At 39.4% G+C, this 57,671-nt stretch carries 55 protein-coding genes (1 of these 55 running past the window's edge); 24 read left to right on the forward strand and 31 right to left on the reverse strand.

What is annotated here, in order from left to right:
• Positions 1-310 precede the first annotated feature (310 nt).
• The 4 genes from VB733_RS00510 (at position 311) to VB733_RS00525 (ending at position 3,729) form a co-directional block, all read left to right on the forward strand.
• Complete coding sequence (locus tag VB733_RS00510) at positions 311-736, forward strand: hypothetical protein (RefSeq protein ID WP_323338163.1); 426 nt, start codon at positions 311-313, stop codon at positions 734-736.
• A gap of 59 nt (positions 737-795) precedes the next feature.
• Positions 796-1,260 (forward strand): NUDIX hydrolase, encoded by a 465-nt coding sequence (locus VB733_RS00515; RefSeq protein ID WP_323338164.1) that lies wholly within the window; start codon positions 796-798, stop codon positions 1,258-1,260.
• Positions 1,261-1,300: 40 nt separating this feature from the next.
• Positions 1,301-2,368, forward strand: a complete 1,068-nt coding sequence (locus VB733_RS00520; protein WP_323338165.1) for an AI-2E family transporter — start codon at positions 1,301-1,303, stop codon at positions 2,366-2,368.
• Between the two features lie 95 nt (positions 2,369-2,463).
• Positions 2,464-3,729: an AAA family ATPase gene (locus VB733_RS00525; protein WP_323338166.1), complete on the forward strand. Its 1,266-nt coding sequence runs from the start codon at positions 2,464-2,466 to the stop codon at positions 3,727-3,729.
• A gap of 77 nt (positions 3,730-3,806) precedes the next feature.
• On the opposite strand, the gene VB733_RS00530 is transcribed toward VB733_RS00525, so the two are convergent.
• The 4 genes from VB733_RS00530 to murG form a co-directional block, all read right to left on the reverse strand.
• Positions 3,807-4,049 carry a DUF6737 family protein gene (locus VB733_RS00530; RefSeq protein WP_323338439.1) on the reverse strand — a complete coding sequence of 81 codons (243 nt, stop codon included), beginning with the start codon at positions 4,047-4,049 and terminating at the stop codon, positions 3,807-3,809.
• A gap of 139 nt (positions 4,050-4,188) precedes the next feature.
• Positions 4,189-5,529 carry a GTPase gene (locus VB733_RS00535; RefSeq protein ID WP_323338167.1) on the reverse strand — a complete coding sequence of 447 codons (1,341 nt, stop codon included), beginning with the start codon at positions 5,527-5,529 and terminating at the stop codon, positions 4,189-4,191.
• Positions 5,530-5,744: 215 nt separating this feature from the next.
• Positions 5,745-6,806: a hypothetical protein gene (locus VB733_RS00540; protein WP_323338168.1), complete on the reverse strand. Its 1,062-nt coding sequence runs from the start codon at positions 6,804-6,806 to the stop codon at positions 5,745-5,747.
• A 477-nt stretch (positions 6,807-7,283) separates the two neighbouring features.
• Positions 7,284-8,357 (reverse strand): undecaprenyldiphospho-muramoylpentapeptide beta-N-acetylglucosaminyltransferase, encoded by a 1,074-nt coding sequence (gene murG / locus VB733_RS00545; protein ID WP_323338169.1) that lies wholly within the window; start codon positions 8,355-8,357, stop codon positions 7,284-7,286.
• Positions 8,358-8,440: 83 nt separating this feature from the next.
• On the opposite strand from murG, the gene VB733_RS00550 reads away from it, so the two are divergent.
• Entirely contained in the window at positions 8,441-9,250 is an 810-nt protein-coding gene (locus VB733_RS00550) for a nuclear transport factor 2 family protein (protein WP_323338170.1), read from the forward strand.
• Positions 9,251-9,281: 31 nt separating this feature from the next.
• Here the strand turns inward: VB733_RS00550 and VB733_RS00555 are convergent, their stop codons facing one another.
• Positions 9,282-9,857, reverse strand: coding sequence for a Uma2 family endonuclease (locus VB733_RS00555; RefSeq protein WP_323338171.1), 576 nt, complete (start codon positions 9,855-9,857; stop codon positions 9,282-9,284).
• A gap of 103 nt (positions 9,858-9,960) precedes the next feature.
• Between VB733_RS00555 and VB733_RS00560 the strand changes: the two genes are divergently transcribed.
• The 3 genes from VB733_RS00560 (at position 9,961) to VB733_RS00570 (ending at position 12,315) form a co-directional block, all read left to right on the forward strand.
• Positions 9,961-10,719: an SDR family oxidoreductase gene (locus tag VB733_RS00560; RefSeq protein WP_323338172.1), complete on the forward strand. Its 759-nt coding sequence runs from the start codon at positions 9,961-9,963 to the stop codon at positions 10,717-10,719.
• Between the two features lie 48 nt (positions 10,720-10,767).
• Positions 10,768-11,424, forward strand: coding sequence for a methyltransferase family protein (locus VB733_RS00565; protein ID WP_323338173.1), 657 nt, complete (start codon positions 10,768-10,770; stop codon positions 11,422-11,424).
• 117 nt (positions 11,425-11,541) lie between these two features.
• Complete coding sequence (locus VB733_RS00570) at positions 11,542-12,315, forward strand: ZIP family metal transporter (protein ID WP_323338174.1); 774 nt, start codon at positions 11,542-11,544, stop codon at positions 12,313-12,315.
• A 419-nt stretch (positions 12,316-12,734) separates the two neighbouring features.
• Here VB733_RS00570 and VB733_RS00575 read toward each other — a convergent pair whose 3' ends face one another.
• Positions 12,735-13,148, reverse strand: a complete 414-nt coding sequence (locus tag VB733_RS00575; protein ID WP_323338175.1) for a secondary thiamine-phosphate synthase enzyme YjbQ — start codon at positions 13,146-13,148, stop codon at positions 12,735-12,737.
• Positions 13,149-13,344: 196 nt separating this feature from the next.
• Here VB733_RS00575 and VB733_RS00580 point away from each other — a divergent pair, with 196 nt between their 5' ends.
• Positions 13,345-13,578: a TcpD family membrane protein gene (locus VB733_RS00580; RefSeq protein WP_323338176.1), complete on the forward strand. Its 234-nt coding sequence runs from the start codon at positions 13,345-13,347 to the stop codon at positions 13,576-13,578.
• Between the two features lie 427 nt (positions 13,579-14,005).
• Here VB733_RS00580 and VB733_RS00585 read toward each other — a convergent pair whose 3' ends face one another.
• From VB733_RS00585 to VB733_RS00595, 3 genes are all read right to left on the reverse strand, one after another.
• Positions 14,006-15,103, reverse strand: a complete 1,098-nt coding sequence (locus VB733_RS00585) for a glycosyl transferase (RefSeq protein WP_323338177.1) — start codon at positions 15,101-15,103, stop codon at positions 14,006-14,008.
• 96 nt (positions 15,104-15,199) lie between these two features.
• Positions 15,200-16,135: an alpha/beta hydrolase gene (locus VB733_RS00590; protein WP_323338178.1), complete on the reverse strand. Its 936-nt coding sequence runs from the start codon at positions 16,133-16,135 to the stop codon at positions 15,200-15,202.
• A 39-nt stretch (positions 16,136-16,174) separates the two neighbouring features.
• Entirely contained in the window at positions 16,175-16,681 is a 507-nt protein-coding gene (locus tag VB733_RS00595; RefSeq protein ID WP_323338179.1) for a DUF4112 domain-containing protein, read from the reverse strand.
• Positions 16,682-16,810: 129 nt separating this feature from the next.
• Here VB733_RS00595 and VB733_RS00600 point away from each other — a divergent pair, with 129 nt between their 5' ends.
• Positions 16,811-16,936 (forward strand): hypothetical protein, encoded by a 126-nt coding sequence (locus tag VB733_RS00600; RefSeq protein WP_323338180.1) that lies wholly within the window; start codon positions 16,811-16,813, stop codon positions 16,934-16,936.
• Between the two features lie 45 nt (positions 16,937-16,981).
• Here VB733_RS00600 and hpnH read toward each other — a convergent pair whose 3' ends face one another.
• Together hpnH and VB733_RS00610 are read right to left on the reverse strand one after the other, a co-directional pair.
• Complete coding sequence (gene hpnH, locus VB733_RS00605; protein WP_323338181.1) at positions 16,982-17,998, reverse strand: adenosyl-hopene transferase HpnH; 1,017 nt, start codon at positions 17,996-17,998, stop codon at positions 16,982-16,984.
• A 740-nt stretch (positions 17,999-18,738) separates the two neighbouring features.
• Positions 18,739-19,725 carry a GntR family transcriptional regulator gene (locus VB733_RS00610; protein ID WP_323338182.1) on the reverse strand — a complete coding sequence of 329 codons (987 nt, stop codon included), beginning with the start codon at positions 19,723-19,725 and terminating at the stop codon, positions 18,739-18,741.
• A 217-nt stretch (positions 19,726-19,942) separates the two neighbouring features.
• On the opposite strand from VB733_RS00610, the gene VB733_RS00615 reads away from it, so the two are divergent.
• Both VB733_RS00615 and VB733_RS00620 read left to right on the forward strand, forming a co-directional pair.
• Positions 19,943-20,704 carry a dienelactone hydrolase family protein gene (locus tag VB733_RS00615; RefSeq protein ID WP_323338183.1) on the forward strand — a complete coding sequence of 254 codons (762 nt, stop codon included), beginning with the start codon at positions 19,943-19,945 and terminating at the stop codon, positions 20,702-20,704.
• A gap of 265 nt (positions 20,705-20,969) precedes the next feature.
• Positions 20,970-21,884, forward strand: a complete 915-nt coding sequence (locus VB733_RS00620; RefSeq protein ID WP_323338184.1) for a S1 RNA-binding domain-containing protein — start codon at positions 20,970-20,972, stop codon at positions 21,882-21,884.
• Between the two features lie 177 nt (positions 21,885-22,061).
• Here the strand turns inward: VB733_RS00620 and VB733_RS00625 are convergent, their stop codons facing one another.
• Positions 22,062-22,958 carry a CPBP family intramembrane glutamic endopeptidase gene (locus VB733_RS00625; protein ID WP_323338185.1) on the reverse strand — a complete coding sequence of 299 codons (897 nt, stop codon included), beginning with the start codon at positions 22,956-22,958 and terminating at the stop codon, positions 22,062-22,064.
• Between the two features lie 39 nt (positions 22,959-22,997).
• Positions 22,998-23,780, reverse strand: a complete 783-nt coding sequence (locus tag VB733_RS00630; RefSeq protein WP_323338186.1) for an ABC transporter permease — start codon at positions 23,778-23,780, stop codon at positions 22,998-23,000.
• Between the two features lie 359 nt (positions 23,781-24,139).
• On the opposite strand from VB733_RS00630, the gene leuB reads away from it, so the two are divergent.
• From leuB to accD, 4 genes are all read left to right on the forward strand, one after another.
• Entirely contained in the window at positions 24,140-25,228 is a 1,089-nt protein-coding gene (leuB, locus tag VB733_RS00635; protein ID WP_323338187.1) for a 3-isopropylmalate dehydrogenase, read from the forward strand.
• A 137-nt stretch (positions 25,229-25,365) separates the two neighbouring features.
• Entirely contained in the window at positions 25,366-25,626 is a 261-nt protein-coding gene (locus tag VB733_RS00640; RefSeq protein ID WP_096610344.1) for a hypothetical protein, read from the forward strand.
• A gap of 228 nt (positions 25,627-25,854) precedes the next feature.
• Entirely contained in the window at positions 25,855-26,679 is an 825-nt protein-coding gene (locus tag VB733_RS00645) for an A24 family peptidase (RefSeq protein WP_323338188.1), read from the forward strand.
• A 780-nt stretch (positions 26,680-27,459) separates the two neighbouring features.
• Positions 27,460-28,440 carry an acetyl-CoA carboxylase, carboxyltransferase subunit beta gene (accD, locus tag VB733_RS00650; protein WP_323338189.1) on the forward strand — a complete coding sequence of 327 codons (981 nt, stop codon included), beginning with the start codon at positions 27,460-27,462 and terminating at the stop codon, positions 28,438-28,440.
• Between the two features lie 81 nt (positions 28,441-28,521).
• Here accD and VB733_RS00655 read toward each other — a convergent pair whose 3' ends face one another.
• The 4 genes from VB733_RS00655 to VB733_RS00670 all read right to left on the reverse strand — a co-directional run bounded on the left by VB733_RS00655 (position 28,522) and on the right by VB733_RS00670 (position 30,883).
• Positions 28,522-29,130 carry a DUF948 domain-containing protein gene (locus VB733_RS00655; RefSeq protein ID WP_323338190.1) on the reverse strand — a complete coding sequence of 203 codons (609 nt, stop codon included), beginning with the start codon at positions 29,128-29,130 and terminating at the stop codon, positions 28,522-28,524.
• Positions 29,131-29,192: 62 nt separating this feature from the next.
• Positions 29,193-29,546, reverse strand: coding sequence for a YtxH domain-containing protein (locus VB733_RS00660; RefSeq protein ID WP_323338191.1), 354 nt, complete (start codon positions 29,544-29,546; stop codon positions 29,193-29,195).
• A 133-nt stretch (positions 29,547-29,679) separates the two neighbouring features.
• Entirely contained in the window at positions 29,680-29,991 is a 312-nt protein-coding gene (locus VB733_RS00665; RefSeq protein ID WP_323338192.1) for a hypothetical protein, read from the reverse strand.
• A gap of 745 nt (positions 29,992-30,736) precedes the next feature.
• Entirely contained in the window at positions 30,737-30,883 is a 147-nt protein-coding gene (locus VB733_RS00670; RefSeq protein ID WP_323338193.1) for a hypothetical protein, read from the reverse strand.
• A gap of 153 nt (positions 30,884-31,036) precedes the next feature.
• Between VB733_RS00670 and rpsU the strand changes: the two genes are divergently transcribed.
• Positions 31,037-31,216 (forward strand): 30S ribosomal protein S21, encoded by a 180-nt coding sequence (gene rpsU, locus VB733_RS00675; protein WP_096610356.1) that lies wholly within the window; start codon positions 31,037-31,039, stop codon positions 31,214-31,216.
• Between the two features lie 183 nt (positions 31,217-31,399).
• Here rpsU and pth read toward each other — a convergent pair whose 3' ends face one another.
• The 3 genes from pth to psbH form a co-directional block, all read right to left on the reverse strand.
• On the reverse strand, positions 31,400-32,050 hold the full coding sequence (pth, locus tag VB733_RS00680) for an aminoacyl-tRNA hydrolase (RefSeq protein ID WP_323338194.1): 651 nt from the start codon (positions 32,048-32,050) through the stop codon (positions 31,400-31,402).
• A gap of 82 nt (positions 32,051-32,132) precedes the next feature.
• The gene (locus VB733_RS00685; RefSeq protein WP_323338195.1) at positions 32,133-32,381 is read right to left on the reverse strand and encodes a TatA/E family twin arginine-targeting protein translocase; all 249 of its coding nucleotides are present in this window, start codon (positions 32,379-32,381) and stop codon (positions 32,133-32,135) included.
• A gap of 237 nt (positions 32,382-32,618) precedes the next feature.
• Entirely contained in the window at positions 32,619-32,822 is a 204-nt protein-coding gene (gene psbH, locus VB733_RS00690) for a photosystem II reaction center phosphoprotein PsbH (RefSeq protein ID WP_096610362.1), read from the reverse strand.
• A 111-nt stretch (positions 32,823-32,933) separates the two neighbouring features.
• Here psbH and psbN point away from each other — a divergent pair, with 111 nt between their 5' ends.
• Complete coding sequence (psbN, locus tag VB733_RS00695) at positions 32,934-33,065, forward strand: photosystem II reaction center protein PsbN (protein ID WP_096613286.1); 132 nt, start codon at positions 32,934-32,936, stop codon at positions 33,063-33,065.
• Between the two features lie 35 nt (positions 33,066-33,100).
• On the opposite strand, the gene VB733_RS00700 is transcribed toward psbN, so the two are convergent.
• Positions 33,101-36,415, reverse strand: a complete 3,315-nt coding sequence (locus tag VB733_RS00700) for an alpha-mannosidase (protein ID WP_323338196.1) — start codon at positions 36,413-36,415, stop codon at positions 33,101-33,103.
• Positions 36,416-36,594: 179 nt separating this feature from the next.
• Here VB733_RS00700 and VB733_RS00705 point away from each other — a divergent pair, with 179 nt between their 5' ends.
• Positions 36,595-37,884 carry a hypothetical protein gene (locus VB733_RS00705; RefSeq protein WP_323338197.1) on the forward strand — a complete coding sequence of 430 codons (1,290 nt, stop codon included), beginning with the start codon at positions 36,595-36,597 and terminating at the stop codon, positions 37,882-37,884.
• A gap of 10 nt (positions 37,885-37,894) precedes the next feature.
• Here VB733_RS00705 and VB733_RS00710 read toward each other — a convergent pair whose 3' ends face one another.
• The 4 genes from VB733_RS00710 to VB733_RS00725 all read right to left on the reverse strand — a co-directional run bounded on the left by VB733_RS00710 (position 37,895) and on the right by VB733_RS00725 (position 44,017).
• A complete protein-coding gene (locus tag VB733_RS00710) occupies positions 37,895-40,666 on the reverse strand; it encodes a zinc-dependent metalloprotease (RefSeq protein ID WP_323338198.1) in 2,772 nt (923 codons plus the stop codon).
• Positions 40,617-40,766 (reverse strand): hypothetical protein, encoded by a 150-nt coding sequence (locus VB733_RS00715; protein WP_323338199.1) that lies wholly within the window; start codon positions 40,764-40,766, stop codon positions 40,617-40,619. The genes VB733_RS00710 and VB733_RS00715 overlap by 50 nt, the downstream gene beginning before the upstream one ends.
• Positions 40,767-40,884: 118 nt before the next feature.
• The gene (locus VB733_RS00720; protein WP_323338200.1) at positions 40,885-43,605 is read right to left on the reverse strand and encodes a DUF3769 domain-containing protein; all 2,721 of its coding nucleotides are present in this window, start codon (positions 43,603-43,605) and stop codon (positions 40,885-40,887) included.
• Between the two features lie 295 nt (positions 43,606-43,900).
• Entirely contained in the window at positions 43,901-44,017 is a 117-nt protein-coding gene (locus VB733_RS00725; RefSeq protein ID WP_096613290.1) for a photosystem II reaction center protein I, read from the reverse strand.
• 608 nt (positions 44,018-44,625) lie between these two features.
• Here VB733_RS00725 and VB733_RS00730 point away from each other — a divergent pair.
• A complete protein-coding gene (locus VB733_RS00730; RefSeq protein ID WP_323338201.1) occupies positions 44,626-45,921 on the forward strand; it encodes a glycosyltransferase family 4 protein in 1,296 nt (431 codons plus the stop codon).
• 153 nt (positions 45,922-46,074) lie between these two features.
• Here VB733_RS00730 and VB733_RS00735 read toward each other — a convergent pair whose 3' ends face one another.
• Entirely contained in the window at positions 46,075-46,236 is a 162-nt protein-coding gene (locus VB733_RS00735) for a YqaE/Pmp3 family membrane protein (protein WP_323338202.1), read from the reverse strand.
• 224 nt (positions 46,237-46,460) lie between these two features.
• Complete coding sequence (locus VB733_RS00740) at positions 46,461-46,805, reverse strand: translation initiation factor (protein ID WP_323338203.1); 345 nt, start codon at positions 46,803-46,805, stop codon at positions 46,461-46,463.
• Positions 46,806-46,868: 63 nt separating this feature from the next.
• Here VB733_RS00740 and VB733_RS00745 point away from each other — a divergent pair, with 63 nt between their 5' ends.
• The 3 genes from VB733_RS00745 (at position 46,869) to VB733_RS00755 (ending at position 49,302) form a co-directional block, all read left to right on the forward strand.
• Positions 46,869-47,027 carry a hypothetical protein gene (locus VB733_RS00745; RefSeq protein ID WP_323338204.1) on the forward strand — a complete coding sequence of 53 codons (159 nt, stop codon included), beginning with the start codon at positions 46,869-46,871 and terminating at the stop codon, positions 47,025-47,027.
• Between the two features lie 28 nt (positions 47,028-47,055).
• Positions 47,056-48,294, forward strand: coding sequence for a tryptophan synthase subunit beta (gene trpB / locus VB733_RS00750; protein ID WP_323338205.1), 1,239 nt, complete (start codon positions 47,056-47,058; stop codon positions 48,292-48,294).
• Between the two features lie 462 nt (positions 48,295-48,756).
• A complete protein-coding gene (locus VB733_RS00755) occupies positions 48,757-49,302 on the forward strand; it encodes a CAP domain-containing protein (RefSeq protein WP_323338206.1) in 546 nt (181 codons plus the stop codon).
• 270 nt (positions 49,303-49,572) lie between these two features.
• Here VB733_RS00755 and VB733_RS00760 read toward each other — a convergent pair whose 3' ends face one another.
• Both VB733_RS00760 and VB733_RS00765 read right to left on the reverse strand, forming a co-directional pair.
• Entirely contained in the window at positions 49,573-51,378 is a 1,806-nt protein-coding gene (locus VB733_RS00760) for an aspartate kinase (RefSeq protein ID WP_323338207.1), read from the reverse strand.
• A 197-nt stretch (positions 51,379-51,575) separates the two neighbouring features.
• Positions 51,576-52,763: a glycosyltransferase family 4 protein gene (locus VB733_RS00765; protein ID WP_323338208.1), complete on the reverse strand. Its 1,188-nt coding sequence runs from the start codon at positions 52,761-52,763 to the stop codon at positions 51,576-51,578.
• Between the two features lie 816 nt (positions 52,764-53,579).
• Between VB733_RS00765 and VB733_RS00770 the strand changes: the two genes are divergently transcribed.
• Positions 53,580-54,365, forward strand: coding sequence for a PIG-L family deacetylase (locus tag VB733_RS00770; protein WP_323338209.1), 786 nt, complete (start codon positions 53,580-53,582; stop codon positions 54,363-54,365).
• Between the two features lie 291 nt (positions 54,366-54,656).
• On the opposite strand, the gene VB733_RS00775 is transcribed toward VB733_RS00770, so the two are convergent.
• Together VB733_RS00775 and VB733_RS00780 are read right to left on the reverse strand one after the other, a co-directional pair.
• Entirely contained in the window at positions 54,657-56,300 is a 1,644-nt protein-coding gene (locus VB733_RS00775) for an acetolactate synthase large subunit (RefSeq protein ID WP_323338210.1), read from the reverse strand.
• A gap of 133 nt (positions 56,301-56,433) precedes the next feature.
• Positions 56,434-57,671, reverse strand: the 3' portion of a protein-coding gene (locus tag VB733_RS00780) for an NAD-dependent succinate-semialdehyde dehydrogenase (RefSeq protein ID WP_323338211.1). The gene runs 154 nt beyond the window's last position; the window shows 1,238 of its 1,392 coding nt (coding positions 155-1,392); its start codon lies off the right edge, out of view; the stop codon is at positions 56,434-56,436.

The following is a 57,671-nucleotide window of genomic DNA, read 5'->3' on the forward strand; positions in this document are numbered from 1 at the left end:
TGTATTTTCTCTCGTTGTCCCCGTGTCTCTTAATCCCCGTGTCTCTTAATCCCCGTGTCTCTTAATCTCCGTGTCTCTTAATCCCCATGTCTCTTTGTCCCCATGTCTCTTAATCCCCGTGTCTCTGAATCCCCGCGTCTCTTAATCCCCGCGTCTCTTAATCCCCATGTCTCTTAATCTCCGCGTCCCTGAAATATCTTCTCAGATTCTTTGTCTCAGTAGAGAGTGTATTTCCCAGATTCCAAGTCCAGTTGAAAAGCGTGGTATTTTTGGAAACTAGCTCGATTAAAATAGCGACAAATAGATACCGATGCCAAATTTAAATTTATTCCCTATCCAAATTTGGGGTGGTATGAAACAAGCACATTTTTGGAACCGTTTTTTTTCAGTATTTCACGTGGCTCTAATTCTATTTTTCTTGTCAGGATTAGTAGGTTGTGGAAATACCAAATTTTCTAGTATGAATGCGATTGGTACAAATATTACGCCGATTCGTCAACTCACACCGCAGCAAAAAGACTCCACTGTCTATATTCAAGGCAAAATCGAAAAGCAGATACCCCTATTGAACAAAAACGCTTATCTGTTGAATGATTCCACAGGTAAGATTTTGGTTTTAACCAACCAAAGTGATTTGCGTATCGGTTCGGAAGTTGTATTTAAAGGTCAACTTCGCTACAAAAGTATTCCCCTGGCTGGAGAAGAACAAGGAGAAATTTATCTTGAGGAGAAGTAATAATTAATACTTGTATAGCATAAATGAAATATGTATGAACTATTGATGAGGAGAAAAAAATGGCTGAAGTTGCCATACATGGAGAGAAAGTAGCTGTTGCGATCGCAATTTTATATCGAGATGGTAAGTTTCTCATGCAGCTGCGCGATAATATTCCTACTATTCTCTACCCTGGATATTGGGCTTTATTTGGAGGACATATAGAACCAGGAGAAACCCCAGAAATTGCCGTGCAAAGGGAAATACTTGAGGAAATTGGCTATAATTTACCTCCAACATTTGCTTTTTTTGGTTGTTATCCAGATGAAAAAGTAATGCGTTATGTTTTCCACGCCCCTCTCGAAGTAGAATTGAATCAATTAGTGCTTAACGAAGGTTGGGATATGGGTTTGTTAACACCTGAAGATATTAATCAAGGTATTTGTTATTCCCAAAATGCCCAAGAAAAACGACTTTTGGGACCAGTACATCAAAGAATTTTACAAGATTTTATCCTTAGAGAACGAGAAACTAAAACCACATAATTATTAATTCGCCACTCCTAACTAAATACTCAAATTCACGATGCAAGTTCCCAAATTACCTCAATGGTTAAGTATTGGAATCGCTTTTCCCCTTGCCATTCTTAATGGTTGGGTATTCCTACAAGTAGTTCAGTATTTTCAACCGTTAGTTAATATTTTTATTGCTGCAATATTACTTGCATTTATTCTTGACTATCCAATTGAGTTTTTCCAAAGTCAAGGAATAAAAAGAAAATTAGCGATCGCTGGAGCATTATTACTAACTATTGTTTTAGTTGTCGCTTTAGGTATAACGCTTGTGCCTCTGATTCTGGAACAAATTTATGAACTTGCCAATGTTTTACCGACTTGGATTAATTCGGGTTCACAACAACTCCAAGCTTTTCAATATTGGGCACTGAATCAGCAGGAGCTACCAATAAATATCGGTAGTTTAATTACTCAAGTAGTCGAGCGTTTATCTAGTCAATTACAAACATTTACAGGTCGCATTTTGAGCATTGCTGTTGATACAATTGGAACTTTAGTAAATGTACTACTAACAGTTGTATTAACAATTTATATGGTACTGAATGGCGACAAACTTTGGGATGGTATTTTTCAATGGGTTCCCTCCCATATCAGCACCCCAGTCAGACAATTACTCCGTGAAGATTTTCAGAATTATTTTATCGGTCAAGCATCATTAGGGGCAATTCTTGCAGTCATATTAATACTAATCTTTTTATTACTTAAAGTCCCTTTAGCTTTGTTATTTGGACTGACGATTGGTTTCTTTTCTCTCTTTCCTTTTGGTACTGCGATCGGTATTTTACTTGTCTCATTATTAATCGGTTTACAGAATTTTTGGTTAGGTGTAGAGGTATTAACTGTTGCGGTGGGAATCGACCAAATTAATTCTAACTTTGTGGCTCCCAGAATTCTCGGTAATTTAACTGGTTTAAATCCTGTATGGGTAGTTATTTCCTTATTAATTGGAGCAAAACTTGGCGGAATTATTGGATTGTTAGTGGCGATACCGTTAGCTAGTTTTATTAAAGACGTAGCTGATAGTTGGCGTGCAGGTAGTTTCCAACTAGAAACCTTAGAAAGCTTTGATAAAAATTGAGAAAATACAATCAAGCTTGAGGAAAACCCAGATGTTTTAATTCATAAATCAGAGGAGAATTACAATAAGGAAATAATATATATTTTGAAGTGGGTATGCTCAAGCGACTCTTTCTAAAGAACTGGAAAAGTTTTCGTTATGCGGAATTACCGCTTTACCCACTAACGGTTTTAATAGGTACAAATGCTAGTGGTAAATCGAATCTTGTCGAAGCATTTGAATTTTTGAAACGTATAGTTGACGGACATCCCATCGAAACGGCACTAGCAGGAGATAAAATACTTCCTCCCATTCGTGGTGGTATTAGCTGGGCTGCACTTAAACCCGAATCTGAATTTACAATCAAAGCAGCAGTTGAGGGTGAAGGGGAGCAAATAGATTATTTATATGCGGTAACGGTAGAAACAAAACCCGATGCTAGCATCCTGGAGGAAAAAATTACTTGTCGCGAGTATCAACGTGATCAAAAAACAGTAATCTTTGAACGGGATTTTGTGAATAGTTATATAGATTCTAAGGATGCACGGGAAAATATTCTCAAAATTTCTACGCATTATAAAAATGCCCGTTGGACTTTACCGAATAACGATAAATCAATTTTGACGTATTTTAAAAATACATATGTCCTCGATAATGTTTCGGAAGTCAATCATGTGATTGCTAATCTCGAAAAAATCTATGTATTAAATCCCATTCCCGCAAAAATGCGGGGTTTTTCACGACTTGCAAAAACTTTGGAAAGTGATGCTTCTAATTTAGCAGGTGTGATTGCTGGACTCTCATCACGCAAACAAGATGAAGTAGAAAATACACTTTCAGAATATGCACGTGGTTTGCCTGCGGGAAATATTTTAAAAGTTTGGGCAGAACGTGTTGGTAGATATGCTAGTGATGCAATGTTATATTGCGAGGAAGAGTGGGTAAATGGGCAAATTCAAGAAATTGATGCCCGCAGTATGTCTGATGGTACACTGAGATTTATTGCGATCGTTACCGCATTATTAACTATACCAGAACGTAGTCAATTAGTCCTTGAAGATGTTGATAACGGTTTACATCCTTCCCGTACGGAATTGTTAGCGAGAATGCTGCATGAAATTGGCAGAAAACGCGAAATTGATATTTTAGTCACTACCCATAATCCAGCTTTACTGGATGCATTTGGATCTGATATTGTACCCTCAGTTGTTGTTGTCCATCGCGATATTTCTACAGGAGAAAGTCGATTGACACGATTAAAAGATATCGAAAGCTTGCCAAAATTAATGGTTACTGGTGCGTTAGGACAATTAGCTACAGAAGGTGCAATTGAAAGAAGTTTAGCTGATGGGAAAATCGATCACCAGAGAGAATCAAGGTAAGTTTGTTAAATACAAAATTCTCAGTCTCTCCAAGAAGTTGGAAATATCAAACCCACACAAAAACTATTAATTAAATATTAGTTTTTAATTTCTGATTCATCAGTGTTTAAAATACCACTACTAGCGATTAATTTTGGATAAATGAATATAAAAAATATCATCCAAGTTAATACAGGAATCGCGACAATGATGGTTAACCAGATAATTTTAAATATTAACCAGCTAGTGCTAATGATAGCCACAGTAGTAAGTAAGATAGACCAAGGTTGACACCACCAAGGCTTATAATTCCATACATTAAGAGATATTTCTTCGGCCATCGTTGATTCCAAATGATGTAACTGAACAATGATTGTTTTAAGGTAGAGTTAAGGATTGACAAGCAAATTTGCCTGAAAATAAAACCATAGTTTGTATCGCCAGATATTTTATCTCCCATATCAATCTCTATCTACTGAGCTATTCTATATCTCCCTCTAAAATATCAAGAATCTTTTCAGAATATTCTATGATGTCTACTTTATTCGCATTTAATAAATTAATTCGATTGTGTGATAAATTTTGTATGCGACAGATAATATCTTTACTTTCACTTATTGAAAGGTCTCGATCTCGTCCATAACCATTGTTAGATAATCCCCAAATAATAGCTATACCTGTAAAAATTAAAGTTTCTATTTCTTTTTCACTTATTCTAAGGGTGATCATATCATTGTCATCCGAGAAAATAGCTAAACTGCCTATAGCTGCTCCGAGAGTAGCTCCAATTTGCATTTCTGCTGTCACAGCATTTACTAGACTTCCTGGAATCATTACTCCTACTACAGCCCCAACAATACCTCCAACAAAACCAGCGACAGCACCAAAAATTCCTGCTGCTCCTGAAGTAATACTAATATTCTCTTTGTAATTACGAATCCGTTTTACTTCAACTAATAATTCATCAACAGGAATTGTTGGATATTCAGCATTAATTTCGTAAATGCTACAAATTTCAAACACTAATTCCGTGAGCCAATCATCTATTTTTTTTGCTATTTTTTTAATTTCTTCTTCCTTATTAAAATTACTTTTTGGTACAGTAATATCTGCTTGTTCTTTAAAATTAATAATAAAAGATGCGAGGATTTTACATACTTCTCTTCTTATTTCTAGTTGTCGTTTTTTAAATCGCTCTAGTCCTTCAGAAAAAATATTTTTATGTTCATTATCAAGAATTAATAAAATACTTTCATAGAGTTGATTGACTTTTGATGGATTATCCCAATGAGCATCAAATACAATAGTCTGTTCAATAGATTGTTCTTTAAATATATTTATCCACTGACAAATACGATTTTCTAGGTCTTGTTTATTACTTGCTTTTGACTGCCTGTTGTATTGATTTAAAACTCCTACGACCTTTGGACATATTCTTTTTACTATAGATATTTCTTCTTTGTGGCTACCATCAGGAACATTACTGAGACTAGCAACATAAATAACAACATCACTTTTATTTAATGCTTCTACAGCACTCAAATCATAGCTGAGTTTTGATTTCAAATCATTTGGCATCTTTAGCTCAGGGTTTGTACGTGAAAGCTCGAAAAACATATTAATAGTTCCAGCTTGTTGAAAACCTGGAGTGTCTATAAATGTCGCTTGTAAACCGTCAAAATAATAAAGCTCTCCTATTTGTGTAACATTTGCATAATCTCCTATTTTACCTACAGTTTGTTTCATTAAAGTTCTAATTAGAGTGGTTTTACCTGTATTCGTATGACCTGCAACAGCAATATTAATGGTCTTTAAATTCATTTTTTATGCTCCAAGTTTATGTTTTTGCAATTACGAAGATGATTATTTTCATTTAGGAAGTAGATTAAATTAAAATACAAAAGTAGGGTGTGTAAGCGGAGCGTAACGCACCATTTCATATTCGAGCAAAATTACATGTTAGTTAAATTCTCGTTCCTTAGCAATTTATGTTTTAATTTTGGTTTGATAAATAGAGTGTAATTAAAACTATATTATTAATTTGTGTTTTGTCTAAAAATTCTTCTAACTACAAATCGATTTATTCTATTAGGTAGATTAGTCCGCATTATGATAATTGCTGCAAATATGAGTAAGAATAAGATTACTATTAATATAGTTACCAATATATATGGATGTATACTATTATATTCATAATCTATCAATTTTTGTTTTTCAATATCTTTTAACGGGGATTGTCGTAATATTTTGTCAGTAGCATTTTTTAAATATTTATAATAGTCTTTACTCTCACCTACTTTCGATATAGCGATAATATACTCCTGTTCTCGAGTACCTGGTAAATTTTTATTATTTTCTGGATATATTACAAAAGATATATTTTTATAATCGTTTGATTTTTGGAGTTCTTTTTGAAGTGAACGCAAGATGATCCCATCACTACCAAATGCTTGAATTTTATCACCTATCTTTAGGTCACGTATCATGTTTTCACTTTTTTCATATTCATTAATATTGTATTCTGCATTTTTTAATTCTGCTGCCGTTGTTGTTTGTTTCATAACTCCTATTGCGATCTTACTTTTGATTGCTTCTAATAATTTTTCTTCACCTTTATTTTGTTGCTTTATTTCATCTAATTTCTCTTTTCTTAGAAGGATTTTTATACGTGTCGTATGAAATACATCTGAGATAGCAATCCCATTCTTATATTTATGGTCAAGTATATCAAAAATATGTTTAGAGTTGGAGCCACACTGTATATCGTATTTATTATTCTGATTTTCAGTTATCAGACCATCAAACCTATTAATAGAGTCATTGTTTCCAAAAAGAATATAGTCATTTTGAACTTTATTTTTGTTTACTTTTATTTTTAATTCCGCTTCTAACTCATCACTAAAAACACTACAGAACCCGCCCCAAGGTATCATTCCAGACTGATAATCGCCGATTGGAGGAACATTAGTTCTGATTCTTAATTGGATTTGTTTTGGTAAATGAGTATTTAATAAAGTTTGTGCAGCTACGAAATTTTCACAAGCAATTAGAACTAGAAATAATAATATAAAGAGTAAACAAAGGTTATTTAGTTTCATGAAAATTCAGGTTTTATCGTAAAAATAAAAATGTTTAACATATTTACACGCGCAAATAAAAAAATATCACATCATGAATAATTGATAATTAGACAGACTCAATACAGCTTACGAGGAAAGGCTAGACAATCAGATTATCTATTAAGTAATAGTAAATAAATTAATTTATTTATTATTACTTTGTGACCAAAAACTAAAAAAGTCAGTATGACTTTATAATAATTTTATGATTCATACAAATAAAAACAAATAAAAATTTAAATCTTCCAATATCATCAAGCCAAAAGACGTTATGTATGTGGAAAATAGTTCCATACCATATCAGGAGATATTATAATACAAAGTATAATACGTACATTGTACTTATACTTAATTATTCCATGTTTTAAAATCTACGCACAAAGAAAAATAATCATTATGAAATCGGCTTACGGGGTGCAGATATCCAAAAAACTTACACCCCGACTTTGTACCTCTCTAGCTTTCCAACACTTCCCGCAATAACTTAGCTAATCTTTCCGCACTATCAGTTAAAGCTACCGTTTTCGCATTTTCACCCATTTTTGGTAACTCATTGGGTGACTTTAATAAACGCAAAACTTCACTTCCTAAAATCTCCTCTGTCAATTCCGCTTGTTTAAACAACAAAGCAGCCTTCACAGCAGTAAATACATTAGCATTATAGGTTTGATGGTCTTCCGCCGCAAAGGGGTAAGGTATCAAAATTGCTGGAGTCCCACATACAGCTAATTCCGTCAAGCTCCCTGCGCCAGAACGACTTATGGCTAAATTTGCTCTACGTAATAACGCCGCCATATTCTCATAGAAAGGTAAACTGATATACTGCTGATGTGTTAAACTCTCCGCTTCCGGGTCTTTATCCCCAGTAATATGCACCACATATGCACCCGCTTCAAACCAGGTAGGGGCACAGTTCCGCACCAGTTTATTAATTGCCACAGCCCCTTGGCTACCACCAAAGACGACAATTAGCGGCGCTTCTGGGGGAATCGATAAATCTAAAGTCTCCCCAATTTGCTCATCTAAAAACTGACTTCTTACCGGAGTGCTAGTATAAATTACCTTTGCTTTGGGTAAGTATTTTGCCGCCGCCTCAAAACCAACAGCTACCGCATCACACCAGGGACCGAAAAAACGGGTAACTTTACCGGGTAAAGCATTTGATTCGTGGAGAATTACAGGTAGACCAAGCGATCGCGCGGCAATTACCGATGGTCCAGCAATATAACCACCTGTAGTAAAAACGCCATTAAATTTACCCTGTTTCAGTAATTTACGTACTTCCAGAACCGCAGCAACGAGTTTACCCAATGTCAGCAGCGACGAAATTCCAAAACCTTTTTGAAATCCTTCAACAGATATGGTATTCAGCTTATACTGTTTGGGAACTAGTTGCGTTTCTAATCGATCAGGAACACCCAGCCATTCTATTTGATATTCTGGCAATTTCTGTGCCAGTGCGATCGCCGGAAACAGGTGTCCTCCCGTACCGCTTGCTGCAATTAATAATCGTATCGGTGTATCAACCATCAAAATTCCGCGTTTTCTCGCTAGCTTAATTAAGATAAAACAAATTCACAGTTTTCTGTAGTTAAATATTCAACGTATCAGCAATGTCTAACTTGATTAATTTATTACTAAGACGCTCCCATGTAGTCAGAGTCAACCGCAAGTTAACTTTCTGTCTACTTGCCCTCAGTTTCATTACTGGCTGGCAATGTGTTCACGCCAGCACACCTGCTAATGCTCCTCCTGCACTCAAAAATCTTCTTGCACAAATTGATGCCGCCGCCAGTAAAGGCGATGTCAAAACTGTAATGCAATACTATAGTCCAAATTTTATCCATGGCGATGGTTTGACACGCCCGAATATGGAAAAGGCTTTAGTATCGCTTTGGCAGCGCTACCCCAAATTGCGCTACAGTACCCAGCTACAATCTTGGAAAACTCAAGGTAATATCACCATTGCCGAAACTGTAACCCAAATTTCCGGTTTGGCTTCGGCAAACAGTCAGAATTTAGGACTCAACACGACAATCCGCTCGCGTCAGCGCATCTCTGGTTCGCAAATTATCCAACAGGATATATTATCCGAACGAACTCAGTTAACCACCGGGGCAAAACCACCTCAGCTTGATATTAAATTACCCCAACAAGTGAAGGTAGGACAACTATACAGTTTTGATGCGATCGTTCAAGAACCCCTGGGGGAAGATTATCTTTTAGGGGCAGCTTTGGAAGAACCTGTAAAGCCGGAAAAATACCTGGCTCCCACTTCGGTGAATCTGGAATTGCTCTCGGCAGGGGGATTATTTAAAGTTGGTAAAGCTCCTGCAACTCCTGGTAGTCGTTGGGTTTCCGCAGTAATTATGCGTAGTGATGGTACAACAATGGTGACACAACGAGTACAAATAGTGAAGTAGAGAATCAAGATTAGGATTGGTGAAGTTGTCATCACCACACCAGTCCCATATCCAATACAAACCCTGGTAACACCTCTTCTCCTGATAATGTTGCCGGAAAATCTAATATTTCGACTTCTTGCCCCAAACGATAGATTTCTACGCGACGATTTTTACGATCAATTAACCAACCCAATCTGACTTTTGCTGCCATATATTCGTCCATTTTGGCTTGGGTTTCATTTAAACTATCCGATGGAGACATCAATTCCAATACAAAGTCGGGAGCAATGGGGGGAAATTTCTCTCGCTCTGCTTCTGTAAGTGTATTCCAGCGTTCTTGCTGTACCCATGACACATCAGGGGAGCGATTTCCTCCATTGGGAAGTTTAAAGCAAGTTGATGAGTCAAATACTTCTCCGAGTTCGCTGTGTTCGTTCCACAGAACAAACCACGTGGTGAGTTTGGCATTGCGTTTCCCTGTTTCTCCTCCTGTGGGTGGCATGATTATTACTTCTCCCGCTTGATTGCGCTCAAATTTTAGTTCGGGATTGTCTCGACACAGTTGATAAAATTGTTCATCGTTCAGCTTGACTACATTATTAAAGTTGATAGTAATGGCAGTCATGGCATTTCGGTTTTGACAGGTTGGCTTATTTTAACTTTAAGTTTGGGGTTAACTCCAGATACTATCTATCAGGGAAGAAAGATATTATTTGACAAATACAAATATGGATAAAATTGTATTAATTACAGGTGCTAGTAGCGGTATTGGTGCAGCTTGTGTGAAATACTTTGCTCAAGCTGGAGCCAGATTGATTTTGGCTGCACGACGAATCGAGAAATTGCAGCAAATTGTCGAAAATTTGCATATTCAACCTACTAATGTACATTTAATTCAGTTAGATGTACGCGATCGCATGGCGGTTGAGTCTGCTATTTCTCATCTTCCCCCCAATTGGTCAAATATTGATATCCTGATTAATAATGCTGGTCTCAGTCGCGGTTTAGATAAACTCCACGAAGGTGATTTTCAAGACTGGGAGGAAATGATTGATACTAATATTAAGGGCTTACTGTATGTAACTCGCCACGTTTTACCGGGAATGGTGCAGCGCAATCAAGGTCATATTATTAACATCGGTTCCATTGCCGGACATCAAACATATCCGGGTGGTAATGTTTATTGCGGCACAAAAGCAGCTGTCAAGTCGATTTCTGAAGGTTTAAAGCTGGATTTAATTGGTACGCAAGTTCGAGTAACTTCTGTTGACCCAGGTATGGTAGAAACAGAATTTAGTAATGTGCGTTTTCATGGGGATAATCAAAAGGCAGACAAAGTTTATCAAGGATTAACTCCCCTTACCCCTGATGATATTGCGGATGTCATCTTTTTCTGTGCCACCCGTCCCCCACATGTGAATATTAATGAAGTTATTTTAATGCCTGTTGATCAAGCTAGCACGACTTTGGTGAATCGCCAGCTGTAGAATATTCAGGTAAGTGCTTAGTATTACAATTCCGAAATGGATTAGCTCATGCAAAATATAGCCAAAACAGAGAAAAGTGGATGGACAGCCTTAACCGCAATTAACATCGCCAAATTTTTCACCATCATTATTCTCATTGGCTTCGCTCTTGTCTTTGGTATTAAAGATATGCGGCAAGCTATTTATCTGTGTTTGCATATTGGCTACTGTATTTGGTGGTTGTTGGAACAGTGGTTTTTCCCTCCCCGAAAAAAATTATTTAGTGAACCTGTAGGATTGGCTGCGTTTATTTTCGCTTTTGTATTTGTCGGCGCTTTTTATGCACTACCAGGTTATTTTGCTTTTATCAACCCGAATCCACTATTAATAACAGAGGTGTTAATCGCACTACCTTTGTATATTTTCGGAACGTTAATTAATACAGCCGCAGATATTCAAAAACTGACTGCAAAGGAACTTGGACAACAATTAGTCAACGATAATATTTGGAGATTTTCGCGTAATATCAACTACTTCGGTGACTTGATGCGCTATTCCAGTTTTAGCGTGATTGCTGGCTCCATTTGGGCATATATTTTACCTGTAGTGATTGCGATTCAGTACATACCGCGCATCATCCAAAAGGAAAAGTCAATGTCTAGCAAATATCCAGAATATGCAGAATACCAAAAAAATAGCGCCCGTTTAATTCCTTTTATTTGGTAAAACGGTACGAAGCGACACAGAAATACTATTTAAAGAACATAATTGATCTCTGAAAAATCATAGTCATTACGAGTATGATTAAGAGAGAAAAACTACCCCAAGCTTAATAGATAGTACATGGAAAATCTTGCGATCGGTGCAATTGCCAGCTTCAGTGCCGGAATGGCTACAGTTATCGGTGCATTGCCGATACTATTACCAATTAATTTGACGCAACGTGTGCAAGGGATAATGCTAGGGTTTGGTGGAGGAGTGATGCTAGCTGCAACATCATTTTCATTGATAGTACCAGGAACAGCTGCTGCCCAGTCTCTAGGTGTCTCTCAGACTAATTCTGCGTTAATCATGGTTGTTGGTATTTTGCTGGGAGGGCTATTTTTGCAACTTGCCCATCGACTGATGCCCCACGAACATTTCTTTAAAGGCAAAGAAAATTGTCGAGGCGGTAATGTCAAGCGAATTTGGTTATTTATTGCTGCAATTACAATTCACAATTTTCCTGAAGGCTTGGCTGTAGGGGTCAATTTTGGGAATAATAATATTAGCGATGGTATTCCTGTGGCTTTGGGTATTGGTTTGCAAAATATTCCCGAAGGTTTAGTGGTTGCTCTTTCATTAGTCGCCGAAAAATATTCTGCCAGCTATGCAATTTGGATATCATTCCTCACAGGATTAGTCGAACCAATCGGTGGTTTAATTGGCATTGGATTAGTTAATATTGCCAATTCTGTTTTACCTTTGGCAATGGCATTTGCAGCAGGGGCAATGTTATTTGTGATTAGTGATGAAATTATTCCAGAATCCCATCGCCAAGGCTTAGAAAAAGAAGGAACAATAGGTGTGATGGTGGGTTTTGTAGTCATGATGTTTCTCGATATTGCCCTTGGTTGATTATGCATCACAAATAGATAATTTTTGATTGAGAAACTTTTGGGAAAACTGTGTAACAGGATACGGCACGTCGAATATAAGAGAGATACTATTACCAAACCCTTTACTTTTGTACTTTTGGCGGAATTATCCGTTCTAAAAACACCGGGGTAGTAGAAGATAGCTAGATGTACTTGAATGCTGAGTAAATTGAAACATTTAATTTTTACTTGTGTCAATATTTTTCAGTAGTTTTCTACGCTTTGGTGATTTATTCTTTCCAATTTAATTAAATATTGAAAATTAAATAGAGACAACCAATATCCTCAACTTCTTCTCATCATTGAGGATATTAGCGAGAATTTTTTGAGAACTCAAATAACAATCAAACCGGATTTTCCCAAAATTTAAGTGTTACTGAATATTCGTCATCAGAATTTTTATCCAGAAATATGAACTACTAATTCTCTAGTGTGGTTATGCTGTCGATGTTCCCAAACATAAATATCCTGCCATGTGCCTAAAACTAGATGCCCTTTGTTAATGGGAATATGTTCGGAAGTATGGGTTAAGGAAGTACGGATATGTGCTGGCATATCGTCACTACCTTCGGCATCGTGGATATATTTTGCTGATTCTGGAACTAGTTTTGCCATAAAGTTGGCTAAATCAAGTAGCACATCTGGATCAGCATTTTCTTGGATAATTAAACTAGCTGATGTATGACGTAAAAATAGTGTGCATAGTCCTGTTTGTACTCCTGATTCTGCTACTATTTCGGCAATCTTTGATGTAATATTGTATAGCGATTTGCCATTAGTAGAAACTCTGAGTAATTTTTGATAGTGAGTCATTTAGAAAAATTTTCATTGACTATATAATGATTAGTCATTAGTCTAGAAGATTCACTTGACTGATGACTTTAAGTTTATTCTCTCATTTATAGAAGAGTATTGACCAGCACTGAAAGATTTTTTTGTCTGAATTAAGATCAGAAGTTAGGATTCAGATTTGACAACTTTTGATTCTCTGAATATTGAAGGTAATATTATGTCAACTAACTTAATTTTTTTAATCGCTCAATTAATAGTTGTATGGCTGATTTTCAAAGCTTTACTGAATGTTTTAAATACAGTAATTGGTGCCGCGATCGCAATTTTTGTAATTGGAATTATTTTAGTATTTTTTGGATTTAGTCCGGAAACACTTATACAAAAAATCAGCAATTTACCGCAAATGCTACAACAGTTAGTAACTGATGTTAGGAAGTTTTTCGGTTGGTAGATTAAGTTTAATTTTTAATTTTATTTAAGATTGTATTGACTACTTAATTTAATTACTTCTTAAAACAACAACACCCAGACTCGGACTAGCTTAATTAATTTCCTCTCATGGAATATTCCCTACGGGGTTGCATTTATCAATAATTGCATCCTGTTGATGAACAATTATTTGCATTGCCCCCATTTATTAGTATGAGGAAATTTCAGCTATTAAGTTGGGCGTTGTTAGTTTGGGAGACAGATGAATAAAACAGCTTTTTGACCTCTTCAATGAATTCACTAGTTAACTTGACTGGCTGTTGTATCTGCCATAGAACCTTTGTGGCTCTATATATTAAGTTAACACTAATCTTGAAGATGGCAAGATGTTGAAATTAAACTTTACTAGCAATTTAGTATTTACTCATGATTTAGTTAACTAATTGCAATTAATTGAAAAATTCCATGACTTTTGCAGCGATGAATTCATTACCATCTTTAGCAATAGGTTCTGTTTGTCGGGGTTTTTGCAGTGGTTGATTGAGAAAATCCCAATTCCCATCGAAAAATTCCTGAGGTGTGAGAATTTGATGTTGGTTATAGTTCGCAATTCCTTCGAGTAGGTATGCAGCTTCCGCAAAGTCATCGCGAGTCACGGAAACGATTGGTAAATCAAGTTTAGTTGCTTCCGCAAAAGTACCAAAGCCAGGTTTAGATACGACTCGACTGCAAATGGGCATTAAATCTACAGGACGACATTTTCTATCAGCAATTTTGAGTAAGTTGGGTAAATCTGGTGCTGATGCATCGAAGGTAATAAATTGCCAATCGGGGAATTGTTTGAGGTTATGGTAGGGAATTTGCTGTAATCCTAATCCACCAAAGGTAAGTAAAATCGTTTTTTCTTTAGCTGTATTGATGTTCCAAATAGAGCGAATTTCCGCTTCTGAGTAGCGAGGGGAGCCACCTGTTAAACCAATGTCAGTAATGTTGGGAAATGCTGGCATTGGTGTGTATAAAGGAAGACGGAAGGTAAGATATTTCTCTGGGGTGACTCCAGGGTACATACTGTAACATTCGCTAATCCAATCGGCAACAGCAACAAAATCACCACCCCAATCTCGATAAATAAAATCCCAGGAAAAATTACTAATCATCCAGCAAGGAATATTGGCTTTTTGAGCAATCACTGGTGCTAGGAAAGGGATATCTCCTAAGATTAAATCCACACGATTTTGTTGAATAAAATCTAGTTCCGCAGCAATAATTGAGTTTTGCTTTTTTTGAATTTCTAATAGCTTTTCGAGGGTTGCGGCTTTATCCATCTTTAAACTATCAGCTTGTACTACTCCTAAATCATACGCACGCTGACGGTGAATAAAATCTCCTTCGATATAGCATTCTAATAACCATCGGGGTGCAGTTGTGGTGATAATTAGGAGAACTTCAGGTAATAGTTGTTGAATTGTCGCGGCTACCGATGCAGTGCGAGTCGCATGACCAAATCCATGATTTGTGATGGTAATATATATGGTAGGACGTTGCATGATTTAGGATGAAGATTTAGTGTTTATATTCCCTATATCCCAAAATTCTGGGAATTGGGGATATATATTTGATAGGTATTCGCAGATTTTTGAAAATCACACAAATTGCGTATCTTTGAGGAAATTCAACACATTTGTATTGATAGCTAGCGATGCGCCTGATGATGCATCATGTCCACATTCATTAATTATTTGCAAACGCGAATTAGGAATATGTTTGTGTAGCTTTTCCCCATCACTAGCAGGGAACCAAGTATCATGTTTTCCCCACATAATTAATGTGGGAGTGTGAATTTTACTCAGATTCAGTTGAATTTTACTTAACCAATTTGGTTGATTTTTTTGCGCTGATTCAATTTCTTGCGTGGCAATTTTTAATTCTTCGGCAACCTTTGTTAAGGTTCCTGAAAATTCTATATATGGATAGGTTATCCAATACACATCTTCCGCCGTTAAGCTTGATGGATCATATAATACACTACGACGTTCTATTGCCATCACTTCCCGAACTAGAGGTGCAAACAAATAGGAAAGACGTAAAGTATCTATAGTTTGGATTAATTCCAGTGGTGTTTGTGACAGCAAAGACATTCCCCAATGGGGTAATTTATTGGCGAAAATAGGGACATTAATTACCGTTAACCTCGCAATTAAATCAGCTTTTTCCTGTGCCAACGCCAGTGCTGTTAATGCACCGAGGGATTCTGCTAAAATTACAACAGGTTCATTCGCTAATGCCTGAATAATTCGCGCAAATTCTATCACTTGATGTCCTTCCGATTCTCGACGCGATACGGGTTTTTCCGAAAAACCATACCCTTTCGCATCAAAACAAATAACTCGAAAATACTTTGATAGTGGTTTGATGCTGTTGCGCCAATTGTAGCTCCAACTACCAATACCATGTAATAAAAATAATGGTTTTCCTATACCAACTTCACCGTAGGCAATTTTGACGGGATAACCGTTTGCATCTGTAATAGTTAAACTCTGCCGTCCATTCGGAAAGTTCAGCTGCCACCAATCTTTCATTTTAGATTTTGAAAATAAATATTGAGAATATTTCGGCAATTAACCGCCAGCAAAAAGTGATACAAAAGCTCTCAGTAATATAACTGGTAATGCGACTAAAGCGATCGCAAGCACTAATAACACGAGCATTATCCCAGCAATAAACCACCAATCAGCTTTTCGACGCTGTCCTGGAAACTTTAAATAGTCTTCTAGTAACCTGATATTACGAGTATTGGCAGTCCAAGCGAAATCAAAAAAGTCTCCGAATACAGGAACTGCGCCTACAACTCCATCAACAATAATATTCAAAACCATTCTACTCAAGGTAGAACGAGGGGCACCGAGTCTTGCCGATTCCAAGACAATATAGGCAGAAAGCATTACACCCAAAAAGTCACCACCCCCAGGAACTAATCCGAGGATAGGGTCTAAACCGATACCAACTTCTGTACCTGGAATTACAATAGCGCGATCGAGTAAGCGTGCCATCTGTCGCAGTCGTTTTAAAGTCGGTGCCTTAGCGTCAGTTGCAATTGTAGAGGGGGAGAAAGGCTGTTGAGACATGACTTGCGGTTTTCCTTGGAAATGATTAGCTGAATATTAGCCACTTTCACGAATTTGAACATTGCGTTTCTGCTGCTAATCCGCTAAATATTCTACTGCTATGTTGTTTTTTTTCAATGATTAACTGGTATGTTTTGTATTTATCTTTACAAAACTAATTCTCAGTCTGGAAATCGGGGTAATATGCGATCGCCATCGCCAATATCTGTGCAGTATCGAGTGCGATCGCAAAAGCTCAAAACTAGGATACTATAATTATCGTATCAAAAATAATCACTTGCATCTCCGTATTTTTCTCCTTTAACCTCCCCACAATGCTTTCATCGAACGCCCAATATTTGCCGGTTGCATGGCATCAATCGCCGCAGTGGGTTCGTAACCGCAATGAACCATACAGTCTGAGCATTTGGGATTACCGCTCTTGTGTCCATATTCACTCCAGTCGGTTTTATCGAGTAATTCTTGGAAGCTTTTGTAATGTCCTTCATTCAGCAAATAACAGGGTTTTTGCCAGCCTAAAACACTGTAACTAGGACTTCCCCAAGGTGTACATTCGTAGTCTTTTTCTCCTGTGAGAAAATCAAGGAATAAAGGACTGTTATTAAAGTCCCATTTTTTATTACCAGCTTTGAAGGGTGCAAGAATTTCCCGGAATAGAGCTTTGGTTTGTTCGCGTTTAAGGAAATGATCTTGGTCGGGTGCCCATTCGTAGTTATATCCTGGAGATATGGTCATGCCGTCGATGCCTAGACTGGTGACGAAGTCGAAGAATTCTTGCATTTCTTCTGGTTTCGTACCATCGAATACTGTGGTGTTAATTGCAACTCGAAAGCCTTGGGCTTTGGCTGCTTGGATGGCTTTGATGGCTGTATCGAAAACACCCTTTCTATCTACACATTCGTCATGTTTCTCACGCATTCCATCAAGATGAACTGTAAAAGTTAGGTAAGGGGATGGTTCAAATTTATGCAAGCTTTTTTCTAATAACAAACCATTGCTACATAGGTATACGAATTTTTTACGCGCCACTAATCCCCTGACAATTTCATCGATTTGGGGATGCAATAATGGTTCTCCTCCAGGGATGGAAACAACTGGCGCTCCGCATTCTTCAACGGCTTGAAAGCATTCTTCTGGGGAAAGGTTTTGTTTGAGTATTTCCGGTGGATGTTGAATTTTGCCACAGCCTGTACATGCTAAGTTGCACCTAAATAGTGGTTCCAGCATCAAAATTAGAGGAAAGCGTTTACGTCCTTTGAGTCTTTGTGTGACTAAGTATTTACCGATTTCTATTGCTTGGGGTAGATGGATTCCCATGTTTGTGTTCGCTCCTCGGTGAATAATTGGGGAAGGGCAGAAAAAGGAATTTAAGTTGATTTTTTTATGAAACCACGATCGCGATTAGAAAGGTCAAAAACCAACTTTAGTTTTAATTTTTTAGTCAGTTCTGCCACCTTGAACCACTGAATTGCGATCGCTCGTATTTTGTCACTTGCTGTAAAGTAATTGTAGTGTTGCTATTTACAGTTTTGACGGCTATTGCTTAATTTGATTTTTCCCAGTCGAGACATACCCAGAGGCTTTATCACAGGCATTTTTTCAACTTTTTCCACATGGGAAATGATGATGTTCTTTTTGGCTATTGTATTGTTTTGTAAGATTTTTTTGTTTTTGGATGAAAAGGGATGAAAATGTGAGAAAATTAAACTAATTTCTAATATAATCGGATGTAAGCTACTGTAAAAATTTCGCTTATATTCCCATTTTAAAAAACTTCAACTTAAATCAATAGTATCAGAAAAACCGACTTTTTGCAATCAATTTTCTCCCTGTAATACTATATTCACAATATTGAATTAGCCAAGAGCGATCGCACCTCTTGGAGCTAGTCAAACCATTGAGAGATAAAGCAAGTATTCATTAATAATTACCTATTGAAGCCAATAATCAACAGCCACTCTCCAAGTAACTCCAGCAGCCATTTCACAAAAGACTTGATACAAACTCTTCCCCTGCCCTGGTTCAGGAAAAAGTAGGACAAGAATACGCCTACCTTCTTAGCCCAAACCCAATTCGCGTCGTAATAAACCAATTGATTTTTCACCAATATAATTATCACTACGAACCAACTTTGGCGGACGAATAATATCATCTACCACCACCTGAACCGCACCTTGAACTGCGGCAAAACTACTTTGATCACTACAAAAAATCATATGCGCTCGCTTGACGATCGCGTGCAACTTATATGTATCTTTTGGCTGGGAAGTCATCACTAAAAGTTCATCACCGCGAATCCCGTGGATAATTACTTCCGTAGCCCGAAGAATACCAGAACTAACACTGACAATTCCGATACAGCTATCCTTCGGCAAACCTTTGACAATAGCAATTTCCTTCGCATAGTCGTGGATATCCAAAGGTATTACCCGCACAGCCTTAGGAGCAGCGATCGCCTCCACATCGTGAATAAAATATCTACTCGTAACAACCGTAGCCGATGATGTTTGTTCTAACACCGAAGCCAATTCTTCAGTTGCAACTAGTTGGACAGGAATTTTTAAGGCTTGTTCGAGTTCATCCATCATCAACTCACCCGCACCAATATCCTGCTTCGGCACAGCTACCAGTACCCTGGCGCTACATCGTAACCGCCAATCAATTTCCGCTAAAAATATCTCCCTAGCTTGGGAAAGAGTACAACCTTGGGAGAGCAAATCATCCAGCGCTTGCTGCACAACTTTATAAGCTTGCGGATACTGTTCAAGTATCGGCGAACGCAGACGACTACCACCTTCATGCCCCTGGGCGCGAACGTAAATACCCGAACCAGCTAAACTTTCGACAAAACCATCTTCTTCAAGTTGGCGGTAAACTTTACTGATAGTATTGCGGTGTAAGCCAGTTTGCATTGCTAAAGCGCGAGTGCTTGGCAACTTATATCCAGGTGGATATTGTCGAGATGCGATCGCAAAGCGAATTTGGTTAAATAATTGGTTTGATGCAGGTATTTCACTATCTGGTTGAATGCGGAATTGAATCATTAAGCTGTACTCCTGGAGACTAGTAGCGTTATGCGATCGCGTAGCGGTTTCATGTACTATTGGTCAAATATTTGTCAAGTATTTCATCCATACCTTGAATGGTTCTAGTAGAAATTTCTCGGCACTAAGTGCTAGAAACTGCTAATTTCATGAGATAACCCTGAATAACTGGCATAACTATGCATTTAATAAGCACACGGTACTAGTAAAAACTATTATGACAGACAGTGCAATCGATACTTCAACCATTAAAGTTTCGCAAGATGAATTAACAATCTCAGCATACCTGGCACAGCCCAAAGCTCCTGGTATTTACCCAGGTATAGTCGTATTACAAGAAATTTTTGGTGTCAACGCGCACATTCGTCAAGTCACCGAGCGTATTGCCCGCGAGGGATATGTAGCAATTGCACCAGCGCTTTTTGAACGTCAAGCCCCTGGATTTGAAACTGGTTATACCCCAGCCGATGTGGAAGTCGGTAGGGAATATGCTTGGGGGCAAACTCAAGCGCAGCAACTCCTCAGCGACATCCAAGCTGCGATTAATTACTTAAAAACTCGACCAAATGTCAAACAAAATGGATTTGGTTGTATCGGTTTTTGCTTTGGGGGTCATGTGGCATATCTTGCCGCTACTTTACCAGATATTCGGGCAACTGCTTCATTTTATGGCGCACGTATTACCAGTGCGACACCAGGAGGGGGTAATCCGACTCTTTCCGTGACTCCAAATATTTCTGGGACGTTATATGCTTTCTTTGGGATGGAAGATGGCAGCATCCCGGTGGCAGAAGTCAACCAAATCGAAGCGGAATTACAAAAATATCAGATTCCCCATCGTGTCTTTCGCTACGATGGAGCTGAACACGGATTTTTCTGCGACCATCGCGCCAGTTATAATCCAGTAGCTGCTAGTGATGCTTGGGAAAAAGCCCAACAACTCTTTGTAGAACAACTTAGGAACGTGGGTGATGGTTAACCGGTCAGAGATAATAGTTAATAATAATTAATGGTTTAGAGGTCAATAGCTAGTACGTGAAGGCAGAAGTAAGAAGGCAGAAGGCAGAAGGAATAAAGCTTATTTCAGAAGCTTTTTGTCATTTGAGAATGGTTGCTTCATTTCCGCCGTACTGTACTAGTAAGTTAAATTGTCACCTACTATCCCCATTAATATCCCCTATAAATTAACTAATCATCAATAACTAATAACCATCCACTCAATATCAATATTAAATTCAAAAGTCATGGATTCAGAAGCTAAACTTTCTCAAAAAGCCGATTCGTCATTTACAATGGACGATTTTGCTAAGGCTTTGGAAAAACACGATTACCAATTCCAAAAAGGACAAGTGGTAAATGGTAAAGTTTTCCAAATCGATCACGATGGTGCATTTGTAGATATTGGCGGTAAAGCATCGGCTTTTTTGCCACGCGATGAGGCTTCTTTGAGAACAATTATCAACTTGTCAGAGGTGTTACCCCTCAACGAACCATTAGAGTTCGTGATTATCCGTGAACAGGATGCCGAAGGACAAGTTACACTTTCCCGCCGACAGTTAGAAATCCGCCACATCTGGGAAAGACTTGCACAAATGCAGGAAGGCAGCCAAACTGTGCAGGCGAAGGTAATTGGCGCAAATAAAGGTGGTGTCAATGTCGAAGTATTTGGTTTGCGGGGGTTTATTCCGCGATCGCATCTGATTGAGCGTGATAATTTAGAAGGATTAAAAGGACAAACTTTTACTACAGGGATTTTGGAAGTTGATTCTAGCAATAAGCGCTTGATATTATCGCAACGTTTAGCAACTCGCTCGGCTAGTTTCAGTATGTTAGAAATTGGTCAACTTGTGGAAGGAAAAGTAACAGGTATCAAACCTTTTGGTATATTTGTTGATTTAAATGGTGTTAGTGCTTTACTTCATATTAAGCAAGTGACCCAAAAATTTATCGATAATCTCGAAAAAGTTTTCCAAATGGGTCAACATATTAAAGCAGTAATTATCGATATTGATGAAGGTAAAGGCAGAGTTGCCTTGTCAACACGAATATTAGAAAACTTCCCTGGGGAATTGCTCGAAAATATGGAAGAGGTAATGACTTCAGCCGAAGCACGTGCCGAAAGAGCCAAGAATAAAACGGCGGAGTCAGAGATTATTTAAATTTGGAATTATTCAAGGACAGGTGAAATTCTCCTGTCCTAAATTTTTATCTGACTTTGATGGATTTGCGAGCATGTTCGGCTAATCACTGACAATTAAAATTTCTCCGCGTCCCCCCGTCTCTAAGTCTCCGTGTCAGTCTTAATAATAAATATTCAACCTGACATGAGATGCGAGCTAACTGCGACTTTGTTTTCTACCAAAGAATATGTAGTAAAAAATTGCACTTTGAATCAGAAATATTGACAAATCTAATCCCGGATTACTTGTTTGTTTTACCGTCCAGATTGCTGATGTGGGAATTACTGAATCTTCAGTATTGATAAAAATTAAACTGAGATTATTTGCCGCATGAATTCCTAAAGCAAGTTCCAGGCGGTTATCTTTGAGAGTGAGAAAAGTGGCAAGCGCCCCGAAACTAAAATAGTAGATTGCCATTAATATTGCTCCCCGTTTGACTTCTGGATTTAACAGGTGGGGGAACATGAATAATAAACCAGTAATAACTATTAACAAAAATTTATTTTTAGTAATACAGCTTAAACCCTGGATTAAATAACCACGAAAAAATAATTCCTCACTGGAAGTTTGAATTGGGGTGAGAATTAGTGCCGCAATTAAAAGTGGAAACCACTGAGAGGGGTTAAAAGTAAATCGATAATTTTGGGAATCGGTAATTAATCCGATCGCAATTAAAATGGCTTGTATTAAAAACCAGACTCCAAATCCAGCAAATAAACGTTTCCAGTTAATTTTTGATTCGGCACTCACTAAACTCAGAAATTTACGCTGGTGAAGTAATTTGACTGCGAGAAATATGCCTACAGCGAAAAAGATAAATTGGAGATTAATGGCAATAAATGAATCTACAGAAGCACTCTTGAGAAATCCTTCAAACTGCTGTTCTACATCTGCAAGTGATAAACCACGCAAGTTAAAAATAATTCCAATAAAAATAGCGGTGACAATGCTACCAATAATCAACCAGAAGGAAAAAATTAAAATTATTCCCAACAAGTAGCGCCACCAATTATTTTTACCTTGTTGGGCTATTTCTAAATAACTTTGACTCATATATTTTGATTATTTTATATGGACTCGAAAAACACATCTCTAACTGGAAGCACTGGTGTAAAATCGCAGTGCAAAACGCCAAAACCAGGATGTAAATAAAAACAAGATTACAGCCAGTAAACCTGCACCTACAAACCATATAGTTTGACTTCTACCTAACATTGCTTCGGCTGGAACTGTCGTCAAAAATGCCACGGGAATCACGAAGGTGAAGAAAAATCTAAATGCTGTTGGATAGGCAATCATTGGATATCTACCAGCTTCCAGCAATCCGCGCAATACTTCAGTTACATTATAAATTTTCACAAACCAAATACTCGTAGCACCAAGCATAAACCATAGGCTGTAAAGCACTATTACCCCAAACCCCAAAGGGATCAAGCTAATTAAATAATTATTAATCCCCAATCCGAGTCTGATACCTGCATAGGCAATTGTGACTCCACCAAAGATTAAATCTGGTAATCCCCAGGGGGAAAGGGTATGAACAGATAACCAAAACTGACTTTTGATTGGTTTGAGCAGCACAAAATCCAGGGTACCTTCTTGAACATGGCGCACTATCCGGTTCAAATTTGGGGCTAAAAATGTTGCTGAGAATCCTTGAAGAAGAGTAAAAATACCGACAACTAATAATGCTTCTGTCCATGACCAACCACTGAAGGTATATCCTTTGCGGTAAAATAGGAATAAACCAAATAAACTTCCAGCTAAGTTACCAATACTACTCAGTGTTGCTAGGATAAAATTGACTCTGTACTCCATTTCCGCCGCGATCGCAGCACTCCAGAATAGTCCTAGCACTTTCAAGTATCTTTGCATTTCCTATCCACTAAACTTAATTTTTATTTTTGAACCGGAAAAGTTACAAAATGTAAGATATCTTATGCGTATTCTGTAATTCAATTTAGCTAAACTTTATTTACTTTAGATGTTCAAGCACTAGTAAAAACTCTAAGCTATTTTTTAGGTAATCTGTTGCCAGCAAAACAAGTAGATAAATATCTATTACCAATCATCGGATTAGTTATTATTGTTTCTTTACTACCATCGGTAATCCACATAATTCCAGAAAATCGTGCCAACAAACATTGATTTTTCGTTACCCGCCTCGATAAAATGTGCATCTTCCTAGGTATGATATTTAATTTGTTGGTTTATTAATATCATCATTATCCCCTATGACGCAGCAATTCCGCATTACCCTTCTACCTGGCGATGGCATCGGTCCGGAAATTATGAATGTTGCCGTAGACGTGCTTAAAGTCGTAGGGAAAAAGTTTGATATTGGATTTAATTTTCAAGAAGCCCCTATTGGTGGTGCTGCAATTGATGCTAGTGGCGAACCTTTACCTGCTACAACTCTAGAAATATGTCGCAATAGTGATGCCGTTTTATTGGCAGCTATTGGTGGTTACAAGTGGGATTCCCTCCCCCCTCATCAACGTCCCGAAGGTGGTTTACTCGGACTGCGTGCTGGTTTGGAATTATTTGCGAACTTACGTCCGGCGAAAATTATCCCGGAATTAATCGATGCTTCAACTTTGAAAAAAGAGGTCGTTGCTGGCGTTGATATCATGGTGGTGCGCGAACTCACTGGTGGTATCTACTTCGGTAAGCCCAGGGGCATTTTCACGACGGAAACAGGTGAAAAACGCGGTGTCAACACAATGGCTTATACCGAGTCAGAAATTGAGCGTATTGGTAGAGTCGCTTTTGCCGCAGCCCAAAAACGCACCGGAAAACTTTGTTCTGTAGATAAAGCAAATGTTTTGGATGTGTCGCAACTTTGGAGAAGTCGGATTACCGAACTTGGTAAAGAATATCCAGATGTTGAACTTTCCCACATGTATGTTGATAATGCCGCCATGCAACTAGTTCGTGCCCCTAAACAGTTCGACACGATTGTCACCGGAAACCTATTTGGTGATATCCTTTCCGATGCCGCCGCCATGTTGACAGGTAGTATTGGTATGTTACCATCAGCAAGTTTGGGTGCATCCGCTCCTGGAGTTTATGAACCTGTCCACGGTTCAGCACCAGATATTGCCGGACTTGATCGAGCTAACCCTTTGGCACAGGTATTAAGTGCTGCAATGATGTTACGATACGGCTTAAATCAACCTACTGCCGCAGACCATGTTGAAAAAGCGGTGTCGCTAATATTACAGCGTGGTTTACGCACAGGAGATATCATGTCTCCAGGTATGACTCTTTTGGGGTGTCGCGCTATGGGCGATGCACTAATTCAAACCTTGGAAGAAGAATAAAGGCATCAAAAATTTCTGCTATGGTTTGGCTAGTCTTTTTGTGAAGATGGCGATAGTCACTCCTTATGGGTGTATCGCAGCAAAAAGTGTTTGGATAAACTGAGAAAACATCAACTTAAATACAACAACATTAAACTGTGTACGCTTTAAGACAAGAACCCGAAAACTATACTAACATTCGTTCCCAGCCAGCTTTGATTGACCCTGCCCTCATCAGAGCTGCTGGACAAATTTACCATACCTATTGCGAAGTACATCCTGAAGTTACCGGAAATGCTGCGGGGGTGGCAATTAACCGTTCTAACCATCGCGGTAAAGTAATTTTTATCCACAATCCAGCTTTGTTACCTGAAGAGTGTTTTGTACCTTTAAGTCAAATTGAGTCGTGTATGTATTAAGGAATTAGGCATTGGTACATATTTAATGCTGGTGAGAGTTGAATTCCCAGAAAGTGATTTATTGTTTTTTGGTTATTTAGTGATTTAGTTGTTTTTTGTGTTTACCCAGATACCCACAAAAAGTTACAAGTAACACAATACCAATAACGACTTACAGAATACAAGTGACAAATTGTACATAACAAATTAAAAATGACACAGGACTAAAGACAAATGACTGATTAATCTATGGATATTTTGATGTTAATCCCAGCAAACTTTGTTGTCTTTGCCTTGGGAGCATCTATTGGTAGTTTTATAAATGTAGTCGTGTATCGGGTTCCGGCTGGTTTGTCGGTTCTTTTCCCGCCTTCGCGATGTCCGCACTGTTTGAACCAACTCAAAGCTTATGATAACGTTCCTGTGTTGGGATGGTTGTGGTTAAAAGGGCGTTGTCGTTTTTGTCAAAATCGAATTTCTAGGCGTTACCCTGTGGTTGAATTGGCTGCGGGGTTATTGTTTTTAGTAATTTTTGGGGCTTTTCAATTTTCGTCACTGACATTGGGTTATTGGGTTTTTTGCAGTTGGTTGCTAGCGTTATCTTTAATTGATTTTGACACAATGACTTTGCCCAATCCACTGACAAAATCAGGATTGGTTTTGGGAATTATTTTTCAGACTATTTTCGGTTTGAGCAACTCTAATAATTGGGCTAATAGTTTATTTTTAGCCATATTAGGTGCGGCTGTGGGAATATGGTTATTTGATGCGATCGCATTTACAGCTTCGATTCTCTTTCGCAAGCAAGCAATGGGGGGAGGAGATGCCAAACTAGCTGCAATGATGGGTGCTTGGTTAGGTTGGAAGCATTTACTTTTAGCTAGTTTTATCGCTTGTGTTATCGGTGTAGTGGTTGGAGGTGCTGCAATGCTGCTTACCCAAAAATCTCCCACAGCCCAAACACAATGGGGACAGAAAATGCCATTTGGACCCTTTCTTGCACTTGGTTCAGTAATTACTCTTTTTATTGGCGAAATTCTGATATCTAGTTATTTAAAGTTATTTCCCCAGTAACGAGGATGTTGGGAAGCGATGAGTGCTGCGTACTGAGTGATTAATGATGAATTATTAACTGCACACTTGGCGACACCTCGCAACTGTAAATTTCATTACCCCATTTATTTTTAAGATTTTGATAGTATCATCGTGTAGCTTGGATTATCCTCTTCACAACGAGCGCTTATTGGTAAGCATAGCCAAACTAGTGAATAAACCAGCAACAGGTCTGTATTAGGTTACAAGTCGTGACTTTTTCTAGGAAGCGATAGTTGCCATCACCTGTATGTCTAGTGTCGCTAGTTGTCGGCTAGTGCTAATCAACAACTGATTGTCTGGGGTGGTGTTCGTTGTCTGGGCTTAAATAAAGGTTGTCGAGCCAGCACAATGAAAAAGCTAATTTAATTCAGTATGGACTTAATTTCATTGACAGTATTACAGTTTCCAACAGTAATTATTGATGACAGTGTATGGTGGAGGATTTAAACCTGTAAAATTATATTGATGTATGGACATTAATTACTGGGGATATACCCAAGTGATTATGTATGCTGTTTACCGATTACTGTTGACTAAGCTAACTGTTCAATAATTCCCTTGAAAACACAGAAGATACTTGAATTGGAGCGCACATTTTCGTTAAGCTGGCAACCAAAGAAGAAAAATATGGTCTGAGTTGCTTAAAAGGCTAATTTGAAAAATAGTCATCAGTCAGTGGTCATTTGTCACTAGTCTTAAACACAGGACAAATGGCAAACGATAAATGACAACATACTACCCACTTGCATAAGAAATAAAATGGCAAACAACGAAGAATCACGCGGTTTAAAGTCTCTGTTAGATTGGTTTGCAAATCGACGAAAATCAGGTTCTACAACCCCAGAACGTCAAGAACGTGAAATTGCTGATGGACTGTGGCATAAATGCCCTAAATGTGGCGTATTATCCTATACCAAAGATTTAAAGGCAAATCAAATGGTTTGCAGCGAATGCGGTCATCACAACCGGGTAGATAGTGATGAACGTATCGAGCAACTGATTGATGCAGATACTTGGGTAGCAATCGATGAGCATTTGCGTCCAGCTGATCCCTTGCAATTTCGCGATCGCAAACCCTACATTGACCGTCTGCGGGATATGCAGCAAAAAACCGGTTTGGCTGATGCTGTCAAAACTGGTTTGGGGGAAATCGAAGGCTTACCAGTTGCACTGGGTGTAATGGACTTTCGGTTTATTGGTGCGAGTATGGGTTCGGTTGTGGGGGAAAAGCTCACCCGCTTAATTGAACAGGCTACAGAAAGACGTTATGCTGTGGTCATTATTTGTACTTCGGGTGGCGCAAGGATGCAGGAGGGAATGCTCTCACTCATGCAAATGGCGAAAATATCAGGAGCGCTACAACGTCACCATGATGAACGTTTACTATATATCCCTGTTTTAACTAATCCCACGACAGGGGGTGTTACTGCTAGTTTTGCAATGCTCGGAGATATTATTATTGCAGAACCGAAAGCAATGATTGGTTTTGCTGGTCGGCGCGTGATTGAGCAAACTTTGCGGGAAAAATTACCTGATGATTTCCAAACTGCTGAAGATTTACTCCAGCACGGGTTTGTGGATGAAATTGTACCCAGAACCCACTTGAAGAAGACTTTGGCGAAGTTGATTGCCATGCACCAATTTCCTACATTTGTACCGGCAGTGGTAAACGAACATACTAGTCATCACAACCATAATGTGGTGATGTGGGACACTAGAGCTTTGAGTTCGGTTGATTAAGGTTGATAGAAATAGGGGTATTGGAAGACGGGGAACTAATTCACCCAACATGATTTATTGATTCCTTGTCCCTTTCCCCGATTATGACTCGGATTCTGTCCAATTCTCGCCAACGACAGGCTTGATTGACTTGGGGTGCATATCTCGCTCATCAAATTTCCCTTCATAGCCATTTACCCAAGCAACAGGTTCTTCATATTTATCCCCGTTACGGTACATATCACTAGCTAGACGGCGATTGTCTGGACGGTATTCCCATTCTTCCCGTAAAGGTAGGGGTGTTTTGGAATTTTGAGGGTATTTTTCGTGAGTCCGCTTGGTTGCTTTGGGACGTGTAAAACTTTTCCAAGCAGCTTTCACACCAACAAACAAGCTACGAGTCCCTACTTGAACATTCTGAGCTTGTTTGCGGGCAACATCAAGACTTTGATCAACTTGTTTGACTACCTGTCCCGCACTTTTAACTCCCTCGCTGACATCATCAGTTAAGTCGGTTATTTCCAAACTCGTCAGACGAATCGCATCAAGGGTGGGTGGTAAATCTCGTGCAAGGGTGTCGAATAACTTTTCAGCACTGCGAGCGGCGCGTGCTAATTCCTGCAATGCTGGTATGGCGGCTATTAATACCGCAGCCAAACTCATCGCAACAAAAAGTAGGGATAATCCCAGCCAAAACAGGGGTTCAGTCACGGTGATGCAGTGCTTAAATAATATATTGGTTTACTACTGTATCTACTATTGTATGGGTGTGCTTAGGTGTCAGCTTGTTGAGGAAGGATTTCAGAGTCGGATTCTTCTTCGACTTCCTGGTTTCTGATTGCTTGCCGATCGCGTACACTAGCTTCAATGCCAGCTGCGATCGCTTCTTTTAGTCTATCTAATGTATCATCCCAATTACGCAAAGCTGTTGTCGAAATGCGATCGGCTTGTATTTGCACGCTTGTCGATAAATCTTCCGCTAATTCTGGGAGCGCGTTTGCTGATTTTTTGAGGATTTGGCGAGTTTCGCGTCCTGTACGCGGTGCTACCAATAACCCTGTTAAGGCTCCAATTGTAGCTCCTAGCATTAAACCACCAATAAATCTTCCAGAATTATTGTTAGACATTCTCTTCTCCCTTTTCTTACACCCATTTTATGCGTCTTCAAACACATTGCACGCCTTAAAGGTATATTACTTAATTTAGTCACTCTGACAATCAATCAACGGTGAAAGTTGCCAAATTTGGGCGTTGTTACGCCTATTTCCAAAAATAAAGCCGAAAATAACGCTGCCAAATTTGCGAAATCAGTAACAGTAAGTTCAAAACCTGTCGTAATTGTTGAATTTGCAATTCTAATACTTGATTTCTTAATCGCAGGTTAGAAATGTGGCGTTGTCCTACATAGATGAAATTAGGTGCTTGGGCAAGAACTTTATGGGTACTATGCTCGGCTGCTACTAGAGCGTTTGCAGCTTTTGCCAGCGACAGCCGAATTCGCCATAATCGCCAAGCTACATGTAGCAATATTAGCGAAAGCAAAATATTGATAATAATAACTGACTCTACCATTGCTTGTTTTCTACCTAGTCAAGTGCCTTACATGAACTTTACATTTCGTTGCCGCAGGTATCCAAAAATATACGGATAAAGATTTATAAAAATTAGAAAATATTCTTTGGAAGCTTTACATATAACTAAGTGTATCTAGCATATCTCGATTACAATTTTTATGCAATTTAGATAATTCGTCTAAAAATATACTTTTTCATCCCCTAATATCCAGGAATATTAAGATTATTTGATTATATTTTTTTGGTAAAGTAGAAGTATAAATACTTGCATCACCAAAAATGAAATGTAAGTATTAAGTCGTTTCATATATTTTATTGGCGATGGAATGCATCATGATTGCTGTAATCAATAGTTGAAATTCTCAGTTCGATAAATAAGACTTAACCCGATTGTTAGATGCATAAACAGGAGACACTACAATCTTTATAAAGTTAAAAGTTTGTTGTCTGGGACAAATATACTGAGCAACTAATATAGCTAGTAAATATAATCACCTGCGGATTTTACTGATAATTAGTTAAGTTGCCAATCCTAAAATTAACTAAAAGCGATCGCACCCAAAATCGAGTGATTGCTGCTACCGACTTGTGTGTTTATCTTGATAAATGATGATAGCTCTATCTCCTCAATCTTAAAGTTGTCAAAATGCGATCAGGATTACAATTTTCCCTCAGCTGACTAGCGAGCTTTCTGTAAAGAAGTTCGCTTTTTTCTTGCTGTATACATATTATCTATTCTCAAGTTATATTGTTTCTCCAAAATCTGGCAACACATCAAATAAATCTCCGTGTCCCTCCCTCCATCTGTGGGTTCTCGCGTCAGCATCTGTTACTTTATTTTGGAGAATTGTTTCTTTACCACCATAGAAGCAGTGTATATGGTGAGGCATTTAATCAACTTTACTCCTTCTTCGCCCCTACACCTCCTTCTAAGCCTCTTTATCTGCTTTGCCTACTCCCCCCTTATGATTAAACTGACTGCTTCCTATTCCCCATTCAACCCTCCACTATTACAATTAAAGATGTTGAAATGAGGAAAAAGAATGACCCAAGTGCTTTTAGGGGAAAACGAAGGCATAGATTCAGCTATACGTCGATTCAAACGTCAGGTTTCTAAGGCAGGAATCTTAGCAGACGTTAAGTATCACCGACATTTTGAGACACCCTTAGAAAAAAAGAAGCGTAAAGCCGTGGCTGCTCGACGCAAACGGCGGTTTAAATAATTTAAATTTGGTTTCTAGGGCTAGCATTTTGCCTCGCTCATGAACCATAGGATTAATATTGAACTAAATATAAATTTGTAATTCGTAATCTGCAATTTCAATCATGTGGAATCGCTGAATTACGAATTACCAAACTCCGCCAGAGCAAGAAGGTGGGTGAAGCAGAACAATTATTACAAATATTTAATCTAAATTTGTCTGGTCAGCAACAGTAATAGTTTTGCTGTTACATTTGTTCATAGCTTTTTCAACACCTTGTTTGATGGACATTTCCACACATTCCACCACAAAGTCCAGCACATCATTCATTAATTGAGTTTCTGATGGATTAAACTTACCTAATACATGGGAGATAGTTTCTATATCTTCGACTTTGTCATTTTTTGGTCTACCAATACCGATACGTAATCTGGGAAAATTGTTAGTATTCAGATGTGCGATCGCACTTTTCATGCCATTATGTCCTCCAGCAGAACCCGATAATCGCAATCTTGTTTTCCCCAAGGGTAAATCCATGTCATCATAGATAATCAATACTGACTCTGGGGCTAGTTTATACCAGTTTATGACTGATTGAATGGATTGTCCGGAGAGGTTCATGTAGGTGAGAGGCTTGAGGAGACGGACTTTTTCGCCTTTGGGGATTATTCCTTCCCCGTATTCTCCCTGAAATTTGCGATTTTCTGAAACAGGGATTTTCCAGGTACGAGATAGTGCATCTACAGCCGCAAAACCAATATTATGGCGCGTGCGATCGTATTTTGGTTCTGGATTTCCCAATCCAACTATTACCTGGGGTATTACCAGAGTTTTTTTAGTAGCAGTTTCCGTCATTTATCTCAACTAATCGACATTTATATTTCATCCCTAGGTTGCCCTTTCTCCTGGCTGTGACAACAACTTCAAGGCATATTCCCTAGGCTTCTTCCTTCTGTGTGGCTTCGATTCGCTTCGGTTCAATTTCCGCAGTGGTTTTGACAGCTTCTTGTATTTGTGTAGCTTCTTTTTGAAACTCGTCTTGGAACTCGCGGGAAGCATCTTGGAAACCGCGAATCGCTTTACCCATACTTCTACCTATCTCTGGTAATTTTTTGGGACCAAATACTAATAGTGCTACCACCATAATTAAAGCCATTTCTGGCAAACCGATACCAAAAACATTCATAGCTTTCTCCCATAGATATATAAATTTTAATATAGAAACCTGTTTCTCTCTTCGACGATAACTTGAGGAAACAGATTGTGATTCTGGTTGGGATTTGGTGGCAGAAACCGATTTTTTTCAGTTTGTTGTCAATGGCTATCCCGAATCAATGAGCAATCACTGAGCAAAAATTAAAAAACCCGGTGATGCCGGGTTCAAGTGAGCTTGTGTTCCAAGCATTTATGCAGTGTCTTTTAATTAGCTGCCTAAACTGCGCCAATCAACTAGTACGTCTTCAATCACAATTGTCTTGTTATAGACTTGCAGAATAATCAGCAAGAAAACGAAAAACAGCCCCATAAAAACCGCCATGAGAGGGGTTGTACCCCAGCCAGGAGCCACTTTACCATATTCAGAATTTAAAGGTCTGAGAATATCTCCCAACCGCGTCCGTTGTGCCATAGTTCACCTAAGATTGATTGCCGAACCAATTTTAATTTTCTGTAATATTCTATAAGAATAGCACTCATAAACCATCAGTTAAATATGGAACTCGCAACATCTCTTAGCAATCTGGAACCAGCAACGGTGATGATTCTATCCGTAAGCGTTATAGTCGTTGCCGTTACGGCTATGTCTATCTACTTGTCGTTTGGTCCTCCTTCCAAACAACTTGCAGACCCTTTTGACGATCATGAAGATTAAATCGGTTGAGAAATAAATAATCAAGCAATAGTTATTTATTCTCTATACCCAATAACCTTAAAGCTGGTGATTTTCCAAGGGTGAATTGTAACGATATTTTGCGGAGATGAGAAATCGCTGTTAGATAAAGGACGTTCGAGTAAATCAACAGGTATTGCTAAGGTGCAGCCGAAATCACTGCTAAAATGCATTTCGGCTGATTTGCCATGGCATTCGTAACATCGTATGACTATTGTTTCTGGGTCGTCTTCGGCTGGTTTTAATGCCATTAATACGAGATTTTCGGCAGATAAGTTCAGGAAACTCACGCCATCTTGAATACTGTTGGGTTTGGGAACATTTGGTAAAGATGGGTCTGCGATCGCATTTTGTGGGAAATTATCAATATTGTCACCAACAACCACATGTAGGGGCAAATTTAATTCATATCCTTGTCTAACTGTTTGTGCTGCTTCCCAACTACCCGCATGGGGATATACAGCATAAGTAAATTCATGAATACCTTTATCGGCTTCGGAATCGGGCCATTCTGGACTACGTAGCAATGTTAAGCGTAGTTGATTTGGTGTGGCATCATAACCGTATTTACAGTCATTGAGTAAACTCACTCCGTATTGGCAGGGAGAAGGAAGACATGGGGATGGGGAGAGACGCAAAGAAATTTCTTCTTGGCAAACTTCTGTTAAATCAGCCCATCTCAAAGCTGACACTTCCCATTTGGCTTTTTCTACTGGGGTTTGGGGTTTGGTGGGGCGACGAATGGCTCCGCAGGGAATTTCGTAGGTGGCAAAGTCGGATGTAATTGTCAGGGGGAAGGCAGCTTTCACCATGACATGACGTTCTTGCCAATCCACTTGTGTGACGATTTTGAGGATGGGGGAACCTGTTTCCAAGATATAGTCTTGGCGAAATTGCGATCGCCCGATTTGGCGCACTACCCGCAAACTGATTTGAATTTCGCCTTGCTCGATGAATTCGATTGATTTTAGTTCTGAGGCAGGTAGGGGATGTTGTGGGTAATTTGGGTCTATATTCCAGGCATCCCAATATTGACCACTATCTTGAAATGCTTGTAATTGATTTCCGGCTCCATTGAGGATTTCTCGATGATTTATACGGTCAAAAATACTAGTTAAATCTCCTGTTTGCTTGTCTACAATCACCCGCAAAAATTCGTTCTCTAAGGTCATCTTTTCGGGAATAAATATTAATTTATTTTTTGAGCGCAAAATGCTAGTGTTAAATTGGGCTACCCTATTGGAGTTTTTACATTTTTCTGGCAATAGCCAAAATATTTTATACCCAATCGCTGGAATATTCTCCGCTAAGAATAGGAGTTTCGACGTTTTACTGAGTTGGTGATGTAATTGTTTACCATCCGTAGAAAAAATGCCAGGGTCAGTTACGTTGCTAGATAAATGGAGAGTTACAACTTGAGAGCGTTGCCAGTTGAGGGAATTAAAGACAAAAACTGGGATTGCACCGGGGTAAGGTGGCTCTGGTAAAGGGCTTTGGAAAGCGATCGCTTGGAAAGCATCTTGTAAAATTTTCCTTCCTGTAGTTTCTACTTCTTGCCATTCCGGTAAGGCATCAGTATACACTTCTGTAATTGAGGAACCAGGCAAGATATCATGAAATTGATTGAATAAGAGCTTTTTCCAAGCAGTTTCCAGCTTTTGGTGAGGATATTCTAAGCCACAGGCAAATTTTGCCCAAGTTGCGAATAGTTCCGCCTCGTATAATAGATTTTCGCAATGACGATTAAAGCGCTTTTGTTCGCCGTGGGTAGTGAAGCAGCCACGATGGAATTCGAGATAGAGTTCGTCATTCCAAGTTGGGAAAGCAGAGGGGTTAGTTTCTATGTCTAGTTTCCCTTCCCCTAGTTCCTGAAGATGACGTAAATAATTTTCGGCGGTAGTAAATTCTAAATCTGGGAAAAACTGAGACTGTTGCCAGCGTTGAGTCACTTCCAGCATATCACGGGTAGGACCACCGCCATGATCACCAACACCAGGAAGCCAAAGTGTATCGCCAATACCTGTTTGAGTTTGCCACTCACAAGCATATGCTGCCATCTTGATGGGGTCAATACCTTCACCAATGATTCCAGACATATAACTAAATACTTGACTACCATCAGGAGATTGCCACCAGAAAGCACCCAGAGGAAATTTATTTGTGTCGTTCCAGCGTAATTTTTGGGTGACAAAGTATTCTATTCCCGCTTGCTGCATAAATTGGGGTAAAGTCCAGCAGAAACCAAAGGTATCGGGAACCCAAACAATCGGTGAAATCCTGCCGAATTTTTCTTGGGTATAACGTTGTCCGTAAAGTAATTGTCGGGCGATGGATTCACCGGAAATCAAATTTAAATCGGGTTCTATCCAGAAACCGCCGAGGACTTCCCATTTCCCTGTTTGAACTTGGGCTTGAATTTTGGCAAATAAATCGGGACGGTTTTTTTCTACCCATGCATATAAAGCTGGGGTGGAATGGCAAAAAATCAATTCTGGGAATTCTGCTTGTAAGTTTAAAACAGATGTAAAAGTATTTTGGGCAGCCCGCCAAGTTTCCTCCACCCGCCATAACCAAGCCATATCCAGGTGTGCATGTCCTAGGAGGAAGATTTTGGATGGGAAAATGTTGGATGTAAACTCCTTCAAGTTTTCACGGAGTCCGAAGAGGATTTTGGGGAATTGTTCACAATCAATCTTGCTTTTATCACCCAGGTAATAGTTAACCTCAGCCAGTGCAGCTTGGAGAAGACACAACCTTTCAGCATCAAAATTAGTTAAATACTGCTGAATAACAGCAACTTCATCGGCGATGAATCCAGTATCAAGGGCATCATAATTGATATTTTCGTATAAAAGACGCGATCGCATCAATGCTCCCTGATCATGTCCTGGAGTGACTAACCGGATTGCCACGGTAAAGCAATTGCCGGGAGTTACTTGGGAACTTAATAATACTCGTGGGGAGAAATCGAATAAATCGCCTGCACAAACCAACTTACCATCAACATAAACCTCTGCTGCATCTGCCCACCATACCAAAGCCAAGCGCAATGATAAATCTTGTAGTGGATAACAGGAATGCAAGCTGTGAGGTACTACAATAGTTTGTGCGAGCCACAAGGTTTTTCGCCCCTTATCTCTAGCGATATGTCCTTTTTCATTAATCAGAGCGCATTTCCAAGCTGATATATCGGCAGCAAAAACTTCGTCGGGGGTAAAATCAACTTCCGAGTATCGCCAAGAATGTTGGACATCGACTTGGGATAATGCCCGTAATTGCTCAATTACGGCGTTAATCTTTTGAATATCGGCTGTGGATACAGAAGATGTCATATTTCAGTTAATATATTTTCGTGATTAGGCAATGAAATCACAGACCAAATTAGCTGCGATCGATAACTAAATTAATTAATAACTATTGAATTTAATACATAAATATACCAAACTGATAAATTTAATTTAAGTTTATTGAAGTTGAATTAATCTAAATACTTCTCTTCCCCTAAAAAATTATGCCGTTTGCTTCTGGACGTTATCAAAGCCGATTATTTAACTTTTTTCATCGTCGGACTCAAAAATTGAGCGATCGCGTTGGACGTACTTGGCGACAAGTCAAAGTGACAACAGGTTGGTCTTTACAAGCTTTTATTTATCCGGTTTTAATGCTGATTCAAAATGCTGTGGATTCTGCCGATAAGCAACTTCAATCTGGTGAACCAAAAAAACAATCGTTTTTGCATAGTCATGTAGATAATGAAGACAATAACCTCAAACAGGATACACCAGAAAATCTACAATCCTTAACGGAAATAGAGCATTTATTACAAAAAATGACAGGTGGAAATCAGAGTAGCTTACCACAAAGTACAGATAATATTAATAAAAGTGACGAGCATGAAAATCAACTGATTTCCTTAGAATTAATTGATGCAACAATTGCCAAGTTGGAATCCAATACTTTAGTGCCAGTATCTCGCGCTGCTTTAGTAGTCAAGGATGAGGGTGTTAAATTACTCCAAGTTATTCAAGATAAGTTGCAGATATTTGTTTATGGTAGTGAAATTACTCCAAATCTTGATTCTCCACATGAGAGTAATCATTTAGAGAATCAAAATCTGAATATACCAGGTTTGAGAATTAAGAACTTAATTAGACAAGCAATAAATTACTTTTTTAGTTTTTCAAATCATCAAATTAGTGATTCGACTGAATTAGATAGTAATTTTAACAATCAATTATTTAGTCGGCAAACAACAGTAAAGAGTTTTCCTCGAAGTCGGGCATTCAGAATTTTACCTGGTAGTCAGCATCAAGACCTAATTCCAGAAAATAATTGTCATGATCCTTGGCTAACGTTTGATGATTTATTTGGTGATGATGTCACTTTTCTCGATGATGAAGAACAAGGAGATAGTCAAACCGAAAATCCACGTTTACCAGGGAAGTTGAGAACACCAAAACTCTTAAAACAATATCAGCAAGGTGGAAATTTAGCTACTATAAAAAAATCAAGTCAAACTCTATCTCAACCGCAAAATATCTCTCCTAATTCTCAGAAAATAGCTGTTAGCCAAACTAACGTTTCGAGAATTTCTCCAATTCCTAGTTGGGATAGTCAAAATGAGCAACAAGAAATACCAATTAACAAGCAGATTGATGTCATTGAAGTTCAAGTAAATACGGTGACTTATGACAAGCACCCATTAGAAGTCATTTTAGAATGGTTAGATAGTTTACTATTGTGGTTAGAGGAAAAATTTGTGCAGATTTTTCAATTTGTCCAACAGCAATTCATGAAGTAAAGTAACTAATCTAATCGGTTTTTAATTCAGCATTGAGTATTTTATGAATACGGGAATTGCTTTCTTCTAAATGTGCAAGGGTATATAAATCAAGATTTTTCGACTTTCGCAAAGTTCGACTAATTGCTTTTTTGAGTTGACGCAGTTCATACCAGGCAATTGTCCGCCCATCTTCAGGAACTTCAACTTTTCGCAACACCATTTCCAGTAAAATATGTAAATGCTCGCGTTGAATTGCCCGGCGAATACTGGAAATAGACATTGATTTTTCCTGATTCGCAATCAGCACTTCACTCCAAATGCCATTTTGTAAAGTTTCAAAAAGTTCCGGAATTGTGAGTGCATTATTATGTGTGGTTTTGAGTTCAATATCCAACAAGCGATGTAAACGTTCCCCTGCAAAAAGCGATCGCAATATTGCGCTTTGGAGTTCAAAAATTCGCTCATGTATGGGATAATCGAGTCGGGCAGTAGGTATATAATTACCCCAGTGTTGCCATCGTGATGGTGCTAACTGATTGAGTAATTGTGGTGAAAAATTAAATGCATTCTCCGCAAACACATAATCAATTAACCTAGACAATGCCATTTCTTGTTCTAACTTAGGAACTGGAACAAAACTATACTGGATATTTTTCTGGGTCGTATTTTCACTAGTATGATTACGTGTAAAAGATTGCCCACCAATATATTTTACAAGTAGAAATGCATTGCGATCGTAATATCTAAAAATTCTCTGAAATAGGACACGCAAATTGCTGTAACTATCACCCTGCAAAGGATAGTTTTTATCTAACTTATCCCACATTAACCGGGCATTATCTAACTGCCATTGTGAATAAAGTAAGACATTGCTACTCATATCCCAAACATTAGCTAATGGATTAATATCCCGGATATCTTCATCCGTCGCATAGGATAATTCTGGTTCCGGAGATGCAGTGGCAATTTGTGCTAAAAAATTCTTTTCTTCAGCCGGGTTGATGGGGTTAGATGTCAGGTTATGCTTATATCCGTAAGTAATTGCCCACTCGTCATAAGGACCAATAATTGTGGGAAAATAGTCACCTTGTGGTACTCCCTGGGGGGCAATATTGACGGGTAAATAATCCATAATCGAACCTACCAATCCTTTTGTATGGGTAATCTCCGGATTATTTAACTCTTGTGGTGCTAACATGGTGCTACCATGAAAATTATGGCGCAAACCTAAAGTATGTCCAACTTCGTGAGCGACAAGATAGCGTAAATATTCGTGGATATATTTATGGAGAGAACTCTGCACAGCATCATGCTTTTCCTGGGGACTTGTGTTCATATCCGGTAATAGTGATGAAGCCAATACTCCCATCGAAGCTTGAAAAGATAAATCAGCACCATAACAAGAGTCATTACGGGAAGAATTATTGGTTTTTAAAAACTTTTCTCCCCTATCTTCTCCACAATTATATTTTTGATTCTTGAAATAATCCTCCATCAAACTAACAGAATCAACCCCTACTAAAGCACGATATTCAGATTCAACTGCCCGCACCATACCAGCATCAATAATAATATCAGCATCTAATATTTCCCCTGTAAGCGGATTAACTCTTGTTGGTCCCCGTGCAAATCCTGCATCCAAAGAATTAAACCAGCGAATTGTATTATAGCGAATATCTGCGGGATGCCAATCAGCATTATCCGGCATTTGTCGAACTGCGATCGCATTTTCAAATCCAGCTTGAGTAAATGCTTGATTCCACATCAAAACCCCTTCTTTAATCGCATCACGATATTCTAAAGGAACGGCGTTTTCAATCCAAAAAATAATCTGTTTTTTTGGTGGAGATATCGCTAATAGTGGATTGACTGGTTCCAGATGCCAGCGATTAATATAGCGGACAAAAATATCATCTTTGTTCTGACTCGAAAAGTCCTGAAATGCAGTAATAAAATATCCAACTCTATCATCTGCAAGTCGGGGAATATAACCATTATTTTCTGGTAATTGGGAAAAACTATAATGTACTGATAAAGTGACAGAACGACTATCAGGTAAAGTCTCTAAATATGTTGCCCCTTCTAGAGCCGAAAAACCATAATTCGAGTCAATTTCAATATTTAAGGGAAAGCTCTGAATCTGACTCAAATAAGACTTACTGGGGTCTAACTGATAATCAGCATGAAGTGAATGTTTTAACAGTGAATTTAACCCCGGAAAATCCTGCATTAACAATTCATCTAAACTAACCAAAAGACTTTTATTACGAGGTTCAATCCCAATAATATCGAGAGAAAATAATACAGAATCGCTAAAGGAACGCTTGAGAGAAATAACTTCTGGAGCATTCTTATCCGTACGGAATTTAACATTTTTAACAACAAATTGTAAGCGATTTTGGACAAGCTGAAAGTAAAATAAAAAATCCTGTAAAGGAAGTCCGCTATAAATTCCACTTTCACCAATTCCCGATTCTAAAGTCGCAGTTGCCAGATAATTTTTGTTGAGTTGTTCCGGCTGAATTTCCAGCAGCACCCCTCCCCTCTCTTCATCTTGATAAAGAGTAAATAATCCCTCTAACTTCTGACTATCTTGAATTAAATCTCGATATCGGCGTAAATCTTCCTTAACCTCAATAAACTTTGTATCCGCACTCGCCATACTCTCAATAACAGGCATTACCTCAAGTTGCGGTATCTCCAATTGACTGGCAAATGCACCATTCATACCCCCAAAAATAAATAAACAGTTATACAGCAACAACCCACAGGTTGCTACCAACGCTCGCCAATCTTTCATTATTCAGCCACTCACGCATAAAGCGATCGCACATATCTGCATCGCTTAAATAATAAATATAAATAGAATAGCGGTTATTCGTTAATTGAATATACAGCAATGTTACAAAATTGCAATTAAAATTTCTCCGCGTCCCCGCGTCTCTAAGTCTCCGTGTCAGTCTTAATAATTAAGTATTCAAAAGAACATGGTATAATACTCAATCTCCGCGTCTGATATTACCTCTGTTCCACACCACCAACAACAGGACGAACCTCACTGCGATCGCTAAATGGATCAGTTCCACCACTCCAATTAAAGTCACTGATGCGGAAACTAATACCACCTAATTGTTGTACTGGATTGTATCGCAATGTGATTCCATAGGTACGACGACTATATTCCAGCGAATACTCCGTACTGAGACTTTCACCACTATCAATGTTTAACGCTGTTTGAAATCCTAGTCGGAATGGTCCATAAAGTTGTTGAACTAAACCCAAGTTGATAATCTTATTATCAACGGAGCGATCGAATAAAAACGGCGATAAACCCGTATTTATACCTTGAGAGTAGCTGATATTAAAACCCGTATAATCTAAAAATGGTTTAGAAAAATTACCAATTTGTCCTTGTAAACCAACTGTCGCAAACAACGTACTTTGGTCATCGCCATTTGTATAGTAACTTGTTGTCCCATTCAGTTCTCCGTAAGCACTCAAATAAGGCACAATTGGATTCGGTGTATACCGCATACCCTCATTCGCTGTCGCCGGTAATACTTTCCCTTGCCACAAAGGAACACCGCCAAAGAGTTTCACATTTGCTTGTAAACGTCCCAAAGAAATCCGATCATTACTGCGGTTAGGTTCGAGTAAGTCGAGGCGGTCAGTATTGGCATTAATATATTGGGCACCAAGTTGATAGCTAAGATTTAGACCACTTTTACCCAAAGGTATCACTGGTGAAAGCAAAACCCCACCCAAACTACTTTGGACTCGTTGGAATCCTAGGGTGCCATTATAAAGGCGATCGCGATAGCTATATTCTAAATTCAATAGATGTGGATTTGTATCTCCCAGTGCTTGTTGATACCGTAAACTCGCACGCAAGGAATCGTCAATTTTGTTTAAATCGAGACTATCAAAAGTAGCAATTCCTTCCACCCGACTCTTGGGACTGAGAACAGCATTAACTCGTGACTTTAAACCAAACAAAGAGGCAAAGTTATCGCTGCCAGTAAAGGCTTTTTGCACAAAAAATTGAGGTGTAATACTAAACCTGACAGTCTCAGTATTCACTGGCTCAAAAGAACGCTCAATAAATACACCACCGCGTTTATCGCCATCAAAGCCAATTGAGGGGAATGGAGAAGGGTCACGTTCGCGGCGATCGATGATTTGCTCATTTTTGGGAATACCGATGGTTGTGCGTTGGTCAAATACCAAACGTTGTCCTTGGGTTCTAATTCTGTCTTCCAAAGGAGACAACCGCGTCATTGTCACTTTATTGGCGCGTATTTCCAATTCCGGCGGAGAAAATGGGTCATTTGTCAAGCGAACATCCCGTGCTTGCCATCCACGGGGATAAAAATCAATATGTGCAGCTTCAAATCGGATTCGCCGTACTTGTCCACCTTCTTTGGGAGTGACAATATTGCTGGCATCTGCACGTCCACCAACATTAATATCAATTCCCCCCGGACTGCTGATACCAGTTAGCGGTTGATTTTGGCGAATGCGATCGCTCAAAGGTCGGCTTTGGACTCCGACTGTGGCGCTGGGTGTGCCGGGTTGGGCAAATCCTAAATCAGTACCAGCTGTGGGAATGAAAACTTCACCACTACCACGTTCGAGTTCGCCGTTATCTTGAATAAAATTATACGTAAACTTCTGTCCGCGTAATACTTGGTCGCCCCGTGTGAGTGCCACATTTCCTTCGCCCACGGCAATCAAATTATCCAAATTAACCTGCAAGCGATCGGCATCAACAACCGCACCATCGAAGCGCACAACAACATTTCCTTCAGCAGTTACCACCCGTCGCTGTTCGTCATATTCCTGGCGATCGGAAATTACTTCTACAACTCTTCTTGTTTCCGGCGATTGTTGTTGATTAGGGGTAGTTGTTGGTGGTTGGGTTTGATTTGGTTGTGGAGTTTGATTATTGGGTGGCGTGGTTGGTGTTGTGGGTTCAACGTCTCGCGATTTAAATTCTATTGTCGAAGGAAAATTTTGTTGCTCTTGGCTGTAAAATTCAACTTTTAAAGGTTGTTGAGTTGATGGGAAAGTTGCAGAATTCTCTTGGCTAGGTTCCAGATTTTTAGATTCAAGGCTTCTTCTATCTTGAGGATTTGGAATTGCTAGATTCTTCGCGTTAACATTTCTAGAATTAACACTTCCAGAATTAACATTTCTAGAATTAACATTTCTAGAATTAACATTACTAGCAACATCCTTCCTACTAGTCAGTTTCTGGGATTGAGCTAACTTTTCTACCAATACCTCTGCTTTTGGCTGCGCTAAATTCCGGCTCTTAGTTACGGTTTCGGCAACATCTGCTGTTGCTGCGGTTGGAAAAATAATATTTGTGTCACCAACATCATGACGATGATTCGGCGCTAGTTGATATCCAACAGATAGAACTTCCCCCAGCGCAGTTGCATTATGACTAACACTACTTTGATTAATGGTTTCCGGTGTAAACTCTGGTGGAAATTTTTCCGGTTGAGTTGGTTTCGCTAAAGCCTCAATAGTTTGCTGGCTGATTTTGATGTCAGCGTTATTTAGCCGCTCTCCATTTCCTGCGGACTTAGTTTGATTTTTTTGATGACTTTTATCCTGTGGTGTTTCTGATTTAGATTGACCTTGCGATCGATTTGCCAAGCTAGCAACATCATTTACAGCTTGGGCAACTTCGCTAACAGCAGGGTGGGGTGGCGGCAGAACTTGATGGAGCATAATTGCAGCATAACTAAGCTTAATAGACAGCCAAACTTGAAGCCGGAAGAACCATGACTAGCATTTCATCTTCCGACTTTTACTTGTGCCTAGCTTTTGGCAAGCCACCTAATTAGTATTCTAATTATTCAGGCTACCGTAGGCGAGGACATCGCCTAGAGTCGTTTCCAGGCAAATATTCGTAGGTTTCCCAACTTAAACAGAAGGCTGTCGTGCATTTGGCGCAACCATATTTTTTAAAGTGGGTATCTTATGTCTCCCGCCTCCCGGCAGTAGCGGACAATCATGTGAGTGATTACTCGAAATCCCGACGACCAGGGTTACGAGCAGGGTCATTCGACAGGAATCCAAAGACAAAGAGGGCTACAAAAAAGGTGACAACAATATATACAACGATTTTTAAAGTCAGCATGTTCGATTCCTTTGGGTAATGCGCTAGCGGTGCTGAATCATCTGCGATACTCATGGGAGTCGCTACGCGAACGCAGAAAAGATAGCTCCTATATATTACCCAAATCTCGGACTTTTTTGGTGTATTGATTGCGTAACGGGCTTGGGTAATTTGCCATTAACCATAAACTTTCACTAGCAACCAATTAATAAATGACCCTTGACAAACGACTCATAATTAGCAACGACGTTTGTTGAGAGTAGAGGTTTCCGTTTTGGCGATCGCAGTTTCAAGTTCAGTGTTGAGTGTCCTCGTTTGCGCCTAAGATTTCCGGGTTTCTCACATTTGTTTATGAAGAAATTATACGGGTAAATTTAATATGTTCATATTTGCGCTGCGCTAATGTTGTTGCTTATTGTTTAAAATGCTACATTAGCCTCATGATTTGCCGGTTAGTCATATAGGTGATGGGGATTAAGGGGAACGCCTATGTTGATGTGACAGCACAAGTCCTTGTTGTTACCTGCCATCGTCTCTGACAAAAAAATCTAAATTAATCTAATTTTTTACCAAAGTGCATGAGAGCAAAAGCTTTCTGGCAGACTCTACCAAATTTATGAATCGCAAAAATGCACATTCTCATTTATTCCTACAACTATTATCCAGAGCCGATAGGGATTGCTCCCTTGATGACAGAATTGGCAGAAGGATTAGTTGCCCAAGGTCACGAAGTCAGGGTAATTACAGGGATGCCAAATTATCCTGAACGTGAAGTTTACCAGGAATATCGGCATAAATGGTATGTTACAGAAACAAGAAATGGTGTCACAATCCAACGGTGTTTTTTGCGGATTAAGTCAAAGCCAAATTTGCTGGATCGGCTATTACTGGAATTGAGTTTTGTTGCTAGCAGTTTACCGCAAGCACTAAAAGGGTGGCGACCAGATGTAATTTTTGTAACCGTGCCACCATTATTTGTGACTTTACCTGCATTTTTTCTCGGTTGGTTTTATAGTTGTCCAGTATTACTGAATGTCCAAGATATTCTCACAGAAGCAGCGAAAAATGTGGGATTAATTCAGAATAAGTTGATGATTCGCGCTTTATCAGACCTAGAGAAATTTGCCTATAAAAAAGCACGTTATATCAGTGTAATTGCGGAAGATTTTATCGAGCATTTAGTGAAAAAAGATGTAAATTTTCAGAAAATTTTCTGTATATCAAATTGGGTGAATGTTGATTTTATTCGTCCCTTGCCAAAATTAAATAATCCTTTTCGTATCGCCCATAATTTGGAAGATAAATTTGTTGTCCTCTATTCAGGGAATATTGCACTCACACAGGGTTTAGAAACTGCGATCGCCTCTGCTGCATCTTTACAAAATATTCCCGAAATTGTTTTTGTGATTGTTGGTGAAGTTCAAGCATTGGAAAATTTGAAAAAATGCTGTCGTCAGTACAATGCTGAAAATGTTTTATTATTACCTCTACAAGCTAGGGAAAAATTACCACAAATGTTAGCAGCAGCAGATGTGGGATTAATTTTGCAAAAATGCAATGTTGTTTGTTTTAATATGCCTTCTAAAATTCCTTTATTATTAGCAAGCAGTCGTCCGATAATTGCATCAGTACCCAGCGAAGGGACAGCAGCAAAAGCAGTTCGCGAAAGTGGTGGTGGGATTGTAGTTGCGCCAGAATCACCCCAAGCGCTGGCGGAAGCTATTTTAGATTTATATAAAAACTCGGCTAAAGCGATAGAATTAGGTGAAAAAGGACGAAAATTTGCGATCGCACAATATTCATTCGCTAATGCCTTAGCAGAATATGAAGCACTCTTTGCAGATGCGATCGCCAACCAAACAAATAATTTAGCAATTATACCAAAACTAGCTGCACGTAAATCAGTATTTATATCTAAGAGTTGATTTATAAAATAATTTCGGGGATAGGAAATAGCTAAAAGCTAACCGCGAATAGCCATTTTTGCTTAACCGATATGATTATTTCCTATTGTGGAAGAAAGCAGGTTTCTGGATTTTCACTGAGAAACCGGCTTTCCAGGGAATAGGTGATTTAGTCTATTTTCTGGCAATTACCCAGACTGCATGGACAATACCGAGAATATAGAACCCAAAAATCGTCAAAAGTACGTTAATCCAAAAATCCATTCCCAAACCAACTTGTAAAAATACTCCCAATGGGGGAAGAAAGATTGCACAAATAATTCTTACTAAATCCATTTTCATCTCCTAAAATTATCGCCTGATGATTAACAGTAGTCTCAATGAAGTCTGCTGATACTTCTTAAGTTAATATCAACATGAGAGATTCGGATTTCGGCAAGTATTCGGTAAACCGCACTGAACTAAATTGAGAACGAGTCGAATAACGTATAAATAAGTATTTCATTAGTCAAGAATAACACTCATTAAATTATATTAATTACGGCAATAAACACTTGACATTAACCACCACTAATTTTTGCTTTATAACCCAATTTAACTAAAATTTCTAGAAGTTTTTGCTTGTGTTCTCCTTGAATTTCAATTTCCCTATCTTTGAGTGTGCCACCAGTTCCACACTGTGTTTTTAACTGCTTTAATAATTTTTCTAAGGTTTCTGGTTTTGCTTGAAAACCAGTAATTACGGTGACTGTTTTACCCTTACGTCCGGCACGAGTCGCTTGTATGCGAATATTTTGTTGATTGGGAGGAAGTTCTTCCACCGCACGTTCAAATGCTGCGGCGTTGGTGTCATCGCCAAATTCACGCCAACCACCAGTGCTTGAGGGATTAGCTTTTTTAGTCATAAGTTCTGAGTTCAGAGTAGAGATGAGTCTAGTTTACCAATCTGATAGTGGAATAGTTTACTCTTGGTTGGTGTTATACTAACTCTCCAAAAGAAAGTAACAGATGGTGACGCGGGGACACGGAGATTTTTTTATGTGTTGCCAGATTTTGCAGAAACGATATTAGATAGCGATCGCACTCTCCTCTCTTCCCCTGTATCCCCCTTCCCCTTCTATAATTAAGGTCGTTCCGTAATTGTGACGATTAGCCGTGACCACTACACCTATCAACCCCAACTTCCAAACTGCACAACGTCCTGATCCATTGGGACGTTTCGGGCGCTTCGGTGGTAAATACGTGCCGGAAACTTTAATGCCTGCACTAGCCGAACTGGAAGCCGCTTACCAAAAGTATCGTAATGAAGCAGGTTTTCAAGCCGAATTACAAGAATTATTGCGTGATTATGTCGGACGTGCGACTCCGTTATATTTTGCCGAGCGTCTCACCTCACATTATGCTCGTCCTGATGGTAGTGGCGCACAAATTTACCTCAAACGGGAAGATTTAAATCACACTGGCGCACACAAAATTAATAATGCCCTGGGTCAAGTGTTGTTAGCCAAACGCATGGGCAAAAAGCGGATTATTGCCGAAACTGGAGCCGGACAACATGGAGTGGCAACGGCGACTGTTTGCGCTCGCTTTGGCTTAGAATGCATCGTTTATATGGGCATTCATGATATGGAACGTCAAGCTCTCAACGTATTCCGAATGCGATTGATGGGGGCAGAAGTGCGTTCTGTGGAAGCTGGAACGGGAACCCTCAAAGATGCGACTTCGGAAGCAATTCGGGATTGGGTGACAAATGTGGAGACTACCCATTATATTCTCGGTTCGGTGGCTGGTCCTCACCCCTATCCGATGATGGTACGAGATTTTCATGCGGTGATTGGACAGGAAACTCGTGCCCAAGCGATGGAAAAATGGGGCGGTTTACCAGATATTCTCATGGCTTGTGTGGGTGGTGGCTCAAATGCAATGGGGTTATTCCACGAGTTTGTGAATGAAGAAAGCGTACGCATCATTGGTGTGGAGGCGGCTGGTTTTGGTGTAAATACTGATAAACATGCTGCTACTTTGACCAAAGGCAGAGTTGGTGTACTGCATGGGGCAATGAGTTACTTATTGCAGGATAGCGAAGGTCAAGTAATTGAGCCACATTCAATTAGTGCCGGTTTAGATTATCCCGGAGTTGGACCAGAACATAGCTTTTTGAAAGATATGGGACGTGCTGAATATTACAGTGTTACTGATCAAGAAGCTTTAGATGCCTTCCAGCGTTTATCCAAGTTAGAAGGGATTATTCCCGCCCTAGAGACATCACATGCGATCGCATATTTGGAAACTCTTTGTCCTCAACTGAGCGGTAGCCCCCGCATTGTGATTAATTGTTCCGGAAGAGGGGATAAGGATGTGCAATCTGTGATGAAACATTTGAATTTACAGTAAAGCGTTAGGAATTGGGATGAGGCAATTCTAGACAACATATCAAGGGAAATACTGCTGCTGATGGCAGTAGTTTCCCATTCTGCTGATGTGGAGGTATGGAAAGGTAAAAATCATTGGCGTTACATAATTGCGGATAATTTGGGAATTTCCATAAACATAATTACCATGTGAAAATTTGCCACAGGGAGTATCCCCGTGGTCATTTTTTATGTCTCCACATCCCCTCTCTGTGAATATACGCAAACTTTACAAATACTTTTTGAAAAATTAACTAATTGTCGGTAAAAAAAATATCAATTGAGATTGTAATTCCCTGAAGTTGGCGCGAAAATCAGAATCTGAAAAGATTTCCTATGTTCCGGAATTGCTCTCCGTACACACGTATATCGAAAAAACAGGCAATTCCCATAATTAACCAAAATTGACTTCAATACCAACTTTTACACTGAAAACTAAATCTCCATGATTCGACAAACTGCTTTTGGCATAGCTATAAGTACGATTGTCCTGGCTAGTGGATTAATATCTAGCCCGATGCCGACTCATAGTTCAACAAATAAACTAATTCCTGAAAAAACTGCACCTATTTCATCCAATCAACTAGCATCATCTACTAATTTCAACACCAGGGAATTAGAAAAATCTGTGTTTGAAAAAATTAATCAATATCGGGCTGCTAGACGTTTACCCAAACTAAGTCTTGACTCGCAAATTTCCAAGCAAGCCAGGATTCATAGCCAAAATATGGCTAGCGGAAAAGTCCCCTTTAGTCACAAGGGCTTTGAAAAACGTGTAAATATAATTCCGATTCGTTACCAAAGTGCGGCGGAAAATGTCGCATTTAATCAAGGCTATGATAATCCAGCAGCAGAAGCTGTTCGAGGTTGGATTAAAAGCCCTGATCACTTGATAAATATCAAAGGTAACTACAACTTTACAGGGATTGGAGTTGCTGCCAACAAAGATGGAGAAGTCTATCTCACGCAGATTTTTATCCGCAGTCGTTAAGCTAAAACGCACTTACTTTGTAAACCCGAAAACTTTACAGCAAGACTTTCAGGTTCCAAAAGATGTCACTTAGATGCGTCCAAGTTTAATAAGCTGTTGCGTATTGAATTCGTATATAGAACGCGGGCAAGATGCCCCGGAGTTTTCCGTGAAGAACATCTCCCCGGAAACTCCTCTCCGCACTACGATTATTTGATATTTTTGCCTTATACAATGGGTGCGGCGCATCAGCTTACTTCCTTTTGCAGGAGTCAAGAGTCACCTGGGAAATTAAGCGGGAACGACAAACTTTTCGCTACCTGCTAAACCAAATGCCTCATGAATTACCTGTAATGCTTTCACACCTTGTTCCTGTTCGACAACACAGGTAATTTTAATTTCCGATGTGGCAATCATCTGAATATTGATTTTATGGTGTGCCAAGGCTGCAAACATTTTCGCGGCAATTCCCGGTTGTCCTTCCATTCCCGAACCCACAATACTAACTTTAGCGATCGCACTATCTAAGATTACTTCACCCCAGCCATGTTGAATTGCAGCTTGGGTAAGCATTGTTTTTGCTTGTTCTGAATCAATGCGAGCAACGGTAAAGGCAATATCTCGTCTCGGTAAACCATCGATAATGTGGCAACGTTGCGATTGGATAATTGTATCAACACTAATGTTGTGCTGTGCCAATAATCCAAATAATTGTGCTGCCATACCGGGTTTGTCGGGAATGTGACGAATTGCCATCCTGGCTTGATTTAAGTCCAGAGCCACACCACGAACAGCAGAAGCAGCAGCAGGGAGAGAGGAATCAGAAGGCAGGGGAGAAGTGTTGATTTCAAAGACTTGGGAAAGGGATGCAACAGCGCGATCGCAATCTTTGGCATCAACAACGCAGCTAACTTTGACTTCGCTGGTGGATATCATTTGAATATTGACCCCAGCTGCGGCTAAGGTGGCAAACATCTTTGCCGCCACTCCGGGACGACCAATCATACCTGCACCAACAATACTGACCTTAGCAATATTCTCCTCAACCAAGACTTCCGCTTCATCTGATTTTGTGGGACTGCTACGAAGTACAGGTGCGATCGCATCGGCAACGGCTTCGGCTTTCTTTAAAATCGATGTCATTACAGTAAAGGCAATATCATTACTATTACCATCGTGAATCGACTGAATAATTAAATCCACATCAACATTTTGATGGGATATTTCCCCAAATAACCGTGATGCGACTCCTGGTTTGTCGGGAACCCTTAACAAAGCCACTTTCGCCTGGTTGGTATCAAATTCAATCGCATCGACAGGACGGGCAAGTTCTAAATCGACTAAGGGACGTTCGGGTTGCTTTGTTGATGTCACCCAAGTTCCCGGTGCATCCGTCCAACTCGATCGCACCACCAAAGGGACTCCGTAATTACGAGCTATTTCCACCGCACGGGGATGCAATACTTTTGCCCCCAAACTCGCTAATTCCAGCATTTCGTCGCAGGTAATTTCCTCCATCAACTGGGCTTCGGGAACCAGTCGCGGGTCTGTAGTTAAAATCCCTGGGACATCGGTATAAATTTCACAAAAATCGGCACGTAATGCGGCTGCTAAGGCAACTGCGGAGGTATCAGAGCCACCCCTTCCTAAGGTGGTAATTTCTAATTCTGTACCATTACTAATACCTTGGAAGCCAGCCACAACAATCACTTTCCCATCTTGCAGATGACGTTCCATGCGATCGGTTTCGATCCGTAAAATCCGGGCACGGGTGTGCTGGGCTTCGGTAACAATTCCTACCTGCGCTCCCGTCATCGAAATCGCTGGCTGTCCAATTTCCTGCAATGCCATACTTAAAAGAGCTATAGTCACCTGTTCCCCGGTGGAAAGTAGCATATCCATTTCCCTACGGTTAGGATTTGGAGAAATTTCGTTTGCTAATTTCACGAGTCCGTCGGTGGTTTTCCCCATTGCCGAAACGACTACAACGAGGGAATTACCAGCTTTCACAGTTTTATAAACGCGCTGGGCTACTGCTTGAATGCGATCGACGGAACCGACAGATGAACCACCGTATTTCTGAACGATAAGTGACATAGTGAATCAGGGGAAAGGGAAAAGGAAAAGGGAATAAAGATGTATGTGTCTCTAAATATTCTTAGAGGCAACCAGGAATAACATAACTACCTGTTAATTTTAATATTGAATTAGTTCCCATATTTACGCTTTTGATCAAAATATCCAGCTTGGAGATTGATATTTGATTATTCCTTATTCCTTATTCCTCATCTCCTTTACGCCAATAATACCTGTCTGACTTGTTGGGCAATTTTAGTCCAATCAAAGTTGGCAGTTGCATAATCCCGACATTGGGAACGAGATGGAATTGCAATTTTACCTAATAATACTTGCTCTAAAGTTTCCGCGATCGCATTTTCATGGGCTGAGGCGGTAATCAAATTGGGTGAAAATGGCTGTAATATTTCTGGCATTCCTCCAATTGGGGTACAAATCACCGGAGTCCCACAAGCTAGTGATTCCACAACAGCCAAACCAAACCCTTCAAAAGATTGACTAGGCATAATACTGAAATCCGCAGCTTGATAGGCGACAGGTAAATCTGCCTCAGCTAGGTATCCAATAAATTTTACATGGTCATCAAGTCCAAGTTCGCTAGCTTGTTGTTGTAACGCTGCTTGGATTGGTCCGCGTCCAGCAATTGCCACCCAAACATCTGGTACTCTACGTTTAATTTGGGCGATCGCATTTAATAATTTATCGATCCCAACGCGATGGACAAGGCGACGAGATGTAAAAATAATTTGGCGATTTTGTTGCCATCCTAATTGGCTACGGGCTTGTTGAGGTGATAAATTCGGCTGAAATTTGTCGATATCAACCCCTCCGGGAATCACATAAATTTTCTCCCAAGGTATTTGATATTCTTGGTGGAGAATATTCCCAAAAGCTTTACTCAAAACTATAAAGCGATCGCATCGATTATAGGTTTGCTGTTCAATTAGCCATTTTTTCAGCCAAAAGCTAATTTTTGATTCTTTTGTTTCCTCTCCACTTTCCGATACCCAGGGACCATGAAAATTAAACGTAATTGGCACTTTTTTTGGTAACAAATCCAAAATCGGAAAACTGTACAACGCAAAATGCAAGTTAATCGCGTCAGGTTTTTCTCCCCTAGTTTTGCGGAAGTTTATGCGACATGAACGCATTCGCTGCAAAATCGATTCATCAGCAGCAGCTAAATTAGTCAACTTGATTGATAAATCCGTTTCGCCTTCTGGTAAATCGACTCCACAAAGCTCTATGTAATCATGATTTGCCGCTAGTTTGTGAGTCAAATCGTAAATATACCGTTCTAAACCTCCAGGTGTTTTTGGAAACCACCCTAAACCAACACATAGAATTGATGCTGGTTTTACAAGATAGTTTTTGTTGCTACCGTTCACCCAAACTTCTCCTCGCATTTACTTTTTTTGCGTTTACTCTCCGCAATCAATATCTAATTAAATCAACGGATGGTTTGCCTGTCTAAGATTAATTAATCCAGCAGGTCATTATGAATATGTCTGCTTCTGACTATTGCTCTGACCATCTTGCCATTTTATTGGGTAGTCAGTAGCATCAAAGTTGAACCCTAAGTAGATTTAACTGGTGAGTACACATATTCATTCTCAAATGTTACTAAAATGTTAATCATCGATACAGCTTCATTATTACTATTCATCGCTATATAGATATATCTGAATAATGATTGATTGTGCATCACCGGAAATATTGACTAAATCAGAAGCTCACTTCCGGTCGTTATTCGGATTACAGACTCACAAAAAAACAATAAAATCGCCCTAATTTTGCCAAACAACCTTGAATCTGCCCAAATCAGCCACTGTAGCAATGATTCAAAGGCAATTAATTTTTATCGAACTCACCTTCAATCTACGATTATTCATAAAACCCAAATAAATAAAATTTGTATAAATCAATGAACAATTCAATTATTCTTCAATCCGATTAAATTGAAAAAACTGTGTACAATTCATGAATTTATTGTAAATACCAGTTATTTTTACGCAAAATTTTGTGACTTTACGTACAAAATAAAAATAATAAATATTTCGATTCAACGTTACTAATACAAATAAACCAGTCAATTGTCAGGGAACAAAGCAAATGCACAGCCTTAAGAGTAATATTACCTTTACCATTATGAGTAGTTAGATTTGGGTATTACTAACTACAACAGCAAGCCCTAAATAAAATTTTCCATACATTAATTGATTATGACAGTAAAACAAATACTCCAAAAATTGCAAAAAATATTGCCAAGTAGTTGGCTATATTTGCTCCAAGACATTCACTCATACTTAATGTTCCGTTGGATTTTAAAGGTTCAAAGTCAGCCATTAAATTTGAGTTCAAAATCAGCAATGGTGTTTTCACCCCACCAAGATGATGAGACATTTGGTTGTGGAGGAACGATCGCTCTCAAACGAGAACAGGGCACACAAGTTACGGTTGTATTTTTGACAGATGGGCAAGGTTCAGGGGGAGCAGAAACATTAACGAAAGAGAAAATAATCGAGATTCGTAAAGCAGAAGCAGAAGCTGCCTTAAATATTTTAGGTGTTCCATCCAGCGACATTCACTTTTTGGATCGGACTGACGGAACATTACGAGATTTGCAGGGTGATTCCAAGCAAAAAACCATTGAACAAATAGTAGAACTCTTGCAGCGATACCAACCGGAGGAAATTTACGTTCCCCACTGTAAAGATTGTCATCGCGATCATGAAGCTACCTATACCTTGGTTCGAGAAGCCATTACCCGCGCCAACATTAAAGTCGATTTATTACAATATGCGATTTGGATGTTTTGGCGATCGCCCTTATTTATTATGTTGAAGTTGCAGGATATTGCACGGGCATATCGACTAAATATTACGCAAGTACAAACCCAAAAAAAACAGGCGATCGCATCTTATTATTCCCAACTCAAATGCTTACCCCGTAGTTTTGTCAAAAGGTTTCAAGGTTCCTATGAAATCTTCTTTAAAGTCGAATTGTAGTTTGATTTTACCTGTGGTGTATGTGCTAGGGAATGTGGATTAAATAAAGTGCAAAAGTAGTAACGTACTATTCCAAATGGTAAGTAACTTAAAAAATTAAAAACAAAGCCACTTCGTACAAGTCGGGAAAAGCGCCCATGCGAGTGGCTTTGTCATATGTCAATACGGTTCGGTTAAGCAAAAATTGCTTTTAGCTATTGGCTTTTAGAATTAATAGCCTATAGATAATTAAGTCTTATTCTTACCCTTTTCCTCCCTAACCGAACCGTATTATTTTTATAGACACTACAACTACACACTACAACTTAATTCACCTGCTTTCTGTGAAAATCGCCAATTCTCGCGATAATCAACAGGACAATCAATTACCGCAGGTACATCTTGATTCAGAGCTTCCTTGAGAACTGGAATTAAATCAGCAGCAGAAGTAACTCTATAACCTTTTAAACCCATACTCTCAGCAAATTTAACGAAGTCTGGATTAGTAAAATGAACAAAGGATGAATTACCTTTACCAAAGTGGTTTTCTTGTTTCCACTCAATTAATCCATAACCACCATCGTTAAATATCAACGTCACAAATGGTGTCCCTACACGCAATGCCGTCTCTAACTCCTGGCAGTTCATCATAAAACCACCGTCCCCCGTCACAGCTACAACCTTACGGTTAGGATGAACTAATTTTGCCGCTAAGGCTCCGGGAATAGCAATCCCCATCGCGGCAAAACCGTTAGAAATTATACAGGTATTTGGACTATTGCAATGATAGTGTCGGGCAATCCACATTTTGTGTGCGCCAACATCAGAAATCACAATATCATCGGGTCCCATGATTTGCCGCAAGTCGTAAATAAGTTTTTGCGGTTTGATGGGGAAACCATCGTCTTTGGCATATTGTTCGTAGTCGGAACGGATATTTGCCCGCAAGCTGATGGAATAGGGTTCGGGCTTACCATGTCTATCGGCTACTTTTAAGATTTCAAATAGCGAATCAGAGATATCCCCAACAACTTCAACGGTGGGTATGTAACTGCTATCAATTTCAGCTGCGGTTGTGGCGATATGAATAATCGGGATTTTGCCATCGGGATTCCATTTTTTCGGCGAAAATTCGATTAAATCGTACCCAATCGCAATTACTAAGTCGGTGTTATCAAAACCGCAACTCACAAAGTCCCGTTGTTGCAAACCAACAGCCCACAGTGCCAGGGGATGAGTGTAAGGAATTATACCTTTACCCATGAATGTATTGGCGGTGGGGATATTTAATTGGGTGGCAAATTGGGTGACAGCATCACTTGCTTGGGCGCGAATTGCCCCATTGCCAACAAGGATAATCGGGTTTGTGGCTTGGGAAATCACCCCGGCAGCAGCGCGAATACTAGCAAAGGAAGCGAAGGTTTTTTCAGGTTTGTCGATGCGTAGTGGTTGTCCCTCAACGCTCATTGCCGCAATATTTTCTGGCAAATCGATGTGAACTGCACCAGGTTTTTCCGATTGCGATCGCTTGAAGGCTTTGCGTACCAATTCGGGTGTGATACTCGGTCGGACAATTTGTTTACTCCACTTAGTTACGGGTGCAAACATTGCGACTAAATCCAGGTATTGGTGCGATTCGATATGCATTCTATCGGTTCCCACCTGTCCGGTAATTGCTACCAATGGCGCACCATCGAGGTTAGCATCGGCAACGCCTGTCATTAAGTTAGTCGCACCGGGACCAAGTGTAGATAGACACACTCCGGCTTTACCAGTCAAACGACCATACACATCTGCCATAAAGGCGGCACCCTGTTCGTGACGGGTAGTGATAAATGTAATTGAAGAATGTTTGAGTGCTTCTAAAACATGGAGATTTTCTTCTCCAGGGAGTCCGAAAACATACTGTACACCTTCATTTTCGAGGCATTTTACTAATAATTCTGCTGTATTCATTTATCTCACCACATAAATTTTCAGGTTAATAGAAATTGGCAAAAATCCGGAGACAAGCAGAGGGGAAGATGGGGAATGTTCAGGGCGATACATTTCCCCGCATCGTCCTTTAGTCCCTGTTCAATTTCCCCAATTACTTAACCCACACTGTTTTAACATTTACAAACTCATGTATCCCCTGTATGCTGAGTTCGCGACCAAAACCGGAACGTTTGATACCACCGAAAGGTAAGCGGGGGTCAGATTTCACCATGCCATTAATAAAAACAGCACCGGCTTCAATTTCCTGAATGAGTCGTTCTTGTTCGCTCTTGTCGGTTGTCCAAGCACTTGCGCCCAATCCGAAAGGGGTAGAGTTGGCAATTTTAATCGCCGCATTCAGATCGGGGACACGAAATAGCATTGCCACAGGTCCAAAGAATTCTTCTTTCGCAATGGGTTTCTCTGGAGATATGTCTGTAATTATGGTGGGAGGGTAAAAATTACCTTTTCTGAGAGATGGAGTTAATTGCGTCTCCAAATCAGTAATATTACCTCCAAATAGAATTTTTCCTCCACTATTAACAGCAGTTTGGACTTGTGCATCTAATTCTTTGAGAATACCGGGTGTAGCTAGGGGTCCAATGTCAGTTTCCGGTAACATTGGATCGCCAATTTTTAATGCCTGGAATTTTTCTAAGAGTAGTTTTTCAAATTTGTCGGCGACTGAATCTTCAATAATAAAGCGTTTAGCGGCAATGCAAGATTGTCCATTGTTTAACATCCGGGCAGTGACTGCGGTTGTGGCTGCGGCTTCAATATCGGCACTGGCAAGCACAATAAAAGGATCACTACCACCGAGTTCGAGAACAACTTTTTTGATTTGCTTACCTGCATTCGCTGCTAGGGACATGCCCGCAGGTTCGCTACCTGTGAGGGTTGCAGCTTTGATGCGATCGTCAGCGATGAGATCGGCAACTTTGACGGCTCCCACGAGAAATGTTTGAAATACTCCCTTAGGTAAACCTGCTTTGAGGAAAATTTCTTCAATAGCTAAAGCACACTGAGGCACATTAGAAGCATGTTTTAAGATACCCGCATTTCCTGCCATGAGTGCGGGTGCGGCAAAGCGGAATACCTGCCAAAAGGGGAAATTCCAGGGCATCACGGCAAGGATAATCCCTAATGGTTGGTATTTAACGAAACTATTGCTAGCATCCGTAGGAATAGGAACATCGGCAAGGAATTGGGGTGCATGTTCGGCATAGTAGCGGCAAACTAGGGCACATTTTTCAACTTCAGCAACCGCGCTTTTGTGGGTTTTGCCCATTTCCAGCGTCATGATTTTGGCAAACTCAGATTTCTCCTGCTCCAAAATATTTGCTGCTTGGT

The organism is Calothrix sp. UHCC 0171, assembly GCF_034931845.1.
In the GTDB taxonomy this organism is placed as follows: domain Bacteria; phylum Cyanobacteriota; class Cyanobacteriia; order Cyanobacteriales; family Nostocaceae; genus Brunnivagina.

Bases quoted from the DNA above. Each gene is read 5' to 3' on its own strand.
- VB733_RS00510 (WP_323338163.1), top strand. From the start codon at position 311: ATGCCAAATTTAAATTTATTCCCTATCCAAATTTGGGGTGGTATGAAA.
- VB733_RS00515 (WP_323338164.1), top strand. From the start codon at position 796: ATGGCTGAAGTTGCCATACATGGAGAGAAAGTAGCTGTTGCGATCGCA.
- VB733_RS00520 (WP_323338165.1), top strand. From the start codon at position 1,301: ATGCAAGTTCCCAAATTACCTCAATGGTTAAGTATTGGAATCGCTTTT.
- VB733_RS00525 (WP_323338166.1), top strand. From the start codon at position 2,464: ATGCTCAAGCGACTCTTTCTAAAGAACTGGAAAAGTTTTCGTTATGCG.
- VB733_RS00530 (WP_323338439.1), bottom strand. From the start codon at position 4,049: ATGGCCGAAGAAATATCTCTTAATGTATGGAATTATAAGCCTTGGTGG.
- VB733_RS00535 (WP_323338167.1), bottom strand. From the start codon at position 5,529: ATGAATTTAAAGACCATTAATATTGCTGTTGCAGGTCATACGAATACA.
- VB733_RS00540 (WP_323338168.1), bottom strand. From the start codon at position 6,806: ATGAAACTAAATAACCTTTGTTTACTCTTTATATTATTATTTCTAGTT.
- murG (WP_323338169.1), bottom strand. From the start codon at position 8,357: ATGGTTGATACACCGATACGATTATTAATTGCAGCAAGCGGTACGGGA.
- VB733_RS00550 (WP_323338170.1), top strand. From the start codon at position 8,441: ATGTCTAACTTGATTAATTTATTACTAAGACGCTCCCATGTAGTCAGA.
- VB733_RS00555 (WP_323338171.1), bottom strand. From the start codon at position 9,857: ATGACTGCCATTACTATCAACTTTAATAATGTAGTCAAGCTGAACGAT.
- VB733_RS00560 (WP_323338172.1), top strand. From the start codon at position 9,961: ATGGATAAAATTGTATTAATTACAGGTGCTAGTAGCGGTATTGGTGCA.
- VB733_RS00565 (WP_323338173.1), top strand. From the start codon at position 10,768: ATGCAAAATATAGCCAAAACAGAGAAAAGTGGATGGACAGCCTTAACC.
- VB733_RS00570 (WP_323338174.1), top strand. From the start codon at position 11,542: ATGGAAAATCTTGCGATCGGTGCAATTGCCAGCTTCAGTGCCGGAATG.
- VB733_RS00575 (WP_323338175.1), bottom strand. From the start codon at position 13,148: ATGACTCACTATCAAAAATTACTCAGAGTTTCTACTAATGGCAAATCG.
- VB733_RS00580 (WP_323338176.1), top strand. From the start codon at position 13,345: ATGTCAACTAACTTAATTTTTTTAATCGCTCAATTAATAGTTGTATGG.
- VB733_RS00585 (WP_323338177.1), bottom strand. From the start codon at position 15,103: ATGCAACGTCCTACCATATATATTACCATCACAAATCATGGATTTGGT.
- VB733_RS00590 (WP_323338178.1), bottom strand. From the start codon at position 16,135: ATGAAAGATTGGTGGCAGCTGAACTTTCCGAATGGACGGCAGAGTTTA.
- VB733_RS00595 (WP_323338179.1), bottom strand. From the start codon at position 16,681: ATGTCTCAACAGCCTTTCTCCCCCTCTACAATTGCAACTGACGCTAAG.
- VB733_RS00600 (WP_323338180.1), top strand. From the start codon at position 16,811: ATGTTTTGTATTTATCTTTACAAAACTAATTCTCAGTCTGGAAATCGG.
- hpnH (WP_323338181.1), bottom strand. From the start codon at position 17,998: ATGGGAATCCATCTACCCCAAGCAATAGAAATCGGTAAATACTTAGTC.
- VB733_RS00610 (WP_323338182.1), bottom strand. From the start codon at position 19,725: ATGATTCAATTCCGCATTCAACCAGATAGTGAAATACCTGCATCAAAC.
- VB733_RS00615 (WP_323338183.1), top strand. From the start codon at position 19,943: ATGACAGACAGTGCAATCGATACTTCAACCATTAAAGTTTCGCAAGAT.
- VB733_RS00620 (WP_323338184.1), top strand. From the start codon at position 20,970: ATGGATTCAGAAGCTAAACTTTCTCAAAAAGCCGATTCGTCATTTACA.
- VB733_RS00625 (WP_323338185.1), bottom strand. From the start codon at position 22,958: ATGAGTCAAAGTTATTTAGAAATAGCCCAACAAGGTAAAAATAATTGG.
- VB733_RS00630 (WP_323338186.1), bottom strand. From the start codon at position 23,780: ATGCAAAGATACTTGAAAGTGCTAGGACTATTCTGGAGTGCTGCGATC.
- leuB (WP_323338187.1), top strand. From the start codon at position 24,140: ATGACGCAGCAATTCCGCATTACCCTTCTACCTGGCGATGGCATCGGT.
- VB733_RS00645 (WP_323338188.1), top strand. From the start codon at position 25,855: ATGGATATTTTGATGTTAATCCCAGCAAACTTTGTTGTCTTTGCCTTG.
- accD (WP_323338189.1), top strand. From the start codon at position 27,460: ATGGCAAACAACGAAGAATCACGCGGTTTAAAGTCTCTGTTAGATTGG.
- VB733_RS00660 (WP_323338191.1), bottom strand. From the start codon at position 29,546: ATGTCTAACAATAATTCTGGAAGATTTATTGGTGGTTTAATGCTAGGA.
- VB733_RS00665 (WP_323338192.1), bottom strand. From the start codon at position 29,991: ATGGTAGAGTCAGTTATTATTATCAATATTTTGCTTTCGCTAATATTG.
- VB733_RS00670 (WP_323338193.1), bottom strand. From the start codon at position 30,883: ATGCCTCACCATATACACTGCTTCTATGGTGGTAAAGAAACAATTCTC.
- rpsU (WP_096610356.1), top strand. From the start codon at position 31,037: ATGACCCAAGTGCTTTTAGGGGAAAACGAAGGCATAGATTCAGCTATA.
- pth (WP_323338194.1), bottom strand. From the start codon at position 32,050: ATGACGGAAACTGCTACTAAAAAAACTCTGGTAATACCCCAGGTAATA.
- VB733_RS00685 (WP_323338195.1), bottom strand. From the start codon at position 32,381: ATGAATGTTTTTGGTATCGGTTTGCCAGAAATGGCTTTAATTATGGTG.
- psbH (WP_096610362.1), bottom strand. From the start codon at position 32,822: ATGGCACAACGGACGCGGTTGGGAGATATTCTCAGACCTTTAAATTCT.
- VB733_RS00700 (WP_323338196.1), bottom strand. From the start codon at position 36,415: ATGACATCTTCTGTATCCACAGCCGATATTCAAAAGATTAACGCCGTA.
- VB733_RS00705 (WP_323338197.1), top strand. From the start codon at position 36,595: ATGCCGTTTGCTTCTGGACGTTATCAAAGCCGATTATTTAACTTTTTT.
- VB733_RS00710 (WP_323338198.1), bottom strand. From the start codon at position 40,666: ATGAAAGATTGGCGAGCGTTGGTAGCAACCTGTGGGTTGTTGCTGTAT.
- VB733_RS00720 (WP_323338200.1), bottom strand. From the start codon at position 43,605: ATGCTCCATCAAGTTCTGCCGCCACCCCACCCTGCTGTTAGCGAAGTT.
- VB733_RS00725 (WP_096613290.1), bottom strand. From the start codon at position 44,017: ATGCTGACTTTAAAAATCGTTGTATATATTGTTGTCACCTTTTTTGTA.
- VB733_RS00730 (WP_323338201.1), top strand. From the start codon at position 44,626: ATGCACATTCTCATTTATTCCTACAACTATTATCCAGAGCCGATAGGG.
- VB733_RS00735 (WP_323338202.1), bottom strand. From the start codon at position 46,236: ATGGATTTAGTAAGAATTATTTGTGCAATCTTTCTTCCCCCATTGGGA.
- VB733_RS00740 (WP_323338203.1), bottom strand. From the start codon at position 46,805: ATGACTAAAAAAGCTAATCCCTCAAGCACTGGTGGTTGGCGTGAATTT.
- VB733_RS00755 (WP_323338206.1), top strand. From the start codon at position 48,757: ATGATTCGACAAACTGCTTTTGGCATAGCTATAAGTACGATTGTCCTG.
- VB733_RS00760 (WP_323338207.1), bottom strand. From the start codon at position 51,378: ATGTCACTTATCGTTCAGAAATACGGTGGTTCATCTGTCGGTTCCGTC.
- VB733_RS00765 (WP_323338208.1), bottom strand. From the start codon at position 52,763: ATGCGAGGAGAAGTTTGGGTGAACGGTAGCAACAAAAACTATCTTGTA.
- VB733_RS00770 (WP_323338209.1), top strand. From the start codon at position 53,580: ATGACAGTAAAACAAATACTCCAAAAATTGCAAAAAATATTGCCAAGT.
- VB733_RS00775 (WP_323338210.1), bottom strand. From the start codon at position 56,300: ATGAATACAGCAGAATTATTAGTAAAATGCCTCGAAAATGAAGGTGTA.